Origin of the sequence: Marinobacter sp. EVN1 (genome assembly GCF_000475375.1) — a bacterium.
GTDB classification, from domain to species: Bacteria; Pseudomonadota; Gammaproteobacteria; order Pseudomonadales; family Oleiphilaceae; genus Marinobacter; species Marinobacter nauticus.
This window is the reverse complement of sequence record NZ_AXCB01000017.1, coordinates 57672-115342: the sequence shown is the minus strand read 5'-3', so window position 1 is coordinate 115342 and position 57671 is coordinate 57672. Positions and strand designations below refer to the sequence as shown.

Annotated in this window: 51 protein-coding genes (2 of these 51 cut by a window edge); 17 read left to right on the top strand and 34 right to left on the bottom strand. The window is 59.6% G+C overall.

All coding sequences use genetic code 11. From position 1 onward, the window contains the following. Positions 1 to 696: the 3' portion of an NADH:flavin oxidoreductase gene (locus Q674_RS29560; protein WP_031210077.1), read on the top strand. The gene continues 417 nt to the left of window position 1, outside the view; the window shows 696 of its 1113 coding nt (coding positions 418-1113); its start codon lies off the left edge, out of view; it ends in the stop codon at positions 694 to 696. Positions 697 to 846: 150 nt separating this feature from the next. Next, positions 847 to 1158, top strand: a complete 312-nt coding sequence (gene bamE / locus Q674_RS29555; protein ID WP_022991367.1) for an outer membrane protein assembly factor BamE — start codon at positions 847 to 849, stop codon at positions 1156 to 1158. A gap of 24 nt (positions 1159 to 1182) precedes the next feature. On the opposite strand, the gene Q674_RS29550 is transcribed toward bamE, so the two are convergent. Further along, complete coding sequence (locus tag Q674_RS29550; RefSeq protein WP_023008731.1) at positions 1183 to 1821, bottom strand: TetR family transcriptional regulator; 639 nt, start codon at positions 1819 to 1821, stop codon at positions 1183 to 1185. A 169-nt stretch (positions 1822 to 1990) separates the two neighbouring features. Between Q674_RS29550 and Q674_RS29545 the strand changes: the two genes are divergently transcribed. From Q674_RS29545 to Q674_RS29520, 7 genes are all read left to right on the top strand, one after another. Continuing rightward, a complete protein-coding gene (locus Q674_RS29545) occupies positions 1991 to 3574 on the top strand; it encodes a flavin-containing monooxygenase (protein ID WP_023008730.1) in 1584 nt (527 codons plus the stop codon). A gap of 179 nt (positions 3575 to 3753) precedes the next feature. Next, a complete protein-coding gene (locus Q674_RS29540; protein WP_023008729.1) occupies positions 3754 to 5778 on the top strand; it encodes a T6SS phospholipase effector Tle1-like catalytic domain-containing protein in 2025 nt (674 codons plus the stop codon). Next, complete coding sequence (locus Q674_RS0120715; RefSeq protein ID WP_031210075.1) at positions 5775 to 6386, top strand: DUF2931 family protein; 612 nt, start codon at positions 5775 to 5777, stop codon at positions 6384 to 6386. Before Q674_RS29540 ends, Q674_RS0120715 begins: the two co-directional genes overlap by 4 nt. A gap of 115 nt (positions 6387 to 6501) precedes the next feature. Further along, positions 6502 to 7644 carry a sterol desaturase family protein gene (locus Q674_RS29535; protein WP_023008727.1) on the top strand — a complete coding sequence of 381 codons (1143 nt, stop codon included), beginning with the start codon at positions 6502 to 6504 and terminating at the stop codon, positions 7642 to 7644. Between the two features lie 95 nt (positions 7645 to 7739). Next, positions 7740 to 8738: a 23S rRNA pseudouridine(2604) synthase RluF gene (gene rluF / locus Q674_RS29530; protein ID WP_022991363.1), complete on the top strand. Its 999-nt coding sequence runs from the start codon at positions 7740 to 7742 to the stop codon at positions 8736 to 8738. Between the two features lie 85 nt (positions 8739 to 8823). After that, a complete protein-coding gene (locus tag Q674_RS29525; RefSeq protein WP_022991362.1) occupies positions 8824 to 9456 on the top strand; it encodes a MarC family protein in 633 nt (210 codons plus the stop codon). Between the two features lie 35 nt (positions 9457 to 9491). Then, positions 9492 to 10067 (top strand): gamma-glutamylcyclotransferase, encoded by a 576-nt coding sequence (locus Q674_RS29520; RefSeq protein ID WP_023008726.1) that lies wholly within the window; start codon positions 9492 to 9494, stop codon positions 10065 to 10067. Here Q674_RS29520 and Q674_RS29515 read toward each other — a convergent pair. Further along, positions 9992 to 10951 (bottom strand): DMT family transporter, encoded by a 960-nt coding sequence (locus tag Q674_RS29515; protein WP_023008725.1) that lies wholly within the window; start codon positions 10949 to 10951, stop codon positions 9992 to 9994. The genes Q674_RS29520 and Q674_RS29515 overlap by 76 nt on opposite strands. A gap of 244 nt (positions 10952 to 11195) precedes the next feature. Between Q674_RS29515 and Q674_RS29510 the strand changes: the two genes are divergently transcribed. Continuing rightward, the gene (locus Q674_RS29510; protein ID WP_023008724.1) at positions 11196 to 12143 is read left to right on the top strand and encodes a LysR family transcriptional regulator; all 948 of its coding nucleotides are present in this window, start codon (positions 11196 to 11198) and stop codon (positions 12141 to 12143) included. Between the two features lie 28 nt (positions 12144 to 12171). Here Q674_RS29510 and Q674_RS29505 read toward each other — a convergent pair whose 3' ends face one another. After that, positions 12172 to 14673: an acyl-CoA dehydrogenase gene (locus tag Q674_RS29505; RefSeq protein WP_023008723.1), complete on the bottom strand. Its 2502-nt coding sequence runs from the start codon at positions 14671 to 14673 to the stop codon at positions 12172 to 12174. A gap of 242 nt (positions 14674 to 14915) precedes the next feature. Here Q674_RS29505 and Q674_RS29500 point away from each other — a divergent pair, with 242 nt between their 5' ends. Next, a complete protein-coding gene (locus Q674_RS29500; RefSeq protein ID WP_023008722.1) occupies positions 14916 to 16559 on the top strand; it encodes a methyl-accepting chemotaxis protein in 1644 nt (547 codons plus the stop codon). Here Q674_RS29500 and Q674_RS29495 read toward each other — a convergent pair. After that, entirely contained in the window at positions 16549 to 17439 is an 891-nt protein-coding gene (locus Q674_RS29495; protein ID WP_023008721.1) for a prenyltransferase, read from the bottom strand. The genes Q674_RS29500 and Q674_RS29495 overlap by 11 nt on opposite strands. Before the next feature lie 28 nt (positions 17440 to 17467). Next, positions 17468 to 18355 carry an AEC family transporter gene (locus Q674_RS29490; protein ID WP_011787210.1) on the bottom strand — a complete coding sequence of 296 codons (888 nt, stop codon included), beginning with the start codon at positions 18353 to 18355 and terminating at the stop codon, positions 17468 to 17470. 186 nt (positions 18356 to 18541) lie between these two features. Between Q674_RS29490 and Q674_RS29485 the strand changes: the two genes are divergently transcribed. After that, positions 18542 to 19723: a MalY/PatB family protein gene (locus tag Q674_RS29485; protein WP_023008720.1), complete on the top strand. Its 1182-nt coding sequence runs from the start codon at positions 18542 to 18544 to the stop codon at positions 19721 to 19723. On the opposite strand, the gene Q674_RS29480 is transcribed toward Q674_RS29485, so the two are convergent. Genes Q674_RS29480 through Q674_RS29470 form a run of 3 tightly spaced genes read right to left on the bottom strand, consistent with a single transcriptional unit; the run spans position 19711 to position 22719 of the window. Next, a complete protein-coding gene (locus tag Q674_RS29480; RefSeq protein WP_023008719.1) occupies positions 19711 to 20268 on the bottom strand; it encodes a hypothetical protein in 558 nt (185 codons plus the stop codon). The two genes, Q674_RS29485 and Q674_RS29480, sit on opposite strands and share 13 nt — an antisense overlap. Then, positions 20261 to 21256 carry a DMT family transporter gene (locus Q674_RS29475; RefSeq protein WP_031210073.1) on the bottom strand — a complete coding sequence of 332 codons (996 nt, stop codon included), beginning with the start codon at positions 21254 to 21256 and terminating at the stop codon, positions 20261 to 20263. Before Q674_RS29475 ends, Q674_RS29480 begins: the two co-directional genes overlap by 8 nt. 17 nt (positions 21257 to 21273) lie before the next feature. Next, complete coding sequence (locus Q674_RS29470) at positions 21274 to 22719, bottom strand: succinylglutamate desuccinylase/aspartoacylase family protein (RefSeq protein ID WP_031210072.1); 1446 nt, start codon at positions 22717 to 22719, stop codon at positions 21274 to 21276. Between the two features lie 192 nt (positions 22720 to 22911). Between Q674_RS29470 and Q674_RS40870 the strand changes: the two genes are divergently transcribed. Beyond that, a complete protein-coding gene (locus Q674_RS40870; protein ID WP_014423048.1) occupies positions 22912 to 23070 on the top strand; it encodes a YqaE/Pmp3 family membrane protein in 159 nt (52 codons plus the stop codon). 2 nt (positions 23071 to 23072) lie between these two features. Here Q674_RS40870 and Q674_RS29460 read toward each other — a convergent pair whose 3' ends face one another. Then, entirely contained in the window at positions 23073 to 24710 is a 1638-nt protein-coding gene (locus tag Q674_RS29460) for an MBL fold metallo-hydrolase (RefSeq protein ID WP_023008716.1), read from the bottom strand. A 296-nt stretch (positions 24711 to 25006) separates the two neighbouring features. On the opposite strand from Q674_RS29460, the gene Q674_RS29455 reads away from it, so the two are divergent. Continuing rightward, on the top strand, positions 25007 to 25432 hold the full coding sequence (locus Q674_RS29455; protein WP_014423046.1) for a thioesterase family protein: 426 nt from the start codon (positions 25007 to 25009) through the stop codon (positions 25430 to 25432). A gap of 3 nt (positions 25433 to 25435) precedes the next feature. Here the strand turns inward: Q674_RS29455 and Q674_RS29450 are convergent, their stop codons facing one another. From Q674_RS29450 to Q674_RS29430, 5 genes are all read right to left on the bottom strand, one after another. After that, positions 25436 to 26758: an MATE family efflux transporter gene (locus tag Q674_RS29450; RefSeq protein WP_023008715.1), complete on the bottom strand. Its 1323-nt coding sequence runs from the start codon at positions 26756 to 26758 to the stop codon at positions 25436 to 25438. Positions 26759 to 27002: 244 nt separating this feature from the next. Continuing rightward, complete coding sequence (gene tpx / locus Q674_RS29445) at positions 27003 to 27500, bottom strand: thiol peroxidase (RefSeq protein WP_011787201.1); 498 nt, start codon at positions 27498 to 27500, stop codon at positions 27003 to 27005. A 120-nt stretch (positions 27501 to 27620) separates the two neighbouring features. Further along, on the bottom strand, positions 27621 to 28838 hold the full coding sequence (locus Q674_RS29440) for a Bcr/CflA family multidrug efflux MFS transporter (protein ID WP_023008714.1): 1218 nt from the start codon (positions 28836 to 28838) through the stop codon (positions 27621 to 27623). Between the two features lie 116 nt (positions 28839 to 28954). Then, positions 28955 to 29866 carry a LysR family transcriptional regulator gene (locus tag Q674_RS29435; protein WP_031210070.1) on the bottom strand — a complete coding sequence of 304 codons (912 nt, stop codon included), beginning with the start codon at positions 29864 to 29866 and terminating at the stop codon, positions 28955 to 28957. Between the two features lie 80 nt (positions 29867 to 29946). Then, on the bottom strand, positions 29947 to 31098 hold the full coding sequence (locus tag Q674_RS29430) for an alpha/beta fold hydrolase (RefSeq protein WP_023008713.1): 1152 nt from the start codon (positions 31096 to 31098) through the stop codon (positions 29947 to 29949). A gap of 179 nt (positions 31099 to 31277) precedes the next feature. Here Q674_RS29430 and Q674_RS29425 point away from each other — a divergent pair, with 179 nt between their 5' ends. After that, complete coding sequence (locus tag Q674_RS29425; protein ID WP_036199233.1) at positions 31278 to 32189, top strand: acyltransferase; 912 nt, start codon at positions 31278 to 31280, stop codon at positions 32187 to 32189. Positions 32190 to 32201: 12 nt separating this feature from the next. Here Q674_RS29425 and Q674_RS29420 read toward each other — a convergent pair whose 3' ends face one another. The 12 genes from Q674_RS29420 to folE all read right to left on the bottom strand — a co-directional run bounded on the left by Q674_RS29420 (position 32202) and on the right by folE (position 45802). Continuing rightward, the gene (locus Q674_RS29420; RefSeq protein ID WP_011787196.1) at positions 32202 to 32399 is read right to left on the bottom strand and encodes a hypothetical protein; all 198 of its coding nucleotides are present in this window, start codon (positions 32397 to 32399) and stop codon (positions 32202 to 32204) included. A 61-nt stretch (positions 32400 to 32460) separates the two neighbouring features. Continuing rightward, positions 32461 to 34443 (bottom strand): ribonuclease R family protein, encoded by a 1983-nt coding sequence (locus Q674_RS29415; RefSeq protein ID WP_023008711.1) that lies wholly within the window; start codon positions 34441 to 34443, stop codon positions 32461 to 32463. A 71-nt stretch (positions 34444 to 34514) separates the two neighbouring features. After that, positions 34515 to 36233, bottom strand: coding sequence for a GGDEF domain-containing protein (locus tag Q674_RS29410; RefSeq protein ID WP_023008710.1), 1719 nt, complete (start codon positions 36231 to 36233; stop codon positions 34515 to 34517). A 136-nt stretch (positions 36234 to 36369) separates the two neighbouring features. After that, positions 36370 to 36819, bottom strand: coding sequence for a DUF411 domain-containing protein (locus Q674_RS29405; protein ID WP_023008709.1), 450 nt, complete (start codon positions 36817 to 36819; stop codon positions 36370 to 36372). A gap of 117 nt (positions 36820 to 36936) precedes the next feature. Then, complete coding sequence (locus Q674_RS29400; RefSeq protein ID WP_023008708.1) at positions 36937 to 39519, bottom strand: heavy metal translocating P-type ATPase; 2583 nt, start codon at positions 39517 to 39519, stop codon at positions 36937 to 36939. A 3-nt stretch (positions 39520 to 39522) separates the two neighbouring features. Beyond that, positions 39523 to 39957, bottom strand: a complete 435-nt coding sequence (locus Q674_RS29395) for a MerR family transcriptional regulator (RefSeq protein WP_014423036.1) — start codon at positions 39955 to 39957, stop codon at positions 39523 to 39525. A gap of 248 nt (positions 39958 to 40205) precedes the next feature. Further along, a complete protein-coding gene (locus Q674_RS29390) occupies positions 40206 to 40526 on the bottom strand; it encodes a hypothetical protein (RefSeq protein ID WP_022991342.1) in 321 nt (106 codons plus the stop codon). A gap of 53 nt (positions 40527 to 40579) precedes the next feature. After that, the gene (locus Q674_RS29385; protein WP_023008707.1) at positions 40580 to 42847 is read right to left on the bottom strand and encodes a putative bifunctional diguanylate cyclase/phosphodiesterase; all 2268 of its coding nucleotides are present in this window, start codon (positions 42845 to 42847) and stop codon (positions 40580 to 40582) included. Between the two features lie 58 nt (positions 42848 to 42905). Next, on the bottom strand, positions 42906 to 44216 hold the full coding sequence (locus Q674_RS29380) for an HD-GYP domain-containing protein (RefSeq protein WP_023008706.1): 1311 nt from the start codon (positions 44214 to 44216) through the stop codon (positions 42906 to 42908). 167 nt (positions 44217 to 44383) lie between these two features. Next, positions 44384 to 44818, bottom strand: a complete 435-nt coding sequence (locus Q674_RS29375) for a CoA-binding protein (protein ID WP_014423007.1) — start codon at positions 44816 to 44818, stop codon at positions 44384 to 44386. Positions 44819 to 44831: 13 nt separating this feature from the next. After that, positions 44832 to 45206 carry a dihydroneopterin triphosphate 2'-epimerase gene (gene folX, locus Q674_RS29370; RefSeq protein ID WP_014423006.1) on the bottom strand — a complete coding sequence of 125 codons (375 nt, stop codon included), beginning with the start codon at positions 45204 to 45206 and terminating at the stop codon, positions 44832 to 44834. 26 nt (positions 45207 to 45232) lie between these two features. Then, positions 45233 to 45802 carry a GTP cyclohydrolase I FolE gene (gene folE / locus Q674_RS29365; RefSeq protein WP_011787185.1) on the bottom strand — a complete coding sequence of 190 codons (570 nt, stop codon included), beginning with the start codon at positions 45800 to 45802 and terminating at the stop codon, positions 45233 to 45235. Between the two features lie 182 nt (positions 45803 to 45984). Here folE and Q674_RS29360 point away from each other — a divergent pair, with 182 nt between their 5' ends. After that, positions 45985 to 46899, top strand: a complete 915-nt coding sequence (locus tag Q674_RS29360) for an alpha/beta fold hydrolase (RefSeq protein ID WP_023008705.1) — start codon at positions 45985 to 45987, stop codon at positions 46897 to 46899. Between the two features lie 5 nt (positions 46900 to 46904). On the opposite strand, the gene Q674_RS29355 is transcribed toward Q674_RS29360, so the two are convergent. Then, the gene (locus tag Q674_RS29355; protein ID WP_014423004.1) at positions 46905 to 47990 is read right to left on the bottom strand and encodes a sensor domain-containing diguanylate cyclase; all 1086 of its coding nucleotides are present in this window, start codon (positions 47988 to 47990) and stop codon (positions 46905 to 46907) included. 227 nt (positions 47991 to 48217) lie between these two features. Here Q674_RS29355 and Q674_RS29350 point away from each other — a divergent pair, with 227 nt between their 5' ends. Next, positions 48218 to 49300: a patatin-like phospholipase family protein gene (locus Q674_RS29350; protein WP_023008704.1), complete on the top strand. Its 1083-nt coding sequence runs from the start codon at positions 48218 to 48220 to the stop codon at positions 49298 to 49300. 36 nt (positions 49301 to 49336) lie between these two features. Here the strand turns inward: Q674_RS29350 and Q674_RS29345 are convergent, their stop codons facing one another. The 7 genes from Q674_RS29345 to Q674_RS29315 form a co-directional block, all read right to left on the bottom strand. Beyond that, a complete protein-coding gene (locus tag Q674_RS29345) occupies positions 49337 to 50323 on the bottom strand; it encodes a PAS domain-containing protein (protein WP_023008703.1) in 987 nt (328 codons plus the stop codon). A 111-nt stretch (positions 50324 to 50434) separates the two neighbouring features. Next, complete coding sequence (gene znuB, locus Q674_RS29340; RefSeq protein WP_023008702.1) at positions 50435 to 51247, bottom strand: zinc ABC transporter permease subunit ZnuB; 813 nt, start codon at positions 51245 to 51247, stop codon at positions 50435 to 50437. Further along, positions 51234 to 52007, bottom strand: a complete 774-nt coding sequence (znuC, locus tag Q674_RS29335) for a zinc ABC transporter ATP-binding protein ZnuC (RefSeq protein ID WP_022991335.1) — start codon at positions 52005 to 52007, stop codon at positions 51234 to 51236. Before znuC ends, znuB begins: the two co-directional genes overlap by 14 nt. Next, a complete protein-coding gene (locus Q674_RS29330; protein WP_011787178.1) occupies positions 52000 to 52491 on the bottom strand; it encodes a Fur family transcriptional regulator in 492 nt (163 codons plus the stop codon). The genes znuC and Q674_RS29330 overlap by 8 nt, the downstream gene beginning before the upstream one ends. 68 nt (positions 52492 to 52559) lie before the next feature. After that, positions 52560 to 53021 (bottom strand): chemotaxis protein CheW, encoded by a 462-nt coding sequence (locus tag Q674_RS29325; RefSeq protein ID WP_011787177.1) that lies wholly within the window; start codon positions 53019 to 53021, stop codon positions 52560 to 52562. A gap of 11 nt (positions 53022 to 53032) precedes the next feature. After that, positions 53033 to 54085 (bottom strand): chemotaxis protein CheB, encoded by a 1053-nt coding sequence (locus Q674_RS29320; protein ID WP_023008701.1) that lies wholly within the window; start codon positions 54083 to 54085, stop codon positions 53033 to 53035. After that, on the bottom strand, positions 54085 to 57671 hold the 3' end of the coding sequence (locus Q674_RS29315) for an Hpt domain-containing protein (protein WP_023008700.1). It continues 4033 nt past the right edge of the window; only the last 3587 of its 7620 coding nucleotides appear in the window; its start codon lies beyond the right edge, outside the window; it ends in the stop codon at positions 54085 to 54087. The genes Q674_RS29320 and Q674_RS29315 overlap by 1 nt, the downstream gene beginning before the upstream one ends.

The window sequence follows — 57671 nt, the reverse complement described above, 5'->3', positions numbered from 1 at the left end:
GCCATGACCAAGGAAGATATCCAGGACGTTATCAAGGCCTTCGGCGATGCCGCCCAGGACGCCAAGGCCCTGGGCTTTGACGGTGTGGAAATCCACGGCGCACACGGCTACCTGCTGGATCAATTCCTTTGGGAAGGCACCAACCAGCGCGACGATGAATACGGCGGCAGCCTGGAAAACCGCCTGCGCTTTGTGGTGGAAATCGTCGAGGAAGTGCGCCACCGCGTGGGCCCGGATTACCCGATTATGCTGCGCTTCTCTCAGTGGAAGCAGCAGGACTACGAAGCGAAACTGGTGAACAGCCCCGAAGAACTTGAGCGCTTCCTGAAGCCTCTGGTGGAGGCTGGTGTCGACATCTTTCATGCTTCCACCCGCCGTTTCTGGGAACCGGAATTCGAAGGCTCCAACCTGAACCTGGCCGGCTGGACCCAGAAAATCACCGGCAAGCCGACCATGTCGGTTGGCAGCGTGGGCCTGACGGAAGATTTCATCAGCGGCACCTTCGCCAGCAAGAAAGAGGCGGTGGAGCAGTCTGGCATTGACGAGCTGGTTGAGCGCATGAACAACGGTGAATTCGATCTGATCGCCGTTGGCCGCGCCCTGCTTCAGGACCCTGAATGGCTGGTGAAAGTGAAAGAAGGCCGCCTGAACGAAGTGGAAGCCTTCGCCAGGAAGTCCCTGGCAAAACTCTACTGATCGAACCTACCCCTTCGATCGTGCCTGCCGCGCGCCTTCGGGCCCGCGGCTTTTTTGTGTCTGAAATCTGTCCGGTTCGTAATCGCAGCAATCGGCAGAAACGCTATGCTGTAGGCAGATTGTTGCTATTCATCAGACAAGGAGTTGGATATGGCTTTGATGCGTCATCTTAAACTGGCTGGGCTGGCTGCGGTATTGATCACCCTGGTGGGTTGCGCCAGCGTAGGCCGGGATTTTGCCACTCACAATGTCGACCAGATAACCATCGGTGAGACGACCCGCGCGGAGATTCAGGAGATGTTCGGTGAGCCCTGGCGCACCGGTATTGAAGACGGCAAGCGCACCTGGACTTACGGCAAGTATCGCTGGTCCGCCTTTGGTGACGATGAAACCACGGATCTGGTGGTCCGTTTCAATAATGACGGCACGGTATCCTCTTACGTGTACAACACCACCGAATAAAAGCTCCCGGGCGCCGGCCTGGCCTCAGTCAGCGGCCGGCGCCTGTTTCAGCGCCAGAATCTGCCCGGAATCCAGTTCCTCGATTAATGCCCCCCGGAACTGCCGGTTGATGAATCGCTCCGTTTCCACCTGAATCCGCTCCCGCTGCCCGGGCTTCTCGATATAGTCCATGGCCCGGAACAGGATGTAGCGGATGGTCATGTTGGAAATCTCCTGTACCACCACCTCATCGACACCGGGCACCAGCCCGCGTTCCAGAATATCCTCGGCCATTTCCCGGGCGCTGGCGTCCAGCTGTGCTTCGAGAGCCCGGCGTAACACGGGCGACGGGCCATGAAGTTCCCTGACCGCCACCGTGGTTGCCGCGGGGTTGGCCAGAAAGTAGTGGTACACAAAAGTGACGGTGTCGTGGGAGGCCTGTTCCGAGGAATCCGCCATCTGCCGCAACTGCCGCACGCCGGCTTTCATGTCCTCAGCGATATACCCCAGCACCTGCAAACCGAATTCGTCCAGATTGCGGAAGTGTCGGTAAAAGGTGTTCGGGTTTAACCCCGCCTCCCGGGCCAGTTCCCGCAGGCCCAGAGAGGTCAGGCTACGGCTTTGGGTAATCAGCCTTAGAGCGGCCTGGATCAGTTTCAGTTTTCCGCCGGCAAGTCGTTGCATCGAGTCGTGTTTCCTTTGGGCGTTGGGCCAACAACCTGTCACTCAGGGCCATTCCTGTGCGAGTGGGTATACAGGTGTCTACTTTGACCGGTATACATGTGTCTACTGGTCATGATGACCACACCGACAACAACAGGCAAGGCCCTTCAGGCCACACAGGAGTGCAGCAATGAAACAAACCGCCAAGATCGCCATTATCGGCACCGGATTTTCCGGCCTGGGCATGGCCATCAAGTTGAAAGAGGCCGGCTTTGACGACTTCGTGATTCTGGAGCAGAGCGACAATGTCGGGGGCACCTGGCACGATAACCACTACCCGGGTTGCGCGTGCGATGTTCAATCTGCGCTGTATTCCTTCTCTTTTGAGCAGAATCCGAACTGGACCCGCATGTTTGCTCCCCAGCCGGAGATTCAGGCGTACCTGCGGCATTGCGCCGAGAAATACGGCCTGATGGATCACATTCGTTTCAACACCCACGTGGCGGGTGCCCGTTGGGATGAGGCCACCTCGGGCTGGATTGTGGAAACCTGCAACAGTGCAAAACTCTGGGGCTACATGGAAAAGAAAGGTTTGAAGCCCGGGGATGAGTTGGATCGCAGCGACAAGGCCCTGCCGCCAATCCGCAAGCTGCGAAGCGAGATCCTGGTGTCCGGCATGGGCGGCCTGAGCACCCCCGCGTATCCGGAGATCAAGGGCATAGACACGTTCACAGGGGCCAGTTTCCATTCCCAGAACTGGGACCATGACTACGATTTTCGTGGCAAGCGGGTGGCGGTTATCGGCACTGGTGCTTCGGCCATCCAGTTCGTGCCGGAAATCGCCAAAGAGGCCGCCCATCTGGACCTTTACCAGCGTACGCCGCCCTGGATCATGCCCAAGCCTGACCGGGAAATCCGGCCATTGGAACGGGCCATGTTCCGTCGGTTCCCGCAAACCCTGAATGCGTTCCGCCAGAGCATTTACTGGATGCTGGAAGCCCGGGTGCTTGGCTTCGTGGGTAACCCGCGCATTCTGAAAGTCGGTGAGTTACAGGCCCGTCGACACATCCGCAACCAGATCAAGGACAAGGAACTGCGCAAGAAAGTGACGCCGGATTTCCATTTCGGCTGCAAGCGGGTGCTGATCTCCAACAACTACTACCCGGCCCTGGACCAGGAGCACGTGGACGTACTGACGGAGGGCGTTCGCGAAGTGAAAGGTAACACCATCATCGACAACAATGGCACCGAGCGCCCGGTGGATTGTATTGTCTATGGCACCGGCTTCAAGGCCCAGGAACCCATTCCCCGGGGCATGATCTTCGGCCGTGGGGGCCAGGATCTGCTCGACGCCTGGCGTGAGGGCGCGGAAGCCTACAAAGGCACCACCGTGGCCGGCTTTCCAAACTTCTTCATGCTGATGGGTCCCAACACCGGCCTGGGCCACAGCTCCATGGTGTACATGATCGAGTCCCAGGTGCAGTACGTGCTGGACGCCATCAAGAAGATGGACCACCGAGGCTGGAAGAGCGTGGAAGTGAAAGAGGATGCCTACAGCCAGTACAACGCCTCTATACACGCCAAACTCGGCGACTCCGTGTGGCAGACCGGTTGCAAGAGCTGGTATGTGAACGAGAACGGCAAGAACACCACCTTGTGGCCAGGCTTCACCTTGCAGTTCCGGCAGCAGACCCGGCGGTTTGATGCCGAGCAGTATGTGTGTGAATCGGCGGAGGTGATGGAGCAGGGTGGGGAGCCGGCATTGGCTGGTTAAAACGGTAGATAATGATGCGCCCGAGTCAGGATGCTTCGGGCGCTATAAAGTTGAGTTGAGACAGAATACCTTGTTCAACCAAATCCAATGACTTAATTTTGTACAGCGTCGTGAGCCAGGGATTGCGCTCACTTTTTATCAGATAGCGCTAACCGCTATCGTCTAGGACAAGGACGGTCATGTTTCTTAAGTATCACTATGATCTCCAACCGCAGGATCTGTTGCGATTGGAGAGTCCATTCTTTGCCGCAGAAAAAATCCGGGAGTTGTTCCGCAGGGGCACCCCTATTCCAGCATCCCTCTTTTTTCATTACTCCCCCCCTATTACGCATAGCCGATCTCATCTCCATTATCAGGAACTGGTCTCGAAGATTGAGGTCGGCGAGCTATGCCTTGTCTATTCCGACATCGAAAGTGGGTCGGTTTCGGCTCCAGTGGTCGCCTGGAGGGCAGATAGCGAGGCGGAATCGGGCCTCTGGAACTGCGCCGGGATCTTTGGTCGGGGGATTCCAGGATTAGAGGAACTCGTCGCTGAAATGAATCGACGCCGGATTACTCCGCAGACACTTCAGAAAATGTCTGCCACCGGGGCATCCAGTCTTAATGAGATTGAACAATGGAACCAGTTCGCAGAATCCAACGGCGGAGACCAACCTCGTCAGGGTGAACGTCGCTTGTCTCTTCCGATAGGGGGCTCCGCCAACATTGCGCCTCTGCCTATGAGTGAGCAGCACAATTCCACGTATCAGGAACGAGGCGTGCACCTTGTAATGGGGCTGTTCACCGATGGGACATTGAACAATATCGATAATATCGAACACTTTCGGGAGCAGGTAAGAGAATGCGAAGTTCTCGAACAAACGGATCCAGAGGCGGCCAAAGCTTGCGCTGATCGGCTTGCTTTGGAATTAGGTGATAGCTACGCCAATGCGCCGACCAATGTGGTTAAGTTGTTTGATCTATACCGGGAGGGCGAGACACAAGATGGCGAGATGACACGTCTGATGATGAAGACGTATAGCCATGGAGTCGGTACTGAAAATGGGGGGGAAGACTCCATGCTCGATTCGGCAACAGGGTTGGGTAAAACGGGTGTAATCTCACAGGTTAACCGTTTATTCGACTCCACAGCAGAGATAGCGAATCTACGACTGCGTGGTAGACCCGTGACCAAGCTCTCTATTGATCTCTTTGGCTTCAGCAGAGGTGCGGCGGCGGCTCGCCATGCGGCAAATTCGATCCTTCGAGGTCGTGTGGGAAAGTTTGGTAGGGCACTCTCTAAACAAGGGATCGGCTGGCCTGAGCAGGTTGAGGTTCGCTTTCTAGGACTATTTGACACTGTTGCTGGAATCGTAAATCTCAGAGCTGGCGATTTCTCAGCTTCGGACGGAGAAAACGATCCTGTTGAACTCAAGCTGGATTCGTCCAAGATTGGGAAGGTAGTTCACTTTGTCGCACGCGATGAAATCAGAGCTAATTTTGCCCTGAATAGCGTTGTAGATTCTGATGGCCGACTACCCGAAAACTTTCGTGAGATAAGCTTGCCCGGCGCTCATTCTGATGTGGGGGGAGGGTACCATTCGCTTCAGGATGAGGAGTTGCTTGTTGCACCCGTTATGGAGATCAGAGGCTCCGACACTCAACGACCAGAACAAACCATGAAATGGGATAACCTTGAGGCTCTCATGGTCGAGATCCAGTCCGAGGGCTGGATTGGGGATTACAGTCTGCCAATGAGTGATGGCACCGCTCCCTCCCTCGAAATAACACAGAAACGCAGTGAGCACCCAGCGCCCGATGGCCGGGTTGATCTTGCTTTGAAGATGAGGAGAGGAGTCAGTGGTGAATACTCCAATCTTTGTTTGAACTTGATGTATGAAATGGCCAAGGAAGCCGGACTACTATTTGATGCGATCCCGGATGAGGATTCTTGGAGCTATGCCGAAGAGCTTGCAGCTATCCGTGATAGCCTCAAATCGCAGATAGTGAACGGAGTGGACGCTCCCCAACTGGCCCCAAAACAACTAATGCTGCTAAAGCAGCGCTATACCCACTGCTCAAGCCACTATAACCCTATCAGGTTTATGCTTGGTGAACAGGAGGTTTCGGTGGAGTTTCCTTTCCAGCCTTGGGGGCATCCATTGCGACCAACCCCAACGAGAAAGAGAACGGTCCATTACCAACAGGGAATCGGAAAAGCATGAGCCGGAATAACTTTCTTAAGCTCCTATTTATATTGGCTATTTATTCCGTAGCGGGATGCAGTAGTAAGCCAATCGCGGAGAACGACATCTCTTGGTATTTCTCACTTGCCACACCGAAACACTACGATGTCTGGGTTGAGCATCTCCAGTTTGAACGATCAGGTGAACGTAGTTGGTATCACCCAGCTGGCTCAATGAGTTGCTGCTGGAAAGGACCGTCCGGCCCAGCAGGAATAGCCGGCCGAATGGATCTGTTTCCTGATTATGTAGCCATCCAATGGTTTTCATTTGCAGAGCAAAAGTTCTATCAGCGAATCATTAAGGTTCCCCGAGCCTGGCAGGACAAAATGCTGGAGCCTGCACTATTACAAACCGAGCTGCATGGTGACGTAATGAAGCCAAGAAACTTCATTGTGTTTGGTCTCGCTCCCGGCGGTGAAGTGGTGGTTTGGATGATGAACCAGATCGGCAATGAAGTAGAGTTGGCACGTTTTCAGGCGAACGAGCTGGATCGGGACCCCGACATCTACCGTGTAAACACCGAAGAGTATCTGGAACAACATGGAGATTTCCTCGATCAACACGGAATCCCAACGAGTGGTTGGTAGTTTTCGCGTTCCTGAAATACCATAAGCACCCCGATCCACTGGAACACGGATCATAAACTGGCGCTCTTGGTTATTCGGCGCTTGTTGCTAAGCCTGAAATTTCAGCAGGGAACGCATGAATACGGAACAGGATACCGATTACCAGTACCGCGAGCGGGTGGTAGTGCCCCGCCCGGACAAAGAACTTCGCTTTCGGAACGGACGAATCCCCGGGTATTTTTCGATATTTCTCGGTGGCTTGAGCCTGGCGGCGGTGCTCGCCTACCTGTTCCCTTCCTATCTGACCACCACTGATCTTCGTGCCGCGTATGATGCCGAGGCGCTTCAGGATGTCCTGAAGTACGGTATGTGGTTCTCCCTGTTTTTCGGCATTACCACCTTCATTCTTGATCGGCGCAAACGGCTTGGCGCTGCAGGTATTGCCATGACGCTGATCGCGTTTGGCCTGGGTGGCTACAACGTCCCGGTCGGGCCGGTGGAGCCGAAACCGCTGTCGCTCGGCGTGGACTGGCTGATTCTGGCCTTTCTGGGTTCCACCATTGTCTTTACCAGCCTGGAGAAGCTCTTTCCGAAGTATCGGGAGCAGGTCATTTTACGGGATCAGTGGGGGCTGGATTTCTTTTACTTCTGCCTGAATCACCTGCTGATCTCAGCGGTTCTGTTGTTTGGCAACTTCCTGGTAACGCACTTTGAATGGGTGGCCAGCGACAGTCTTCAGGCGGCTATCCAGAGCATGCCGCTATGGCTGCAGGTGGTTCTGCTGATTCTGGTGGCCGACTTCGTGCTGTATTGGGAGCATCGGGTATTCCATGAAGTCCGGCGGCTGTGGCTGTTTCATGCGGTTCACCATTCGGTGGAAACCATGGACTGGCTGGCGGGCTCCCGCGCGCATGTGGTTCAGATTTTTATTGAGCGGGGGTTGGTCATGCTGGCGTTGTATCTGCTCGGAGCCAGCAAGGAAGCGCTGGATATCTACGTCACGTTTGCCGCGCTGCAGGCCATCATTATCCACAGCAATCTCAATGTGCCCTGGGGGCCGCTCAAATATCTGTTGGTAACGCCTCAATTCCACCACTGGCACCATAGTTCAGAGAAGCCGGCCATCGATACCAATTACTCGGCACACACGGTGCTCTTTGACCGGCTGTTCGGCACCTATCATTTCCCGAAAGCGCACTGGCCAGCGGAGTATGGCACAACCCAGAAACTGCCGGGTTCCTATCTGCGGCAGCTGTTCTACCCGTTCCGCAGGCGGTGACCGGCAGTTGCCGTCACGGTGATGCAATGGGATGATGCGCGGGTTGCGTGCTGCCCGGCTCGCATTCACCCATCATCTGAAACCGGCAGGATGTCATGGTCAACCGAACCTCAACCCGACTGAACAAATACATCAGCGAGAGCGGTATGTGCTCCCGTCGGGATGCCGACCGGTTCATCGAGCAGGGCAACGTGCACATCAACGGCCGCCGGGCCCAGGTGGGCGATCAGGTGTTGCCCGGAGATGTGGTGAAGGTCAACGGCCAGGTAGTGGAGCCGAGAGACGAAGAAGATCTGGTGTTCATTGCCCTGAACAAACCGGTGGGTATTGTCAGCACCACCGACAGCGCGGAGAAAGACAACATCCAGCGTTTTGTCGGCCACAGTGAACGGATTTTCCCCATTGGCCGGCTCGACAAGGATTCCCAGGGGCTGATTTTCCTGACCAGCAATGGCGATCTGGTGAACAAGATCCTGCGCGCCGGCAATAATCACGAGAAGGAATACCTGGTCACGGTCGACAAGCCGGTCACCCGGGAATTCGTAGAGGGAATGAGTAACGGTGTGCCGATTCTGGGGACCATGACCAAGCGCTGCAAGGTCGAAAAGGTGTCCCGGTTTGTGTTCCGCATTACCCTGGTTCAGGGCCTGAATCGCCAGATTCGCCGTATGGCGGAGTACTTTGGCTACGAGGTGGCCAGGCTGGAGCGGGTGCGCATCATGAACGTCAGTCTGCAGGGGTTGCCGGTGGGTGCCTGGCGGGATCTGACGGAGAAGGAACTGGCGGTACTGTTCGATGCCATCCGGGATTCCTCGTCCGAGGCCACGGAGCCTGCTGGCAGCAAGCCCCGGAAGAAGCTGGCGGGTGCGAGGGGCGCTCGCCCGGGGCCCGGAGGCAAACCGGCGCGGGCTGGCGCAAAAGCTGGCGGGAAGTCACCGGCTGCTAAAGGGCGAAAAGGCCCCGGTTCCGGGCCCGGTAAACGGCCCTCTGGTAAACCCGGTGGCGGCCCAAAGCCGGGTGGTCGTGATCCGGGGTCCAAGGGTAAGCCATCGAAACCGGGCAAGCCCCGCAAGCCGTCCATCAAGAAACGTTGAGTACCCATAGGTTCTCTTCCTTACGGCAAAAAAGCCTTTCGGGCGCTATGCTTACCGGCTTTAACCCTGTGCCGGATTTGCCCGAATGTTTGAAACGTTTTTCTCTACCTATCTCAGCAGCACCATCCGATTCCTGTTCCTGCTGGCGCCATTTTTCGTGGTCACCATGTTCCTGGCCCTCACTCGGGGGCTCTCGATGGCGGAGAAAACCTCCATCATTCGTCGGGCCTGTGTCTCGGCCTTTATTCTGGGTGTGATCCTGTTCTTCGCCGGCCCGCTGTTGTTCAACGCCATTGGCATCACCCTGAACTCCTTCCGCATCGGTGCCGGCAGCCTGCTGTTCCTCACCGCCATCAGTCTGGTGAACAGTGGCACCCGTAACCACGCCACCGGGTTGCCCGAAGAGGATCGGGATGACATCGCGGTGGTACCCCTGGCCATTCCTGTCATGATTGGCCCGGCGACCATTGGTGCCATCATGGTTTACGGCGCCGAGCTTAAAGCGGTGCCAGAAGTGGCCGGTGGTCTGCTGGGCCTGGTGTCGGGCTTGCTGATTCTGGCGGGATTGCTTCGCTTGTCCGGTTATCTGGAGAAAGCGTTGGGCAAGACCGGCCTGAACATTATGTCGAAGATCAGCGGCCTGATTCTTTCCGCGATGGCGGCAGAAATCGTGCTGACCGGTATTGCCGGCTTCATTGCCAGTACCTCGGGCGCCTGAGACAATCCGGTCGTTATTTCTGGATGGGATGAGTCATGCCCGCGAACACCATTGAGCATAATCGCAGCCGGTTCAATTTTGATGGCATCGAGGCCATCTGGCTCTTCGGCTATGGCTCGCTGATCTACAAAGTGGATTTCCCCTTCCTGGAGCAGCGCCCGGCAGCCATTCGCGGTTGGGCTCGTCGGTTCTGGCAGGGTTCTCATGATCACCGTGGCACGCCCGAAGCGCCGGGGCGTGTGGTCACGCTGATTGAGCAGCCCGGTGCCATATGCAGGGGCATGGCTTACCGGGTGTCACCCAACGTATTCGAGTACCTGGATGTGCGGGAAAAGAACGGTTATCTGCGCTTCAGTACCACCATGACCTTTGACGACGGCAGTCATGCCGAGGGGCTGGTGTACATCGCCACGGAAGACAATGAGGCCTTTCTGGGCGAGGCACCGGAAGCGGACATTGCGCGGCAGATTGCCCTGGCCACGGGGCCTAGCGGCCCCAATTCGGAGTATTTGATCAGGCTGGCAGATTCGCTGCGTCAGCTGGGCGATGATTGCTCACACACCTTTGCCATCGAGGCCTGTCTCCGGGCTGACGAATCGCCAACCCCTTGAGTCGTTGCCTGCTCGGCCGGGTTGAATCCCCGGGCGGGTGACCGCTTCCGGTGCCGCAGGCCAATCAGTACCAGCGGCACGACGATCATCAGGCTGCCCGCCAGGAACCACAGGTCTGGCACCTCACCAAACCAGATCCAGCCAATGGCGACCGCCCAGATCAGCCCGGTGTATTCGGCGCTGGTGACCTGGTTGGCATCTACCTGCCGGTAGGCCAGCAACACGGTAATGTTGTAGCCGAGGATGAACAGGGCTGAGCCGGCAGCGCTGATCAGGATCTGCGGGTTCCAGGCAGCGCCTTCCCAGAGTGCCAGGGCGGCGGCGGCCGGGACGATCAGCAGGTAGTTCAGAAACAGTTTGTGGACGGTGGTTTGCTCCTTGGGTAGCTGGCGCACCATGACGGCGTTGATGGCCAGGGCGAAGGCAGAGCCGAGGGCGGCGATGACGGCCCAGTTGAAGTCCACCGGTCGCAGGATGACGATGATGCCGGCAAAGCCGCTGAACACAGCAGTCACACTGAGCGGAGTCAGTTTTTCGCTGAAGAATACGGCGGATAGCACCATCACCAGGATGGGCGCGGCGTAGAACAGGGCATTGGCGGTGGCCAGTGGCAGGTTGGTGAGGGCCACCACCATGCAGACGATGCCGACCAGATGGATGTGGGCGCGGATGGCGTGGATTTTCAGGCCGCCGAAGAGGTTGTTGCGGTCGAGTTTGCGGGCGAGCGGGAGCAGAAACGCCAGGGTGAGGACGCAGCGCAGGAAGGCGAACTGGAAGACGGGGGCACCGGGGTCCAGGAGCTTGATGAAGACGTCTGAGAGTATGGCCATGGCGTTGCCGATGACCAGCAGCAGAATGGCGCTGTTGACGGTTTTGCCTGACACTGTGGTGCTCCTTTTCCTGAAATCCGCTAACTTGAGTGCACGGGTGTGTCGGCGGACTTGCTTCCGAAAACCGCTGCTAGTACATCCCTGTACGCTTGTCTCCGCCATCCATGGCTACGAACATTTTCGGAAGCAAGTCCGCCGACACACCCCCTGACCTTGGATGTGGATTCTAGGCGTGCTTAACTATCCGATAAAATGATCAATATTCCCCATTCATTAGAAAATTAGATAACAAGCAGCGATGAGACTCCCACCTCTAAAAGCTCTCCCAGTATTTGAAACCGCCGCCCGGCTGAACAGTTTTTCAGCGGCCTCGGAAGAACTGGCCATCACCCAGAGCGCGGTCAGCCACCAGATCAAACAGCTGGAAACCTATCTGGGCGAGCGGTTGTTCTGGCGCTCCGGTCGTCGCGTGACGTTGACCGATGAAGGGCGGCAGTATTTCGATGCCATTGGTTCGGCTCTGCTTCAGATTGAGCGGGCCAGTGAGCAGTTGCTGGGGCATGAGGAGAGTCGGTTGCGGTTGTCGGTGTTCAGTTCGTTCGCCGTGCGCTGGCTGGTGCCCCGGTTGCCGGATTTGCAGCGGCTGCATCCGCAGATTGATCTGGCGCTGGAGATGAGTAGCGAGAACCCGGTGTTGTCGGATCGGGTGGCGGATTGTTTCATCACCATTCACCGGGATTCCCGGGCCTACAGTTACGATTTGCTGTACGAGGAGCGGCTGTTTCCGGTCTGTAGTCAGGATTACTGGCAACGTATGCGCCGGGAGCTGGGCCGGGATGTGGAGCCGGAGCGGCGGGATGAGCAACCGGTGTCGCCGGGTGAGATGGCGGGGTTTCCGCTGCTATCCACTTACAGCATTTTCGACCGGCCGGCCGGAGACTGGGAGGCCTGGTACAGCGCGGCAGGAGAATTGATGCCCACGGGCACTCGCGTTCAGCACTTCAGCCATATGCTGTTGGCGCTTGAGGCGGCGCGGTTTCATCAGGGCATTGCCCTGACCAATGACTACATGCTGAGTACCCGGAAGGATTCCGAAGATTTCGTGCGGTTGCCGACGCATTCGGTGGTAACCGGCGACAAATTTTACTTTGCCTGGAAGACCAGCCGCCGGCGGGAGCGCGGGATTCAGACGCTGCGCCGGTGGTTGGTGGATGAGGCGATTCGGGGTGGCTTGAGGGGCGAGTGACCGCCCCTCAACGGGAGGGTGGCGAAGCTCAGCCTTTGGATGGCCGCTCCACCACCTTGCGCTTGCCTTTGGCGTTTTTGGCGAGGGATTTCAATCCGTCGGCATCAAAGGCGTCTACGCGGATGACGTCATAGAGTGCCGTCAGGGCTTCTTCCAGTTTCGGGCACTCCTCTGCTTTGACAATGCCCTGGGCACAGGCCCAGTCCACCAGTTCCTTGCGTTGGTGGCCCATCAGCAGGGCGATGCCATCCACTTCGTCTTCGTCCCGGCTGCGGATCGCCTCGTGCAGTTTGTGACGGGATTCCTCGGTTTCGTTCGCCAATCGATAGGCGTTGAGTACACGTCCGAGCGGGTCGCTGGGATCGGCATTGATGAAGGTTCCCCGGCTGATGCGCTGGCGCACAGACGTGTCGTTCACGATGGTAGCCGCCACTTTGGCACCGAGCTTGTCATCCGGGCCGTTCAGGCCGGTGGCGCCGAGCGGGAAGACCATCAGCCGCAGCGGCCAGCGCAGGGCGGGTACCGGGAAGTTTATGATGGCTTCACGCATGGAGTCCTGCAGGTCGTGCAGACAGGTTTGCAGGCACCATTCCACCAGATCCCGTTGGTCGTCCGGATAGCCTTCCTCATGCCATTGCTTGATCACGGCGGTGGCGTAGTAAAGCTGTACGAGACAGTCGGCCATGCGGCCAGACAGCCGCTGGCGGGCTTTCAGGCCGCCACCGACGGTGAGCAGGGTCACGTCGGTCATCAGGGCAAAGGCTGCCGAGAAACGGCCCAGCTGGCGGTAGTATTTCTGGATGTCACCCTGGCGGGGTGCGCTTTCCAGCCAGCCTTTACTCAAGCCCAGAACGAATGCACGCAGGGCATTGCGGGTGGTGTGGGCCAGGTGGCGGTAGAAGATGCCGTCGAACTTCTTCGCGGCTTTATCCTGGTCTTCCATGCCCGCCGCTTCGATTTCCTCAACAATAAAGGGGTGGCAGCGGATGGCGCCCTGGCCGAAGACCATCAGGCTGCGGGTCAGGATGTTGGCGCCTTCCACGGTAATGCCGATAGGCACGGCCTGGTAGGCCCGTGCCAGGAAGTTGCGGGGGCCGGTGATAACGCCCCGGCCGGCGACCACGTCCATGGCGTGGTTGATCACTTCCCGCATCAGGTCTGTGTTGCGGTATTTCAGCACCGCTGAAGGTACCGACGGGCGAACGCCCCGGTCCAGCATACCGGCGGTCAGCAGGCGGGCTGCGTCCATCATGTAGGTGTAGCCGGCAATGGGTTCCAGGGCTTCCTGTACGCCTTCGAACTGGCTGATGGAACGGCCGAACTGCTCCCGGGTGTAGGCGTAGGAACCGGTCGCCAGGCTGGCCAGTTTGCCGGCGCCGGTGCCCAGAGCGGGCAGGGAGATGGAGCGGCCGATGGACAGGCATTCCAGCAACATTTTCCAGCCCTTGCCGAGCATGTCCTGGCCGCCAATTACCTGTTCCATGGGGATGAAAACTTCGGTGCCCCAGGTGGGGCCGTTCATGAAGACCGTGTTCATGGGCAGGTGGCGGGCACCGGCATTCACGCCGTCGGTATCCCGCGGCACCATCACACAGGTGACACCGATTTCGTCCTGCTCACCAAGCAGGTGCTCGGGGTCGTAAACCTTGATGGCGAGGCCGATCAGTGTAGCGACCGGCGCCAGGGTGATGTAGCGCTTGTTCCAGGTCACTTTCAGGCCCAGCACTTCCTTGCCGTTCCATTCGCCCTTGCAGACGATGCCTTTGTCGGGAATCGCGCCGGCATCGGAGCCTGCGACCGGAGAGGTCAGGGCAAAGCAGGGGATTTCTTCACCCCCGGCCAGGCGAGGCAGGTAGTGCTGTTTCTGCTCGTCGGTACCATAGTGCATCAGCAGCTCGCCGGGACCGAGGGAGTTGGGCACCATCACGGTCACCGCCGCAGACACGCTGCGGGTGGAGATCTTCATGACGATTTCGGAATGGGCGGTGTTGGAAAAACCCAGGCCGCCGTCTTCTTTGGGAATCACCAGTCCAAAGAAGCCCTTGCTGCGAATGAACTTCCACACTTTGTCCGGCAGATCGTAGTGTTCGTGGGTGATCTGCCAGTCGTCCAGCATCTTGCACAGTTCTTCCACCGGGCCATCAAGAAACGCCTGTTCTTCACTGGTCAGGTGAGCCGGCGCGGCATCCAGCAGCTTGTTCCACTCAGGTTGGCCGGAAAACAGTTCGCCGTCCCAGTCAACGGAGCCGGAGTTGAGGGCTTCCTGTTCGGTGGGAGACAGTTTTGGTAAGCGACTGCGAACCCAGCCCAGCAGTGGCCGGCTGAGTTTATCCAGGCGCAGGTCGCCAGGGAGGGTTACGATCAGTGCCAAAGCCAGCAGGATGCCGCCGATCAGAAAACTCAGAATGTGCCAGTCGTCCTGGGCGACGCCCACCAGGGTCGCCACGGACATTACAATCGCGGCAGTTTTGCCACCGATACTGAAGTAAATCAGTACCAGGGCACTGAGAACGAGGAGCAGAACGCTCATGGGCAGACCTCCATATCATGAATGAAATCAGACAGATTTGATTCTTACCATCGGTCAAAGTTCGGTCAGTTGCAAGCGGTTAGCGTGGTTAAGGCCAGAGCGAGCGCGGTTTGTGGATCTGGTCGGGTTGCGGAAACCAGGGAACGGAGATTATTAATTTACAAAATCTTTCAATTCCTTTTGAGCCATTCCTAATACCTATCGTAAATCACTCCACGTTTTCTCTCACTCTGGAGTGTTTTATGACTGGCCAACTTACCGTTGCCAAACGCCTGGCCCTGGGATTCGGGCTGATCGTGTCTCTGATGATTGCGATCACGGTGATCGGCAACCAGCGGGTCGGGTTCATGGACAAGACCCTCACCTCGGTTAACGAAGGCGCGGCGTTGAAGCAGCGTTATGCCATCAATTTTCGGGGCAGCGTACATGATCGGGCGATTGCCATCCGCGATGCGGTGCTGGTAAACCGGGATTCCGAGTTGCAGCGGCATCTGCAGGACATCGACCGGCTGGCTGCCATGTATCGGGAGAACGCCAGTGATATGGCCCGGATGTTCCGGGAGCAGGGCGCCCAGGCACAGGAGCGGGAGCTGCTGGATGCGATCGAAAACATCGAGACAACCACCCTTGCCCTGACGGCCAGAGTGATTGAGCTTCGCAGCAATGGTCAGAATGAAGCGGCCCGGCAACTGCTGCTGCAGGAAGCCTCGCCGGCGTACAGCGAGTGGCTCGACCGGGTAAACGCCTTTATTGATTACCAGGAAGATGAAATTGCCGGCGATGTGAATGCGGTTCGTCAGGCGGCCAGTGGTTTCAATCTGCTGATCATTTCGGTGACAGCGGTCGCGGTGTTGCTGAGTATTGTGATTGCCACGGTGATCATCCGTGGTCTTAAGCGGATTCTGGGTGCTGAGCCGGAAATCGTGGCAGAGGCCATTCGCCAACTGGCCGACGGTAATCTGGATCAGCAACTGGACACGCGTTATCCCAACAGTGTGATGGGCGCGCTGGTGGATACCATCGCCCGGTTGACCGGCATCATCCAGGAAGTGCGCTCAGCGGCGGATGAGCTGTCCAACTCCTCTAAGGAACTTGAAGGGACATCCGACAACAACAGCCGCCAGATCCGGATGCAGGCGACGGAGGCTGAACAGATGGCCACCGCCGTGAACCAGATGGCGGCCACGGTCAATGAAGTGGCCGGCTTTGCGGCCAGTGCCGCCAGCGCTACCCAGAAAGCCGACACCGAAGTGGAAACCGGCAATCAGGTGGTACAGGAAACCGCTGCCGCCATTACCGGTCTGGCCGACAAGCTGGAGCAGGCGGCGGCTTCGGTGAACCGGGTGTCCGAAGACAGCGGTAACATCGAACAGATTATTGAAGTGATCAACGCCATCGCCGAACAGACAAATCTGCTGGCCCTGAACGCCGCGATCGAGGCGGCCCGTGCCGGTGAGCATGGTCGTGGCTTTGCTGTGGTGGCGGATGAAGTCCGTTCCCTGGCGTCCCGCACCCAGGAATCTACCCGTGAGATTCAGGACATGATTGGCCGGCTACAGACCGGAGCCGGCCAGGCAGCGGGCGAAATGGAAGAGAGTCGGAAGCTGGCGGGCGTTACCGTCGAAAAAACGACGGAAGCCGAGCGTTCTCTGGCGCGAATCCGGGAAGAAATGGCTTCAATCAATGATATGAATGCCCAGATCGCCAGCGCGGCGGAAGAACAGAGCTCGGTGGCCGAGGAAGTGAACCGGAACATCGCCCGGATTCACGATGCCACCATCGAAACCTCCGCAGGTTCAGATCAGGTGGCGGGTGCCAGCCGCGACCTGGCCGTGCTGGCGGGGCAGCTGCAGTCCCGGGTCAGCCGGTTCAGGCTCAAAGGCTGAGCCCGGTTACCAGCAGCGCCAGTGTGGACAGCAGTACCGCCACGTTGGCGCCCAGCACGTGGTTGAGCTGGTCTGGCATCGCCAGTACACGAGGCAGTCGAAGACTGATCCAGATTGCTGCCGGTAGCGGTGCCAGGGCGATAAGGCTGGTCATTGCCAGATAGCCACTGACCACACCGGCAACGATGACACCATAGCTGGCAAGCAACAGGCCAGCCACCAGATGGGCGGCTTTTTCGGGGCCAAGGGTAATCACCAGATGGCGCCGGCCAATCGCTCGATCGGCCTCTGCATCCGGTATCTGGTTGATCAGCAACAGCTCACTGACCATCAAGAGCGCCACCAGAGACACCAGCAGGGCGGTGGTATCGATGCTTGCCCCAAGCGCGATAACGGTGCCCAGCACCATGATGGGACCAAACCCCATGCCCGGTGCCAGCAGGCACAGCAGTGGGGAGCGGGTAATCCAGCGGGTATAGGTGAGCACCAGCACCACACCGGCCGCTCCGAGCACCAGCAGAGGCAGACCCCGCAGCCAGAGAAAATACAGACCGATGGTAACCACCACCGCGAGTGTGCCCAGACCTGCCCAGAGCACGCGCCGGGCTGCAGACGGCACCTCGGGCAGGGCGCCGCTGCCACCGGAGAACGGGGTGCGCTCGGTGATCATGTCGAGGCCGGAGCGAAAATCGTCGTATTCGTTCAGCAGATTCACCGCCGCATGGGCAAGTACGGCGCCAAGGAAAACCAGAAAGGTGTGTAAAAGTTCGGGCGCCTGGCCCTGTTGCCAGGCGACGGCCAGGCCCAGGCCGGCACACAATGGGGCGAGCAGTAAAAAGTTCGGGCGGGACGCGCGGACCACCGCAAGGGTTTCTGACATTGATCAAATCTCCGGATTGCGGAGAAGCTTACACGTAGCCCGCCGCAAATACCAAGCCCAGCACAATGGGCATCACCACCAGACTGCCCAGGTTGCTCAGCAGCACCAGGGAGGCCACAGCGTGGGGTTCCTGCTGATACTGTTCGGCCACCATGTAATTCAGTACGGCCGGTGGCAGGGCGGCAAAGACCCAAAGGCTGGCGACCTGCAGCCCCGGCAGATCCAGCAGTGCAATCATTGGCCAGGCCAGAATGAGTCCGGAGAGCGGGCAGGCGATGGCGCCGATCAGCCCCAGTTTCCAGTCACTGAAATCGACATCCAGCATGCGGACGCCCAGGGCAAACAGCATCAGTGGAATGCACACGCCGCCAAGCATGTTCAGGGTTTCCAGCAGCCAACCCGGCAGCGGGATACCACTGAGATTCACCGCCAGGCCGGCGATGCTGGCGAATACGATGGGCAACCGTAGCCGGCGGATAATGGAGGTGTGGGGGTCCAGCATGTACAGGCCTACCGAGAAGTGCAGCAGCATTTCCACGATGAACAGCACAATGGCCGCAGGCAGCGCCGCATCCCCGAATGCCAGCACCAGAATCGGAATCCCCATGTTGCCGGAGTTGTTGAACATCATCGGTGGCAGGAAGGTTTTCAGGTTCAGCTTCAGCAGCCTGGCCACCGGATACAGAATCACACCGGACCCCAGAACCACCACCGTGGCGGCCAGCGCCAGCCAACCGTATTCCTGCAAGGGCGCCTGCTGGTCTGCCAGTACCGCAAACACCAGCATGGGCACGAACAGTTCCATGTTGAGCACATTCAGGCCCTGAATATCCGGTGTCCGGTAACGCCCGTACAAGGCGCCGCAGCCGGCAATCAGGAATACCGGCAGCATGGTGGAAAGAATCTGGCCAATCATGGAAGGGCTCCGATTATTGTTTTTGGTCAACGCAGGTGACTAATCCGTTAGGTTCGCAAGCATCGGGTGGATTGGGCAAGCGAAATTCATGGCTCTTCGACCAAAGCCGGAGCCAAAGCGTCGGTTGCGACGGCGGCACCGGGCCACCACAATAGCGTTTTCACGGAGACAGCAAGCGGAGCCCCCATGAATGGCAGCGTTTTCGATCAGCCCATCGCCAGAGAGCACACCTGTTCGGTAAAGTTTGATGCCCGCAAGGCGGTATTCGGCCGTGACGATGTGATACCGGCGTGGGTCGCCGATATGGACTTCCCGGCCCCGGAAGCGGTCACCCATGCGCTGACCGAGCGGGCGCAGCATCCGGTATATGGCTATACCCTGTTCCCGGACAGCCTTTATGAGGCCATGATCCAGTGGTTTGAAAGCCGTCATGGCTGGAGCATCCAGCGAGACTGGATTGTCATGGCGCCCGGGGTGGTGCCGTCCCTCAACGCGGCCTGCCTGGCCTTTGCCCAACCCGGAGAGGGCGTGATTATCCAGCCGCCGGTGTACCCGCCGTTTTTCAGCTCGGTCAGGGATACCGGCCGGACCGTGATCGAAAACCCTTTGATGGCAGACGAAACCGGTGACTACCGCATGGATCTGGAGCATTTGGAGCAATGCGCCGCCCGGCCGGATGCCAAGGTATTGCTGCTGTGTTCACCCCATAATCCGGTGGGACGGGTCTGGCGCGAGGCGGAACTGGTTCAGGTGCTGGACATCGCGCGCCGTCATGGCCTGGTGGTGCTGTCGGACGAGATTCACTGCGATCTTACCTATCCAGACAAGCCTGCTCATCGGGTGTTGGCGACCCTGGCCGAAGGGGATGATGCGCTGATAACGGCGGTTGCGCCGAGCAAGACCTTCAATATGCCGGGGCTGGGCCTGTCGGCCCTGGTGATTCCGGATCCGGAGCGCCGCAAGGCCATGAAAACGGTGTTCGAACGGCTGCACCTGCCGCAGTGTAACCCGTTCAGCATCGCCGGGTTCGAGGCAGGCTATCGCCATGGTGGTCCCTGGCGGGATGATCTGATGGCCTATCTGAAGGGCAATCGTGATTTCGTGGTGCAGGAGGTTGACCGCCGACTCACGGGCATCCGAACCGCGGCGCCGGAAGGCACCTACCTGATCTGGCTCGATTGCCTGGGCCTGCAGCTGGACGACACCGCCCTGAAACGCTTCTTCGTGCAACGGGCGGGGGTTGGCCTCAATCCGGGGCTAAGTTTCGGCAGCCAGGGCAGCGGTTTCATGCGGCTGAACATCGGCTGCCCGAGAGCGGTACTGGCGCAGATTCTCGACCGTATTGAGGCGGCCCTTCAGGGCAGCTGATTTTCCAGGGAGCAGTGATCTTCAACCAGCTGCCAGTGCGGCGGCGTATTCATCCCGGGCATATCGCCGCTGGTCGGGCGGATCGCCTTCCAGATCTTGCCGCCATGGCTGGCTTCGCTGCCTACGGTGTAGCTCTCCGAGAACAGCCACTGGTCGGGCTGCTCGCACAGTTCGTTGTCACTGGATGATTCCGAGGCTGGTGAATCCGGGCTGCCAGTGACCGTGCCTGTCTGCGCAGTTCGCCCGGTTTCTACATCGGACTTGTCGATCGGGGCCGGGGGCGCTGCCTCGCCGGAGCATTCGGGTGCAGAATCGAGCTGTTTCCAGTCGAAGGTAATACCCGGCTCCAGGCCCTGGTGTAGCTCCCGGGACTGGTACCACTCGCCGTCATGGTGCACTACCGCTCCGGCCGGGTAGTAGCGGGCTGGCGCCCATTTGGACTCATCCGGGTCGCAGGGGGCTGCCGCGACGTTCAGGGAAAGAGCGGCCAGCATCAGGGTAATGATGGCCGGCCAGGAATATGCAGAGGCGGTTTGCCTAGTCATTCAGCTCTCCTTTATCCAGTGCAGTGACAGGCGGGCGGGACAGACGCCGGCCGGTTCGGGTCGCCAGTATCAGGCCTCCGAGTATCAGCAGTCCACCCGCCAGATGAAACAGGCTGAGGCTTTCCCCGAGGAAAACCACCGCAAGCACAGAGGCATAAACCGGCGTAAGGTACATGAAAATGGCAGCCCGGGCAGGGCCAATGCTGTGTACGCCATGATTCCAGAAGGCGTAGGCGAGAATGCCCGGAAAAATCGCAAAATAGATCAGAGGAAGGGCGGTACTTTGTGACAGGGCAAAGCCGCCGCTGAAGAACAGAAAGTCCAGCAGGTAGACCGGCGCGAGAATCAGGGTGCCCAGCAGGATCTGCGTGGTGAGGAAGGTCAGTGCCGGCAGTGGCACCGCCTGCCGGCGCAACAGCACCGAGAACAGGCCCCAGCTGAACACCGCAGCCACCATCACCAGATCGCCGGGCTGGGCCTGCAGGCCGGTCAGCACCGACACATCGCCGCGGGCAATCACGCACAGAATGCCGGCCAGGGCCATGGCAATGCCCAGTATCTGAATCGGACGGGTCCGGTCACCCAACAACAGCCAGGCCAGCAGTGCGACAAAAATCGGGATAGTGGCGTTGATCAGCGCGATGTTGGTGGCTGTCGTGGTCATGGCCGCGACATAGAGCAGGGAATTGAAAGCGGCAACGCTGAAGGTGGCCAGTGCAATCATGGACCCGAGGCGCTGACGAATCACCTGCCGGTGGCGCCAGATACCGGGTAAGCCGAACGGCAGGATAATGGCCAGGGCCAGTACCCAGCGCCAGAACGACATGGACAATGGCGGAATGTGCTCGACCGTGCCGCGGGCCACCACGGCGTTGCCGGCCCAGAACAGCGGTGTCAGCACCAGACCGATGTAGGCCAGGGTTTGCCCGGAGTTTTGCGTTGTGGCGTTCAGGTCAGACACTCCGTCTCCTGCTGGTTCCGTGCCCATGGAAAACGCCTAGCATACTATTCTCCGGGTACTTGTGCCTCCGTACCTATGTGGTAGGCGGCAAACCCTGCCATCACCACCTGATCCACCGCCATGCCGATGACCCGGCCGTCCGAGGAGGCGCGAATCGGATGCTGTTCGTTGGTGATTGGATCGGCGACATAACCCAGTACCTCGCCCTCGGATACCGTCGCTCCAAGCTTGATTTCGCTGAACAGGATGCCGCCATGCTGGGCCCGGATCCAGGTAGAGTCGTAATACACCGGCTCCGGATCGCCCCAGACAAACATGCGGGAAATCATGCCGTGTTTTTCCATCAGACTGTTGAGGCTGTTCACGCCTGCCTCAATCTGGTGTTCCTGGATGCGCAGGGATTCCCCGGCCTCCAGTGTCACGGTGCGGATTCCTGCTTCGGTAGCCGCGGTACGCAACATGCCGGGTGAACCGGAACTGTGAACCACGGCCATCCGGTCAAAGCCCCGGGTGAATTCGGCGACATCCGGATTGTTCATGTCGGCCCGCAGTTGCGGCAGGTTGGTGCGCTTGAGTGACCCGGTGTGAATATCCACCAGCATGTCGCAGTGCCGGATAACGTTGTTAAACAGGGAATGGGCAACGCGGTCGGCCAGTGTGCCGTCCGGGGTGCCGGGGAAATGCCGGTTCAGGTCGCGACGATCCGGCAGATAGCGGCTGCCCTGCTGAAAGCCGGTGAGGTTCACGATGGGCACGCCGATAACCCGGCCACTGAGTTTTTCCGGGTTCAGGTCGTACATGCTGCGACGGACAATCTCGATGCCGTTGAGCTCGTCACCATGAACCGCGCCGGTCAGGCACAGGGTCGGGCCCTGGTTAACGCCATTGACCACCAGTACCGGGGTAATCTGGGACAACCCGGCAATCTGAATGCCTGGCGACCAGGCCAGTCGTGTCGCAGTGCCGGGTAGAATTTCCTTGCCCAGCAGTGTGAAACTCTCTGCGGGCACGGGTGCTGCTGGTTCCGGCTCTTTTTCGGCAATATCGTCCGGGGACGCCGGGGTGTTGCTCCCGGCCGCGTCGGCTGTCCCGGATTGTATTTCGGCCTGAGGTTCCGGCTGCACGGCAGAATCCCCGGAATCGCTTGCCTCGGGCTCCGGCTCCGGCAGCGGGGCCACTTCTTTCAGGTCGATATTGGGTGCGATTTCACGGGGCTTGTTGGCTGCCTCCGGTGCCTCCACCGGGGGTGCCTGCGGGCTGCTCTGTTCGCTGGTTGTCTCAGCCTGGGCGCGTGCCTGCGCAGAGCCCCGGCGGGGTTCCGAGTGCTCAACATCCTCAACGTTTTCATCTTCCGCCAGATCGGCCACCAACAGGGCGGTGGCGTCTGCCTTGGAACTGACTGCCTCGGCCAGCACGGCGGGCGTCGCCAAAACCAGGAGTGATGATGTGAGTGCGCTAGTGATGGAATATCTGAGCCTTGCTCTCAGCATAAGTCCTCAATTACCTGACGATGTGGCCCCAAGGATAGGGATGAGCCTCAATCATGAATACGGCTGTGACAGAGGTTTAATGCCACTTTCATGAAACCGGGCCGAATTTACCCGGTTCAATATGGTGAAATGTCATACCACTGCTATCTTGCAGTGATATGACTGTTTTACGCCCGTCAAGGAGAGAACTGAATGGATCTTTTGCGAATTCTGGTAGCAATTCTGTTACCGCCGTTAGGCGTCTTTTTACAGGTTGGTATCGGCAAGCATTTCTGGATCAACATCCTGCTGACCATCCTGGGTTACATTCCGGGCATCGTGCACGCGGTATGGGTGATCGCCAAGAAGTAGGCTCAGTCTGGCGCGACCACGTGCCAGAGCCCGTCGTCGGCGAACGCCCTGTGTTCGGCTTCCAGCTTCAGCAGGTGCGCCAGCGCTGAGCGGGCGGCCAGGCCGTGAATGGCGGCCGGGACATCGTCATAGGCCCTGGCGGTCAGGTCTTTCAGACTGACCGGTGCCAGCGCCTCCAGCGCCCGCCACACTTTGTGTTCCCGGGACAGCCGGTGGGTGATCAGGTAATCCATCACCGCCGCAGGCTGGCCCATCAGAAAACCATGGGCCGGTGCAATGAAGCGCACAGGCTCGGCCAGCAGATCGTACATGGAATCAATGTAGGCCTTCATATCACCGTCCGGTGGGTTAATCACCACCGTTGATCCCTGCATGATGTGATCCCCGGAAAACAGTAATTCCTGATCCAGCAACAGATAACACAGGTGGTTCGAAGCATGGCCCGGGGTATGCAAAACCTTCAGGATGCCCGCTTCGGTCACAATCAGGTCTTCATGCCCGGGTTGATCATCCGGTGTGAAGCCTTGATCCTGCCCCGCGCCCTCGGGTGCTGGCCAGCCAAATACCCGGCAACCGGTACGTGCCTTGAGTTGGGCCACGGCCGGGGAGTGGTCCATATGGGTGTGGGTAACCACCACCTGATCCACCACACCACCGGTAAGCTCCAGAATTCGCTCGATATGCGCCTCGTTCGCCGGGCCGGGGTCCAGCACCGTAAAACGTTCATGGCCAAGGATATAGGTGTTGGTGCCCGGGCCGGTCATCATCCCGGGGTTCGGCGCGGTCAGCCGGATAACCCCGGCGGCCACCTCCACCGGTTCCCCGGGAACAATCTCCGCACGGGTTGACCCTTCACCTTCCGGATCCAGCTTGACTGCCTCGTCATAGGCCGGAGCGTTGGGTTCCAGCATCACCGGCTTGCCCTTGCGCACTGCCGGCCAGGGCTGATCCGGAAACGCCTCCGGGGGGTTGGCGTGGGCATAACGCATCAGCTCGCCGGTCGTGCCGAACTCACTCAGTACCCGCAAGGTCCGGATCGTCGGTAACCCCAGCAACCGGGCACCGGCCCGATGTTCTTCAAGCGCCTGAGCCGGCGTAATCCAGACGTGATCAATGGTTTCGGTACCATCATGGCTCGCCACCTGGCCTTCCGGCGCCACCGCTACAAAAAAACGGGTATCAAAACGGCGCGGCGGCCCCGGTGGCGTCACCCAGTGGCTCAGATACGCCAACCGGTCCAGCGGCACCGTCAAACCATGCTTCGCACACAACTGCGCCAGCGAAATCTCCTCCTGAAACAACGCCATTCGCTCACTGTGAACCCCGTGATCGGCGCCAATCAACTGACCGGACGCATCCTGAGCCAGCAGAATCCCCGCCTCTTCAAAACACTCCCGAACCGCCGCCAGCATGTAATCCGCCCCGCCTTCATCCAGACTCATGGTCTGACTGATGTCGGCATCCTCCACACCCACCACATGAGCCCGCCCCTCAGGCTCCTGCGCATTCACCGCACCCCCCGGGAACACGTAATAACCCGGCAGAAACACCGCATCCCAGGTGCGTTGCAGAAGCAGGACTTCAATACCGTTATCGGTATCACGGGTCAGAATCAGGGTGGCGGCGGGACGGATGTTCATAGGCTTCTCAGCGTCTTGTTAGTGTTTTTGGTGCGCGCAGAACGTCAGCGTGGGGATTGGGGATGAGCTTTCCAAAAATTTGCGGAGCCAGGGATGGCGGAGCAGAAGCGCCACATGGATGTGCCGAAGGAGCGGTTTTTGGAAAGCTCATCCCCAAGCGCCACAAACGCCAGCTTAAATGCGCATAGTTGTTAGCAAGATACCCGAACAACCCACAGGATGAGAAGCGACAAAGGTCGGAGTATGATGCACCCCCATTACTCAATCGCACCAAGCGCACCCCAGGGGACCCCCAAGTGGCCAGAATCAAACTCGACTTTCCCGACACCGCCTTCACCTTCGAAACCCGCCTGCCGGTGCGCATCACCGACATCAACGGCGCCAACCACCTGGGCAACGACGCGCTGATCTCCATGCTGTCTGAAGCGCGCGCCCAATTCCTGGTGGAGCACGGCATTGAAGAGGCGGGCCACGATGGTGTGGGCATCATCGTCACGGATCTCGCTACCATGTACCAGGGTGAGTCCTTCTACCCGGACCTGCTGCGCTTTGAAGTGGGGCTGATGGATTTCAACAAATACGGCGGTGATTTCGTGTTCCGGGTCACCAAGGCCGACAGCGGGCAACCAGTGGCGCTGGCCAAGTACGGTTTCGTGTTCTTTAACTACCAGAGCCGGGAAGTAACCCCCATGCCCGAGAGCTTCCGCGCCCGGTTTGCCTGAGTATTACCCCTGCTGGCGCAACCGGCTCATACCCTGGCGATACAGGCTATAGGCCATGGTGCCGGCCAGCAGGTTGCCCACCAGAGCGCCGGACATCAGCCCGGTCAGCCCGGCCAGTTGCCCGCCAATCCAGAGCAGGGGCAGATAGCAGGCGAATAGCCGCAGGGTGGAAATCAACAGTGCGCGCATGGGCATGCCCAGCGCGTTGTTGACTGACACCATCAGAATACACACGCCAAGCCCGCTGTAGCTCAGTGGCACTCGCAGCAGATAGCTCACCAGAATGTCCTGTACTCCGGCATCGCGGCTGAACAGGCCAGAGACGAAGCCGGAGGCGGCCAGCCAGATCAGCCCGATGGCCAGCTGCCAGATCACGATAAAGCGCACCGCAATGCGAACCAGCTTGCGGATCTTCTCGATTTCCCCGGCCCCCAGCATGCGGCCGATCATCGGCGGCATGGACATGGTCAGGGCCAGCACTACCACAATGGAGAAGAACTCCAGGCGGGTGCCCAGGCCCCAGGCGGCCACCGCAGCAGAGCCGAACCCTGCCACCAGTGCCGTGGCCAGCATGGCTGAGATAGGTGGCATCAGCTGGCTGACCATGGCCGGCGCCATGATGCCGCCGAGCTGGCGTACAGCCTGAGCCAGTTGCAGCTGGAGCAGGTCGAATCTTAGCCACTGGCGTTTGAGCAGGGTCGGGTAGACGATCAGCGCGCCAATGCCGAAGGCCGTGATGGTGGCCCAGGCGGCGCCGGGCAGACCCCAGCCGAACACGAAGATGTACAGCGGGTCCAGGGCGATGTTGAGCAGGCTGGTGATGATCATCATGTAGCCCGGCAGGCGGGTGTCGCCATTGGCGCGGCACACAGCGTAACTGAAGTAGACCATGGCGCCGGTCCAGGCGGAGAGCAGCCAGGGTGCCCAGTATTCCCTGATGACTGGCCGCAGGGCCTGTTCGGCGCCGAGCAGGTCCAGAATCAGGTTTTGCAGGAGCCAGACCGACAGGCACAGGAGGAAAGCCAGGCCGGCCCCAATGGCGACCACCAGGCCGCCCAGGCGTTGGGCGCGCATGTCGTCGCCCTGGCCCAGTGTGCGGGAGATGATGGCGGTGGTGGCGATGCCCAGTCCTACGTACATGCCACTGACCAGTTGTTGCATGGGCACGGTAAAGCCCAGCGCTGCCAGCGGGTCGCGGCCGAGTTGGCCGACGAAGGCGCTGTCGGTGAGCTGGAAGGTCATCAGCGAGAGCACGCCGAAGAGCATGGGCCAGGTCATGTGGTAGAGCTGGCGGCCCAGGGAGGCGTTTTGCAGGTGGTTTTGCACGTTAGCTTGAGGGCCTTGGTATTGAGTGTGGCGGGGATTCTAGCAGTTCGTATATTGAGTGCATGCATCCGGGTGGGGATGTCCTTCCAAAAACCGCTCCTGCGGCACATCCGTGTGGCGCTTCTGCTCCGCCATCCCTGGCTCCGCAAATTTTTGGAAGGACATCCCCACCCGGCTGCCTCAACCCCGGAGGTTTACCAGTGCCGAAGGAGTAAGTTTGGCACTGGCTTGAGAGGGGGTTGGCTCAGAGCACACTCAAAGCCGCATCGTAATCCGGCTCGTTCTTGATCTCGTTGACCAGTTCGCTGTGGATTACCTTGTTGTTCTCGTCCAGTACCACCACCGCGCGGGCGCAGAGGCCGGCGAGGGGGCCGTTCTGGATGGCGACGCCATAGTCCTGCTGGAAGCTGTAGTTGCGGAAGGTGGACAGGGTTTCCACGTTTTTCAGGCCTTCGGCGCCACAGAAACGGGAAGCGGCGAAGGGCAGGTCCGCGGAGATAACCAGTACTACGGTGTTGTCGAGGCTGCCGGCCTTTTCGTTGAACTTGCGGGTGCTGGCGGCGCATACACCGGTGTCGATGCTGGGGATGATGTTGAGGATTTTGCGTTTACCGGCCCAGTTGTCGAGCTTGACTTCTTCCAGTCCGCTGCTGGTCAGGGTGAAGGGCGGTACGTTGTCGCCCGGCTGGGGAAATTTCCCGCTCAGTTCAATGGGGTTGCCGTCGAGGGTGACATTACTCATATGCTGCTCCTGAGTTTGTTGAGAGTTCCTTGGTTTTACGTTCTGCAACTTACTCTGTGTAGCTTACTTTGGATGACTTTTCATCCCCGACTTTAGCTGGATCATGCTCGTGCGAGCCTTTCAGGCGCTGGCTTTTCCGGTTTCAAAGGCTTTCGCCGGGTAGCGTTGTACCAGCAGCAGGTAGCCGATCATGGCCAGGCCGGCGCAGGTGGCGATGACGGTGGCCATCACCAGAGGGGTGCCATTGTGCAGGGCTCCGACGATGGCGCCGGCGATGGCGGCGGCGCTCATCTGGATAAAGCCAAAAAGCGCGGAGGCGGAGCCGGCCATGGTGGGGAAGTTGGCCAGGGCGCCGGCCATGCACTGGGGCAGTACCAGGCCGGTACCGGCCATGAAGATGGCCTGGGGAATCATCACCGCCCACGGGCTGTAAACCTGTTGGTAGGCCAGGAGCGCCATGATGGCGCCGCCGGCCAGAGCGGTGATCAGACCGTAGAACAGGATCTGATCCGGCCCCAGGTAACGCGCCAGTCGGATGGAGCCCAGATTACCAGCGATGTAGCCCACGACGATGGCGGCGAAGTAGAAGCCGAAGTGCTCGGGCTGAACCCCCAGTACGTCAATCAGCACGAAGGAGGCGCCAGACAGGAAGGCAAACAGCCCGCCGTAGATGGCGGCGTTGGTCAGGGTGTAGCCAATGAAGCTGGCGTCGGTGCTGATGCGCCGGTAGTTGGCGAACAGGTGGCACAGGCGCAGGGGCTGGCGATACTCCGGTTTCAGTGGCTCAGGGATGCCAAAAGCGGTGACCGCCGCCATGACGAGGGCGTAGCCGCCCATGGCGATGAAGATCCAGTGCCAACTGAGACCGCCGACCATCAGGCCGCCCAGGGTAGGGGCCACCGCCGGTGCCAGGGCCATGATACTGGCCAGCAGGGCGAGGATTTTGGCGGCTTCCCGGGGGGTATAGATGTCGCGGATGATGGCGCGACCCAACACAGGGCCAGCGGAGCCGCCCAGGGCTTGCAGGAACCGGAACAGCTGCAGGGTTTCGATGTTGTTGGCCAGGGCGCAGCCGATGCTCGCAACAGTAAAGAGCAGGAAGCCACCGATCATGATGGGTTTGCGGCCAAAGCGGTCGGCCAGCGGCCCGCAGATGAGTTGTGCGATGGCGAAGCCGGCCAGGTAGACGCTCAGAGTCAGCTGGACCTGATTGGTGCCGGCATCGAAGTCGGCGCCGATCTGGGGCAATGCTGGCAGGTACATGTCCACGGCCAGTGGCCCGAGGGCGACGGCGGCGGCCAGCAGTATGGTTGTCCAGATGCTTGTGAGTGCTAACACTATTTGTCCTGACTTTAGAGTTGCGCTAGGTCGACGATTGACGTGAAGTCTAGGGTTTATGGTGCGTTTGGATAACGGCTTGTAGCCTCATGCAATACATGAACAAAATTGATTGATTAATCGTTCAGCCCGTTCATGGTCGCTGCAACCGAATTCACCTGGTTGCGCACCCAGCGGTGGGCCGGGTCATTCTGGTGCCTTCGGTGCCATAGCATCAGCAGGGTAAAGGGCTTGTAGTCGAAGGGAAGTGGAACCCAGGCGAAGTCCCGCATGAGTTGTGCGCTCATGCGTTCCGGGGCGGTGGCCAGCATGTCGGTGCCGCGGAGGAATTCGGGCAGGCCGGAGAAGTTGGAGACGGTGACCACGTTGCGGCGGTCCAGGCCCTTGGCGTGCAGGGTGTTTTCAAAGCCGGGCCGTTCGCCGGTGGCGAACATCAGGGCGATGTGATCGGCTTTCAGGTATTCGGCCAGATCTGTGGGCGCGTTGCGTTGGTTTGGGTCGTAGAACACCACCATGCGGTCCGCCATCAGGCCCCGTTGCATGATGTCGGTGGTTTCTGGTGCGTGCGGGCTGATGATCAGGTCGCAGGCTTCTTTGCGCAGCATGTCGGCGTTGGGGATGCCGGAGGGAATCACCTGTAGCCGGATGCCCGGGGCCTGCTGCCGCAGGATTCGGAGCAGCCCGGGCAGAAGCAGATCCCGCTGGTAGTCGTTGGCGGCAATGGTGAAGGTGAATTCCGCCGACGCCGGTTCGAAGGGCGGCCCGGAGGGCAGGGTGCGCAGATCGTCCAGCAGCTGGCGGATGTGGGGGCCGGTGCGCAGGGCGTAGTCGGTGGGTACAATGCCGCGCCCTGATTTCACAAACAGGGGGTCGCCGAAGGCCTGTCTCAGGCGCTCGAGGGTGTGGCTCACGGCCGATTGGGTAACGCCCAGACGAACCGCCGCCCGGGACACGCTGCCCTCATCCAGAACCGCCACAAACGTTGCCAGGGATCGCAGATCCAGGCTCAACATATCAACAGGTTTCATGGGTGGCAGTTTAAAGCAGGGAAGACGGAAAGTCAGCGGTGGAAAGCGCTCCCTGCCACCTGCCGCTTGTGAAAGTAGTATCAGTCAGACCTTGCAGCCAACCAGTCGGCCAGCTCAAGCCAGGACGCCCGGGGCGCTTTGCTTCCGGCCAGTATCCCCATGTGCCCGCCGGGGGCCACCCGGAAGGTCTTATCCGTGGAGCTGACGTGGTCCATCACTCGCTTGGCGGAACCGGGTGTAGCCAGGGTGTCCTCCTGGCCGGCGATGGCCAGTAAGTTGGCGTTTACATTCTCCAGTCGCGCGAAGTCGTCGCCAATCTGGATCTGGCCTTTGGCCAACTGGTTATCAATCCAGACCCGGACCACGGTGTCCTGAATGACGCCACCGGGGTAGGCCACCATCCGGTCCAGAAAGGCCGAGGTGGTGGCATGGTTGGTGACGAATTCGCGGTCGCCCAGGCGCACGATCAACTCCCAGTAGCCCATCACACTGCCAACCGGGTTGGTCAACTTGAAGCCGATGGTGTTGGCCCAGCCCGGGGTGTGGAACCAGTGCGGTTTCATGTCGTGGAGCCGGAAGCCGGTGCGCTTGCGCACCAGTTCGGCGACATCGGCAATCCGTTGATACATCCAGCCAATCAGACCGGAAGCATGACTGTCGATGGGCAGGCCCAGGACGATGGCGTTGCGGATGTGCTGGTCCTTGCTGAGGGCAGAGTAGAACAGCGTGAACATGCCGCCCATGCTCCAGCCATGCAGTGACAGTTCCTGTTCCCCACTGTGTTCCCGGACCCGATTCAGATACTCCGGCAGGAATTCGGCAACATAGGTATGCATGTTGTAGTGAGTATGTTCCCGGCCCGGCATACCCCAGTCGATCAGATAGACCTCAAATCCTCTGGCTCGAAGGAAACGCACCAGACTTCGCTGGGGAAACAGATCATAGATCAGCATATTCACGGCCAGAGGAGGAATGATGACGATCGGCGTGCGGTGGGTCTTGCGTTCTACCGGGATCACCATGCCATCCAGTTCGATGAAATCCTCCTCCAGAGGCGGATAGTATCGCAGGCTCACCAGCCCATTGCTGTGCAGGGTTTCGAACGGGGTCTGGCCTGCCTGTACCAGGCTGGCCGCCCGGAAAATCCGGTCGAAGGCATTGCCAGCGTAGAGTGCGCTCTGGCGGGCGAGGCCGGAGGAGGTCTTGATAGCGGATTTCAGGGGGTTGCGCATAGGGTGTCCGGTGTAGCTGCGGTGCGTGTGGAGTCAGATAATAGAGTGGATTCATTCCCCCAGCCATGGCAAGACTGTCACATCCGGTCGGCGTTTTGGTCACTTCGGGCCACTGCCCAAGCGGCTGCCAGGTTGCTATGATTGCGGGCTTCGGAAACAACAACCACAACAGGATGCCCATGCTCAGTTTCCTGCCTGCCCCCGTTATTGGCGTGCTTAATTCGCTGCTACTAGGCCTGAACACCGTGTTCTGGTGCCTGCTGCTCTATATCCCCGCGGTGTTCAAGCTGGTGATTCCGCATAAGGGTTTCCGGGTGTTGTGCACCCGCGTGATCATCTGGATTTCGGAGTCGTGGGTGGCCTGTAATACAGGCTGGATGACGCTCACCCACAATACCCGCTGGCACGTGGAAGGCGCCGACAAGCTCAAGCGCGAAAGCTGGTATCTGGTGCTCAGCAATCATCAGAGCTGGGTGGATATCCTCGCCATGCAGCGGGTGTTCAATCGCCAGGCGCCGTTTCTGAAGTTCTTCCTGAAACAACAGCTGATCTGGGTGCCGGTGATCGGCCTGGCCTGGTGGGGTCTGGATTTCCCGTTTATGAAACGCTACACCCGGGAGTATCTGATCAAGCACCCGGAAAAACGGGGCGATGACCTGAAGGCGACCCGCAAGGCCTGTGAGAAATTCCGCTACACGCCGGTGAGCGTGATGAACTTTGTGGAAGGCACCCGTTTTACCCCGGCCAAGCACGACCGGCAGAAGTCACCGTACCAGCATTTGCTGGTGCCGAAGGCCGGTGGAGTGGCCTTTGTGCTGGATGCCATGGGGGATTCCATTGATACCCTGGTGGATGTCACGATTGCCTATCCCGATGGCGCTCCAACGTTCTGGGAGTTCATTTGCGGGCGGGTGCCGGAGATCCGGATGACCATTGATACCCAGGCCATTCCGGAACACCTCAAGGGCAGGGATTACTCTGAGGACGCCGAGCACCGCCGCAACGTCAAGGACTGGTTGGGCGATCTGTGGCGTGCCAAAGACGAGCGGCTGGGGCGAATGCTGGCCCGGCAGGACCAGAACCTCAGCTGATGCTGTACCGGGTCAGTCGTCGTCTTCGACCTGATCCGGGTGTTCCTTCTTGAACCTTTCCCATTCTTCCCAGTCATGGGGAGTACCGGCATGGGGCCGTTTCAAATGCCTGGCATGCTCCATGGCATTGTGGCGCAGGCTGTGGTCGGGCTCTTCCTCTTCTTTGTCGAAGCCGTACTTTCGCAGAAATTCCTGAGGACTGATGGGCATAACACACCTCCTGAAAACAGAAGACCTCTGAACAGATACGGTGTGTCTGCCCGGCTGGTTTTCAACCCTTGTCGTTGGTTCCGGGATTAATGTCCTCGGCCTCGAGCAGTTTGAAGTTGATCTGCCGACGCTCTTCGTCCACACCGGAAAAGCTCACGGTTACCCGCTGGTCCAGCTGGAAGATCCGGCCGTTCTTGTTGTGCACCAGGCGCAGCGTAACCGGATCAAAGCTGAACTTGCCCTCCAGGTCCTTGCAACTGACAAAGCCTTCCAGGCCATTGCAATCCAGGCGCACGAAAAAACCCGATGGCATGGTGCGGGTAATGGTGCCTTCCATCGGATCTGCTGGCAGGCCTTTGGCGTAATCGCTCTTGAGCCAGGCCTCCAGGGTGTTGGCAGCCATGCGGGCGCGGAACTGGGTGGTTTGAAGACTCTCCAGCTGCTGCGGGTTCAGTGCCTTGATGGGTTGATCCCAGAGTGCGGCCTTGATCAGACGGTGCACGTAGAAGTCCGAGAACTTGCGCAGCGGTGAGGTAAAGGTGGTGTAGGCCGCCAGTCCCATACCCTGATGCGGAGCAGGCTCGAACCCCAGTTCGGCCCGGGCCAGTTGGCGCGAGAGAATGGACTTGACCGGCACATCGGCCTGCAGGCCATCGGTGTGCTTCATCAACGCCTTGAAGCCTTCGGCACTGGTGGCATCCAGTTCGGCCAGATGCGGGGCGTAGCCCTCCAGCAGTTTACGGATATTGTCGGCGCGGTCGTCCCGCAGCCCCGGATGCTGAATGAACAGGCCTTGCCCCTGCTTTTCCAGGAAATCGGCCGCACAACGATTGGCCGCGACCATGCATTCTTCCACCAGACGGTGGGCTTCGTTCTGCACCGCCGGTTCTATCACCCGGATTCGTTTATTCTCGTCCAGACGCAACCGGAATTCCGGGCGATCATTGCTCAGTAACGCGTGCTCCGAGCGCCATTTGCGCAGGGCAGTGGCGGCCTGATGCAGCTGGTCCAGGCTGTTGGCGACTGCTTCGGGCAAGGCCTTGATGTCATCGTCTTCCCGACCTTCAATCAGGTGTGACACCAGCTCATAGCTCAGCTTGCCCTGGGAGCGGATGACGGCCTGGCGAAAGCTGTAGTCGCCCAGGCTGCCATCGTTGTTCACCTGCAGGTCGCACACCAGGGCCAACCGGGGTACCTCTGGCATCAGCGAGCACAGGCGGGTGCTGATGGCGTCCGGTAACATCGGCAGTGGCTCACCCGGGAAATAGATGGCGGTGGCGCGGTTAAAGGCTTCTTCTTCGGCCGGGCTGCCCGGCTCGATCATCGCGGTCGGGTCGGCGATGGCGATGGACAGGGTCCAGCCAGTGGCATTCGGGGTGGCCATCAGGGCATCGTCCATATCCTGGGTGCCGGGACTGTCGATGGTCACGTAGGGCTGTTCGGTACGGTCTTCCCGGCCCTCGCGGTGTGAGGTAACGGATTCCTCAGTAAGGGTGTCGGCCTGCTTTTGCACTTCTTCCGGCCAGGCATCGGCCAAATCAAAGTTGGCCAGGGTGAAGGCCCGTTCAATGCCCGGCTCACCGGCCTTGCCGATCACCCGCAGCACCTTCGCCTGGCCCTTGCCGTCCTTGATCGGATGGCGGTGAATCTGGCAGTAGATGAAATCATCGGGCTGGGCGCCCTTGCGTTCTTTCGGCGGAATAAAAATCCAGCGGTTGATGCCCGGGGTTTCCGGTGCCACAAAGTGGCCTTTGCCCTTGATCAGATAGCGGCCCACGAAGGTGGTCAGGTGCGATTCCAGCAGCTCGTCGACAACGCCCTGGGTTTTGCCTTTTTCCACTTCGTGTTCGGTGACATTGACCCGATCACCGGGCAGGACTTTCTGCATTTCCTCGGGAGGCAGAAACACATCCCGCCCTTCATCCAGGGCCACAAAGCCGAAACGACCGTTGGTGGACTTGACGGTACCGGGGAAGACCACCTTGTTCTGTTTGATGTCGGTTTTCAGCTGGCGCAACTGATTGAGAGCGTCGGCGTTGAGCATGAAGAGATAACCTGAATAAAAAAGTGTGTTGCAGCGGAGTATAACGGTTCTGCCAGTGCGAGTCAGATCTGTCAGGCCGGATGAATGGCCTCGCCGGCACCCGTGCGGATACAGACCCGATTCCGGCCGTTGCGCTTGGCCTCGTACAGAGCCTGGTCGGCGTTGCGCAGCAGGACATCGAGATCTTCACCGGGCTGGCAAAAATAGCCGCCAACACTGATGGTTACTGGTGTTCCGGTGCGCTGGCTTTCCTGCTCGACGCTGGCGCGAATACGACAGGCAATCTGCTCCAGCGTGGCGGCATCGCAGGGTGAGAGCAGGACTACAAACTCGTCGCCGCCCCAGCGACCGGGGTGGTCGTAGGGCCGAACCGCCGCTTTCAGCCAGAGCGCAACCCGGCACAGAATCTCGTCTCCGGCCTGATGGCCCTGGCTGTCGTTGATGGCTTTGAAGTGGTCTATGTCCAGCCACAGAAGCCCGAAGCCCTTCTGCTCCCTTTCCGCGCGCTGAATTTCCTCATTCATCACCTCGTCCAGGCCCCGCCGGTTCTTCAGGCCGGTCAGGGCATCGACCCGGGCCAGACGCTGCAGTTCTTCGGTGCGGTGGGCCACCTTCTGTTCCAGCTCGCGGGTGGTATCTTGCAGGGAGTGGGACATTTTTTCGAAATGATCCACCAGGCGGCCGATCTCGTTGTCCGGTTTTGGCAGGTAGGGAAGATCAAAGCGACCGTCCCGTAACCGGTGCACGGCTTCCTCGAGGCTGATGACCGGGCGCAGAATGCGGGACTGTATGATCTGGTGGAACAGCACCAGGGTGACCAGCAGGCTGACCAGAAACACCGCTACCAGAGGCCAGAGATAGCTCCGGGGGATCAGTGTGTTCAGGTCCAGCAGGGTAATCTCAAACCAGCCAATGGCGGGCAGAAAGGCCACGCCGGCCAGATGCTTGCGGCCATCCACCGACACAAACCCGCTTTCCACCGCGCCATCTTCGCCATTACGCTGTTTGAGCATCTGCAGCATGCCCAGAATCTGCTGTTTGTCCTGGGGATCGTCGAACAGTAGATCCACGGTGTTTTTCTGGCCTTCGGGTTTGATGATGGTGGCAAAATCGATGTAGTTGCGATCGCGATACAGCTGGATGGCGCCGTTATAGTCCACGAACAGGGTGGTAATGCCGTCCTGGCCGATGTCGACAATGTCCTGCAGAAAGTCGTCCAGATTCAGGCCGGTACCCACCATGCCGACGATGTTGTTGTCGGCATCGCGCATGAGCACGTCTATCCACAGCTTGGTAACGCCCAGTTCGGTATCGGGATTGACGTTCAGGTGAAAGTCGCGGCCTTCGTCAATGAGCTGGAAGAACCAGGCATCGTCGGGTTTGTCCGGGCTCAGCACATAGCGGAACTGGTCGCCGGCGTAATCGTTGGAGGCGTTGTTGTAGTAGTAATGACCATTGGAGCGGAGGGCCACAAAATAGCTGTTATCCCGGAAGTTGCTGCGGAAACTCTCCATCTGGCGGATGGCCTGGTTTTCCAGCGCGGGGTCTTCCGGTGACTGGGCCCACTGAATCAGTGTGGAGGAGCGGGCCATTTGCCGGGCCAGCCCGATTTCCCGCTCCAGGGACTGCAACAGTCGGGCGCTGTCATAGCGTACCTGGATCTCGGCGACCTGCTGGCCCCAGCGTTCAATAATATCTTCCGATAATGCCCGATAGGCCAGCCAGGAAGCGGTTCCTGCCGCTATGATCAACAGCGCGGCCAGCCCGAGAATGCGGGTTTTGAGGCTCAAAATGTGTCCTTGCCAATCGTGTTCTGAATCTATACTCCATCATAGAACAGAGCGGGGCTATCGTGTAGAAAAAATAGGCAGACTTTGGGCGCAGACTTGCAATCTGCGCCCCAGCCCAGCCTCGCAGGCACAACCATCAGTTGTGTTGGTTGAACACCCGCGTCTGGCCCTGGTCGTTGAACAGAATAACCTTGTAGTGATCTTTCCGGTCGCCCATCTCCATACCCGGAGAGCCCGCCGGCATACCCGGTACGCTCAGGCCGGTGGCCTTGGGGGCTTCCGCCAGCAGGCGCTTGATGTCGTCTGCCGGCACATGGCCTTCAATCACATAACCGTCGACAAAGGCGGTATGGCAACTGCCCAGACCCGGAATCAGCCCGGCTTCGGCTTTGATCCTGCCCATGTCGTCGCTGTTGGTGGCGGTGACATCAAAACCATTTTCTTCCAGATGGTCGATCCAGTCGCCGCAGCAGCCGCACGTGGGGGATTTGTACACATGAATGCTTTGGGCCGCACCGCCGGCAAGGGCGGTGGTGCTGAATCCCAGGGCAGCCATCAGGCCGAGGGCAAGGGTGTGTCTTCTCATGGTGATTACCTCAGTGATGTTGATCGGAGTTGTCCGAGTTAGAGCCGGAGAGCCAGAACCACCAGACAATGGCAGCCATCAGGGCGAGACCACCGGCATTGACCAGAAATGTTGTCATCAGTTCCGCTCCTCTGCTGATACCTGGGGTTGGCTGGTCTTGAACAGCCGCAGCCGGTTGGCGTTGGAAACCACCGTCACTGAAGACAGCGACATGGCGGCGCCGGCCAGGATCGGACTCATCAGGATGCCCCACACAGGGTAGAGCAGGCCGGCGGCCACCGGAATACCCAGGGAGTTATAGATAAAGGCCCCGAACAGGTTCTGGTGAATGTTCTTCACCGTTGCCCGGGAGATCTCGATGGCGTCTGGCACCCCGTGCAGGGAACCGCGCATCAGGGTGATGGACGCACTTTCAATGGCCACGTCGGTGCCGGTTCCGATGGCAAAGCCGACGTCCGCAGCTGCCAGCGCCGGGGCATCGTTGATGCCATCCCCCACCATGGCCACCGTGTAGCCTTTACCCCGCATTTCGCTGACCACTTCGGCTTTGTCCTCCGGCAACACCTCGGCCCGGTAGTCATCGATGCCGGCCTTGGCCGCAATGGCCTTGGCGGTGGCATCGACATCGCCGGTGACCATCATCACCTTGATGCCAGCGTCGTGAAGGCGCCGGATGGCAGCCTCGGAATCCGGTTTGATCGCATCTGCCACGCCGATGACACCCAGTACTTGCTGGCCCACCGCCAGGAACAGCGGCGTGCCGGCTTCCTGGGTAATGGTTTTGGCTGCATCATCCAGAGCCTCGACAGACAGCCCTTCGGTTTCCAGCCAGCGCCGATTGCCCAGGCGTACCGGTTCGCTATCAAGCTTGCCTTGCACACCTTTGCCATTGAGCGCTTCAAAGCCGGAGACCGGTTCTGGCTCAATATCGTTCTCACGAGCCCTGTCCAGAATGGCTTCTGCCAGCGGATGCTCGGAATGCTGCTCCAGCCCGGCGGCTAATGCCAGCAGGCGCGTCTCATCGCCGTTTGTCGCGTGCACCCGGGTTACCGCCGGATGGCCCTCGGTAATAGTGCCGGTTTTATCCAGAATCACCAGATCGATTTTTCCGGCAGTCTGCAAGGCATCGCCCTGGCGAATCAGCGCACCGTACTCTGCTGCCTTGCCGACACCCACCATCACCGACATGGGCGTGGCCAGCCCCAACGCGCAGGGGCAGGCAATGATCAGTACCGTGGTGGCGGCCACCATCATGTGCACCACCGCCGGCTCCGGCCCGACGTTGTACCACACCAGCGCCGACACCACGGCAATCAGCATCACCGTGGGCACGAACACCGAAGAAATCTTGTCTGCCAGCCGGCCAATGGCGGGTTTCGAGCCCTGGGCCTTCTTCACCAGCTTGATGATCTGGGCCAGCGCGGTCTCGCTGCCCACCCGGGTAGCTTCATAGATAATCGAGCCGTGGGTGTTCAGAGTACCGGCCGAGACCTCATCGCCTTCTCCCTTGCCCACCGGCATGGGCTCACCGGTCAGCATGCTTTCATCAATGCGGGTGGAGCCTTCGGTAATCACCCCGTCCACCGGCAGCTTCTCGCCCGGGCGCACCCGGATGCGGTCGCCTTTCTGAACCTCTTCAACGGGAATATCCTGTTCCTGGCCATCGCGGATCACCCGGGCCGTTTTCGCCCGCAAATCCAGCAGCCGGCGCACCGCTTCCGAGGTCTTGCCCTTGGCCCGCAACTCCAGGGCCTGGCCCAGATTGATCAGGCCAATGATCATCGCCGAAGCCTCGAAATACACATGGCGCGCCATCTCCGGCAGCGCCTCCGGCGCACTGGCCACCACGATCGAATATAGCCAGGCGGTGCCGGTACCCAGAGCAATCAGCGTGTCCATATTGGCGTTATGATGTTTGAACGCCTTCCAGGCCCCGGTGTAGAAATGCCCGCCGGTGGCAATCATCACCCCCAGAGTGAGAATGCCCAGATTGATCCAGGTAAGCTGATTGGCCTCGGTCACCATCATCGACCCGAAGCCCATGCCCCAGATCATCAACCCAAGGCCCAGCCCCAGACTGATGGCCATCTTCACCAGCAGCACCTTGTACTGCTTCTTGTCCTCTTCCTGCTTGCGGTCGTCGGCGGCATCCGCGTCTTCAATCACCCGGGCACCATAACCCGCACTCTCCACCGCCTGCACCAGCGCCTGCGGATCGGCATCACCGCTGGCGGTCGCGGTGCTGTCCGCCAGATTCATATGAGCGTGAGTGACACCGGGGACCGACATCAGCGCCTTCTCAATGGTATTCACACAGGATGCACAGGTGGCCCCGCTGACCGCCAGCGCGATCTGCCCGTCGCCGGCATCCGATGGCTCGACGTCGGCCGAGGGAGCTGGTGTATCCAAGTCCGGCGCCTTATCAGCGGCAGAATTATCCTTTTTGGATGCGCAACAACTGCCGATGGGTTCGTTATGAACCAACGGCTCCGCCGGGTAGCCAGCCTCCGTTACTATCCGTGCCGCCTCGGCGCTATCCACATTCTCAGGGAGGGCCACGGTCTGGTCTTCGAGATTCACCTCCACCCGCTCGGTGCTCCCGGTCAGCGGTTCCAGAGCATGACGAATCTTCTTCGCACAACCCTGACAAGAGGCGCCGGAAATACTCAGCGCTGTTTTCAGAACCGATGCTTCACTCATTACTCAAGACTCCTCACAGCAGGATGATGACGAAGGATCATCCCAATGTTCGATTAACCGACAAATCGTATGTCCATCCGGCGTACCATCGGGCATGTCCTGCCAGGTGGACAATGCCGACACCATCCGCGCCCGCAACTTCTGCAACTCCGAAATCTCCCGCTCAACCTCCGCCAGCCGCTGCTGGAACACATCCCGAACCATCGGGCAGGGCGAATGATGATCGTCCGCCTGCTCCAGAATCTGCCGTATCTCCGGCAGAGAAAACCCCAGCTGCCGTGCCTTGCGGGCAAACCGTAACCGGCGCAGATCCTCGGCATCGTATTGCTGATAGTTGTTGTCCGGGTTCCGTGTCGGGCGCAACAAGCCCTCCCGGGTGTAGAACCGGACGGTATCCGGGTTAACCCCGGCGGCGGTGGCGATTTCTTTGACTTTCATAAGCAATGTCCAGCAAAAAACGAAGACCAGATACCGGGAAACCACGGATCAAGTCAGCGGAGTGCTGGTGCGGGGGTAGCCCTTCCGAAAATGTTCGGAGCCATGGATGGCGGAGACAAGCGTACAAGGATGTACTCGCAGCGGTTTTCGGAAGGGCTACCCCCGTGCCGGCACGGCAAACTCACTACGTTGAAGATTAGACTAAAACCTGTGACCAACTCACAGGTCAAAGGTTTTCGGAGAGAAATTCAGGAAGAGGCGTTTTTCGAACGCAGAAACACACCACAGGACTTGCACTGATCCGGCGCCATCAGCTTCGCCTGCCAGCCAATTTTCACGCCACAGGCAGGGCACCTCAGCCGCAACTGCAGAACCACAATCGGCGCCACCAGCAACGCCAGCAACACCCCCAGCGACCCCCAGTCATCGCCGGACGACAGCCCCAACTGACTGCTGAACACCAGCACCACAATCAGCGCCACAAACGCAAACACAAAATAATTCCGGTTCCACCGCTCCCAGCGGCGAAGCTGTGCATCCTGCTCCAAAGTCAGATATCTGGCCGACATAATGCTCTCGTGACAAACCGTTGAAAGTGAAGTGTGGAGTTCTGGCCCGGTAATTACAAACCGGAATCCACGGGCAGGCCCGGGATCAGAATACCCTCGGCCAGTGCGCGCTCAAGATCGGCCGCCGGAATCGGCCGGCTGATCAGGTAGCCCTGGGCCAGATTGCATCGGTGCGCTTTCAGGAAGTTCAGTTGCTCCTCCGTCTCGACGCCTTCAGCCACTACCTGAATGCCCAGGTTGTGGGCCAGATTGATCACCGCCCGGGTAATCACTGCATCATCGTGGCGCTCAGTGACATCGGTAATGAACGACCGGTCAATCTTCAGCAGGTCGACCGGGAAATCCCTCAGATAACCCAGCGACGAGTAACCAACCCCGAAGTCATCAATCGCCAGATGCACACCCAACTGGTGCAGCTGGGATAACTGATTGAGGTTGTGCTCGATGTTCTGGATAAAGATTTCCTCAGTCAGTTCCACCTCCAGCCGGGACGGATCCACCGCCTCCGATGCCAGGGTTGAACGGATATGGTCAATCAGGGAATCATCATCCAGTTCGCGGCCGGACAGATTCACCGCGACTCTCAGGTGCTCACAGGGCGTGCCTTTCCAGCGCGCCAGTTGACGGCAGGCGGCCAGTACCACCCAGCGGCCAATCTCGGTAATCCGGCCGCTTTCCTCAGCCAGCGGAATAAACTCCACCGGAGGCAGGAGCCCGCGAACCGGGTGTTGCCAGCGAATCAGCGCCTCGACACTGTTGATCTCGCCGGTGTCGAGATTGAGCTGGGGCTGGAAGTAGAGCACGAATTCATCATTGGCAAGCGCCTGGCTCAGGTCACGGTCCAGCTCAAGACGCAGCACTTCGCGGTCCTGCATGCCCTCGGTATAGAACTGGTACGTATTACGGCCCTGCTCCTTGGCCCGGTACAGGGCAATATCGGCATTGCGCAACAGCGTATCCGCGTCCAGACCACTCTGGGGATAAACCGCCACACCCATGGTCGCGGTAATACTGTGAGCCTCGCCCTGCACCTCGAATGGCGCGGCGAAACACTGCTTGATCTGGCCCAGCAGGTGAATCACATCGTCAATGTCATCGACCTGTTGCTGACACACCATGAACTCGTCACCACCGGAGTAGGCGACCAGTACCCGCTCATTGCTCAGCCCGTTCAGGCGTTCAGACACCTTGATCAGAAGCTCATCCCCGAACTGATGCCCGAGGGAATCGTTAAGCATCTGAAAGCGGTCAAGATCCAGCATCACCAGGGCGATCTGGCGCAGCTGTCGATCGGCAATGTTGATGGTATGCGCGAGGTCTTCCATGAAGAAGCGGCGATTGGCCAGACCCGTGAGGGTGTCGGTCGACTCCAGCCGTTCCAGGTCCACCTGCATCGCAACTCGCTGATCGATTTCCTGTTCCAGTTCTTTCCGGGTTTTGAGCAGAGCCTGGTTGCGCTTCAGGATGAGTTGCACCAGCAGGGTAGTAAGGCTGGTGAGCAGGCCCATCAGAAGCAGGCTGGTAAAGGTCATGGTAGGCCAGCTGCTGCGCTGGCCTTCGACCCATTGTCTCGAAGGCGTGAGTGTCAGTGACCAGTCCAGGGAAGGCAGGTTGATCGGAACGGTGTGGTTCAGGGAGTTATCAAGGTCCGACGAGGTGTTCAGCAGATAACTGGTCTGGTCACTCTGGGTGATGGTGACCTGGAACTGTTCAAGAACCCGCCGGGTCAACATTTGTTCTGCCAGCGTATTCATTCTGAAAACGCCAGCCATGAAACCGTTATTGGCATCACCCCGCCCGACAGGATGATAGATCACCAGACCCTCTCCGCCCTGTCGGAGGTCAATGATGCCGGAAATATCGTACTGTCCGGAGGCTGCAGCCCGCGATAGCGCCGCTCGCCGCTGTTCGTTGAACGCGACATTGAATCCGATGACATCGCTGTTGCCGCTCAGGGGTTCCAGCCAGCGGATGATGTAATTCCGGTCAATCCATTCGATGGCCTGGTAAACCCCGAAGTCTCTCAGATAATTGCGTGCATCCTCACGCCAGAGCGCCTCGGTCTGGGATGGATTGGCCTGCATGCGCATGGCCATACGACTGATGGCATCGAGGTGCACCATGAATTCTCGCTCAAGGTTGTTGGCGAGTGCTCTGGCTTCATTGCTGAGATTGGTCTGGATCTGGTGGGTATTCTGCTGGATCAGGCCAACCCGGAGCCCGGAGGCAATACCCAGAAACACCAGGAAGATCAGAACCGGGAAAACCGGGCTCATCAGCGCACGAACGACCAGTCTGATGGATGTCTCGGGTTTCTCCACATCATGCTCCGGAGTGAGTGGGTTCTGGATACCTGGGTTAACGGCAGGCTCGCGCTGATTATGAATGATTTGCAACGCTCTTTGCCATTAGCTGTTCGATCCGACCCCTAAGGGATATCCCGAAAGCGCCGTCAGGTAAAGCCCTGGTGATTTCCCGAGTGGTGTGCTCAAGCCCCATCTGCTCACCGAGGTCCACGACTCGCGGCGTGACCGGCTTTTTCGAGGGATCCAGCAGTAACTCAACCCTCGGTTTGAGTTTGCGCCCGGGGTGCGTACTTACTACCAACGCGACTTCTCCTGTGCTCAGTTCGACCAGGCTGCCCGGGGGATAGATACCCATCATTTTGATAAAGGCCTCGACCATATCGGCGTCGAATTGCTGCCCCCGGTTCTTGAACAGAATCCTTACGGCGTCGGCCGGTGACATGCCATCGCGGTAACACCGGTCGCTGGTCATGGCATCGTAGGCGTCGACGATTGCAATCAGGCGGGCAAACCGGCTGATCTGCCACTCCGGCAATTGTTGTGGATAGCCCCGGCCGTCGATGCGTTCATGGTGATGCAGGGTCACATCGCTGATGATCGGGTCCAGGCTTGGATCCTGCTTCAGGAGCTCATGGCCCAGGGTGGTGTGTTTCCGCATTAACTCATATTCCCGGGGGGACAACGGCCCGGGTTTGTTGAGGATCTCGTCCGGTACCCTTAACTTGCCGATATCGTGCAGCAGCCCGCACATGCCGGCCACTTCCAGATCGTCCTCCGGCAGCCCGAGGAAACGGGCGAAGGCTACGGTAAAAATGGCGACGCGCAGGCAATGTTCGGCGGTGTAGGCATCGCGGTTCTTGATTCGTGCCATCCAGAACATGGCACTGGCGTTGGCTCTGATACTGTCCACGCAGGAGCGGATCAGCGGTCGGGCAGACGCCAGTTCCAGATCGTTATGCTGTTCGATGTCGCGAATCACCTTTTCCACGAACTGCTGGGTTCGGCCCCAGGCATCGGCAGCCCTGGGCAGTTCCTGTTCGAGGGTACGGGTTTCCTCTAGGGGCTCGGTGGTGCGTTGCTTCAGGTGGGGGATCTGATCCAGAACCGGAGCCAGTCTCTCGGCCTCGTCCTCGACCACGACCCAGGCGCAATACTGGCGCAGTATTCGGGCTTCGACGTCGGATTGCAGAGTGAACCCCTGGAACAGAACCGGGACCTCGGTCCAGGGCCGGTCAAGCTTGACCACTTTCATGCCGGGCTGAAGCAGGTCCACGGGCAGACGCACCCGTTCCAGTACAACGTCTGTAGACGCTTTGGGAGTGCTCTGAACATCGCGGCCTTTAGCGGCGGCTCTGGACTTGCCTGGTTTACTTCGGAACCACATGGTCCTGCCAGTCTTCGAATTATTGTTCAGAGAGTATGTCAGACTGTCGCAATTGGTAACAGTTACGATCTGAAACTGTGATCTGGCTCTTGATCCAGCTCAGCTTCGGCAGCCGGTTTTCATGCCGGCTACCGATATCAGTCATGCACCAGGGACAGTAAGACAGGTCAGCGTTTGGCCGGGGTGCGTAGGCCGTGCCGCGGTATTTCCTGCTTGGGGCAGCGATCCATCACCACCGTCAGGCCGGCGGCTTCGGCACGCTGGGCGCCGGTTTCATTGATCACACCAATCTGCAGCCAGAGCACCGGAACCTTCTGCTCAATGGCCTGATCGATCACGGCATCGGTACGCTCAGGAGCCAGGAAAAGTTCCACCATATCCACTGGCTCTGGAAGTGTGGCGAGGTCTGCATAGACGGTTTCGCCCAGAACCTGCTGACCGGCCAGGCGCGGGTTAACCGGAATCACCCGATAGCCCTGGTGCTGCAGGTATTCCATCACTTCATGGGAGGGCCGGTTGGTCTTCTCGCTGGCACCCACCAGGGCGATGGTATTAACCGATTCCAGAATCTCCCGGATCTGTTCGGGGCTGTTGCTGGGCATAATGCAGATTCTCCTAGTCGCGACTGGCTTCCAGAGTCACGGAAACCGATTCTGCATAACGTAGCGCATGGGGCTTGTCGATTTCTACCTCGGCCCAACGCACGGCGCCATGTTCCATGACGATGGTCAATACTTCGTGGGTCAGGCGCTCCAGCAAGGCGAACCGCTGGCCGTCCACATGGGCGATAATCTGCTTGGTAATGGTCCGGTAGTTGAGCGCAGCAGAGATTTCATTGCGCTCGATAGCCTCGGAGGCATCGTAGGTCAGGCAAACGTTAATCACCACATCCTGCTGGTTGTTGATCTCTTCTTCCTTGATGCCGATATAGGCACGCAGCAGAAGATTCTTGATCTGGACACGGGCCAGTGGTTTCTGGGCGTTCGCCATAACAACTCCCTGGAGTCAGTCGGATATCAGCGGTTACTGGAAATCAGGTTCAGGAACTCGGTCCGGGTTGCCTGGGATTTGCGGAACTGCCCGAGCATCATGGAGGTTTTCATACGCGAGTTCTGCTTCTCTACGCCGCGCATCATCATGCACATGTGCTGGGCTTCAATGACCACCGCGACGCCCTTGGCCTGGGTAACGCTCTCGATGGCTTCGGCGATCTGACGGGTGAGGTTTTCCTGGATCTGTAACCGGCGGGCATACATGTCGACGATGCGGGCAAACTTGGACAAGCCCAGCACCTTGCCCTGGGGCAAATAGGCGATGTGGCACTTGCCGATGAAGGGCAGCATATGATGCTCACACATGCTGTACAGTTCGATGTCCTGAATCACCACCATTTCGTCCATGGCGGATTCGAACACGGCGTTATTAACCAGCTCTTCGAGGTCCTGCTGGTAGCCTCGTGTGAGGAACTGCATTGCCTTGGCGGCACGCATGGGCGTGTTCTGGAGGCCTTCTCGATCCGGGTCTTCGCCCAGGCCCTGGATAATAGTGCGGTAGTGATCGGCCAGATCATCAAGGGGTAGAGACATAATCGATTCCGGTTTGGGGTGTCTGAAAAAGGCCAAAGCTTAAGGCAATTCGCCGGGTATCTCCATGGTTTACGTCTGTGGCGTAGAAAAGGACCACCGCACAGGCCGCCGATGGCGATATGGCCCCGGCCGCAGCTATGCACTAAAGTATGAGGAGTTGCGGGTACGGTCATGGATTGCACATGGAACAGGTGATACCGGGTTCAGAAGTGGCGACATCTGGTCGCCAGGAGACATTTACGCTGGAAGCCTGGCAACAGGCTGGCAAATGGTTCTGTTACGAGGGGCATGCCATCTTCAGCCGCATGGGAGGGCAGGGTGAGCCGCTCGTTCTGCTGCATGGCTTCCCGACCGCGAGCTGGGACTGGAGCCGGATCTGGCCCATGCTGGTGCGCGAGCATAACCTGCTGACTTTGGACATGCTCGGTTTCGGTTTTTCCGATAAACCTTTGCATTATTCCTACAGCATCGAAGATCAGGCGGATTTGATTCAGGGCTGGATTGAGGGGCTGGGTCTGGAGCGGGTCCACCTGTTCGGCCATGACTACGGCACCACCGTCGTCCAGGAACTGCTGGCCCGCGAGCAGGAGGGCGAGCTGTCGTTTGCCATCAGCAGTGTCTGCCTGCTAAACGGTGGTCTGTTTCCGGAAGTTCACCATCCCCTGTTTATCCAGAAGATTCTGCGCAGCCCCCTGGGTGGCCTCATTGGCCGGGGGCTCAGCCGATCGCTCTTCGAACGCAACTTTCGACGTCTGTTCGGGTCACGTAATCCGCCGGGCAGGCAGGACATGGACGACTTCTGGCATTTGCTGAACTACAACAACGGCCGGGGCGTGTTGCACCGCCTGATCCAGTTCATGGAGGAGCGTCGTTGTCACCGCAACCGCTGGGTCGGAGCGTTGCAAAAGGCGGAGCAGCCCATGCGACTGATTTCCGGCGGTGCCGACCCGGTGTCCGGCGCCGCCATGGCCCGGCGCTATCGGGAGCTGATCCCTCAGGCCGATGTGGTGATGTTGCGCAATGTCGGGCATTACCCCCACTTTGAGCAACCCTGGGATGTCTACAGCGCCTACAGGGAGTTTCGCAAGGCGCGCTAGCCAGCTCAGGCCGGTGTGGTGCCGCCGGTGGCCGGGTCTGCCATTGGCGCCCGATCCAGGATGTCCTCCTGGCTCGCGAGCCTGGGAGCGTTCACCACCTGATTCCGGCCACGGGATTTCGCTTCGTACAGAGCCTGGTCTGCCCGGTTGAGCCATACTGACCAGGTCTCGCCCTGGGTGACTTCCGCCACGCTGGCACTCGCGGTAACCCGGATGTCATCCAGAAACGGCCGGGCGCTGATGCTGGTCAGCAACTGATGCGCCAGGGTGTCGGCGTCTTTCTGCCGGGTTTCCGGGAGCACGACCATGAATTCTTCGCCGCCGATACGGAACAGCTGATCGCTCTCCCGCAACCGCTTGCGTACCCGCAGCGCCATTTCCTTGAGCACCTTGTCTCCGGCCAGGTGGCCCCAGCGGTCATTGATGGTCTTGAAATAATCCAGATCAATCAGTACCAGGCTGGACACCCGTTCATAGCGTTCCCGCATCTGAATCTGGCTGTTCAGGATGTCGGCCAGCTGCGAGCGATTCAGGCAGCCGGTCAGTGGATCGGTTGTCGCCAAGCGGGTAAGCTCGGCCTGCAGGCGCCCCACCAGCCAGGCAAAGATCATGGCAAACAGGCAACTGAGACCGAGTGAAAAGGTAATGCGCCAGAAGTCTGCCTCTGGAAACTTGAGGAAAGACACCACCGCCATGACCGAGACAAACACGACATTGCAGAAAATGGCTTCACGCAGGGGAAGCAGAAAAAACAGGGCAATGGCCGCAGGATACGCCCAGTAGAGCCCGGCGTGGCCATTGATGAGAGTGGAATAGGCGGCGCACACCACGGCCAGAATGGGGAACAGGCGGCCTTTGAAGAAATAGGTGCTTCGAAAACGCAGGAATGCGATCACGAGGGCCGCGTTGGCGCAGAACAGAATCAACAGGGATGACAGCAGCACGTTGCCATGCTGCCACTGCACCATGACCAGGGGGGCGACCGCAATAAAGGCCCAGATGTGCAGATGGTAGACCAGCTGCCGCTTGAACCCGAGAACAGCCAGGGTCGGGTTGGTTGCCAGGGTATTTGGCGAGGCAAAAAGATTCACAGCCTACTCCCGCTGTTCATAACCGGCATGTTTCCGTTTGTAATCGATGGCTCCAGTCTAGCACGGAGTGTGATGGGCGAAAGCAAAAACCACGGATCGACGTAATTCGTAAAAACTATGCCGGAGGCACCTGTTATTCAGAATATACATAGCCGTCATGAATTCTGTTCAGTTGGCCGTCTCCAGCCGGTCGGATACACTCGCCGGACACTTCAGGGGAGAAAGGAATGACTGCCATTCACAGCCGGATGCCGGCACTGACCATCCGAGCGGGACGCCGGGCTTTGCAGCGCCTGCAGCAAAATCCGCTGGGGCCCGAAGATGTTCACGTGATTCCGGGGGCAGCCGGTGGCCCGAAGGCGCTGGGAATCAGTGGCCTGGACAAGGCCATTTTTGGTGACTGGTTGCCGCAGGCTCCCCAGGAAAGGGCCCTGATCGGATCTTCCATCGGCAGCTGGCGGTTTGCCGCCATTGCCTCTTCAGATGATCCCAAGGCCCAGTTGGCCCGCCTGGCCGAGCTGTACACCAGTCAGCGATTTGCCAAAGGCGTCAGCGCTGCGGAAATCTCCCGCAAAAGCATACTGTTTCTGGAGGAGCTGCTGGGGGGCCGGGAAGACTTTCTGCTCAGCCATCCCTGGTACCGGTTGAGCATTGTAGTAGTGCGCAGTCTTGGCCTGTTGCAACACGATACCCGTGGCAGGCTGAGCCTCGGGTTGATGCGGGCTATCAGCGCCAACATGGTCAGCCGCCGGCACCTGGGTCGTTTTATGGAACGTGGCATTGTGCACGATGCCCGGGGCCGCGCGCCGGTCTCAAGCCTGGTGGATTTCCCCAGTCATGAAGTGCCCCTGAGCCGGGATAACCTGTTGCCGGCCCTGCTGGCGTCCGCTTCCATTCCTCTGGTGATGTCCGGAGTCCGCAATATTCCGGGCGCGCCAGAGGGTGTATACCGGGATGGCGGACTGCTCGATTATCACCTCGACCTGCCTTACCAGCAGCCTGGCATTATCCTCTATCCGCATTTTACGGATCGTGTGGTTCCCGGCTGGTTCGATAAAACCTTGCCCTGGCGTCGGGGCGATGCCAGTCGACTGCAGGATGTCGTGCTGGTATCGCCGTCACCGGATTACCTGGCAACCCTGCCGGATCGCAAACTGCCGGATCGAAAGGACTTCGAGAAGTACGTCGGCGATGATGCCGGTCGCGAACGAGCCTGGCGTCGAGCGATCTTGGAGAGTGACAGGTTGGGTGATGAGTTTCTTGAGCTGGTTGAGAGTGGGCGGCTGCTGGACCGGATTCAGCCCTTGTGAGTCGCTGGTAGATCGCGCTGGCCGTCTATGCGGGCCCTAGTTCGGCGTAGCACTGAGCCGAAAGCCGGTAATGCCGTGGACGGGATCCTTGATGGTTTTCAGGCGCAGACAGACCCGCACTGGCCGGGCGTCCTCGGCCCCGATCAATGCCAGGTCGGTTCGGGTCAGGTCTTCCTCGCTGCGGGCGCTGTCCAGGCTCTCCCGGAACCGGCTGCGGTCTTGTTCGGATACCAGTTGTTCAAATGGCTGATCGGTCAGGTCGGAGGGCGCGCGACCGAGCACGTCGGCAATCTGGGCGGACACAAACCCGATGCGCCCCTGGTGATCCAGTTCGGCGATTACCGCTCCCCCCAGCCGAACCAGATCCCGGCTTCTTGCTTCGCTGTCGTTCAGCGCATGCCGGAGCACAGACTTCTCCACCTGCAGATTGGTAATCTGTTGTTGATCGCGATCGAGTTGTGCCTGTTGCTGCCGGATTCTGGCATTGCGGATGGCCAGTCGACGGCAGGCGACCAGCATCAGTAAGGCTGCGAGTACCGAGATACCGGCGCCTGCAGTAAGAATCTGCCAATGCGCCTGGTTCGAGGCCCGGTCTATCCATCCGGCATTTGGGGTGGTGGTGACCATCCAGTGCCTGCCGGGCAGTGTCAGCTCGGTACGCAGGGCCTCGGAATCCCGGGGCTCATCTACGATGCCGAGCTCCAGCACAGCCTGTTTGGTGTGTCTGGCGAGAGTATCGATTCGAAGCTGCAGGCCCTCGGGCAGATCTGTCGCCAAAGCTGAGGTCAGCGATGCGGGCAGATGGTGCCCCGGCGTTTGTTGTAGTCGGGCTGCGATCGTCGCAACCAGAGCCTGATGCCTGGCATGGTAGGCCTCAAGACCAAGGTCAGCGATAGTTCGCGCCAGGGTGTTGGCCAGTGCCACTGACACCAGTATGCCGATACCCAGGATAACCCCAGGCATCCAGAGACCCAGCCAGAGCCGGAATCGGGTGCCGGGTGTGTTACGAAGGTCGCTGTCCATGCTGGTGTGCTCCCGCGAGGCCTTTGCTGCTCGGATACCGCCTAACTTTAGACCAGCAATACCGGCCCGGCAATTCAGGCGCCGCCCTGTGCTGACTGGTGGCGCGGACGGTCAGTGCCGGCTCTGGCGGGCACCTGCATACACCATCAGGAACACCAGAAATGCAGTGACCACCACCGATGGTCCGGCCGGCGTGTCCAGGTACCAGGACAGGGTCAGTCCGCCGGACACCGCCACCACCCCGAAGACCACTGCCAGGGCGGTCATGTGTTCGGGATTGTGGGCCAGTCGGCGTGCGGTTGCGGCCGGAATAATCAGCAGGGCGGTAATCAGCAGGACGCCGACAATCTTCATAGCCACCGCAATCACCAGCGAAAACATCAGCATCAACGCCAGCCGCAGGCGTTCCACCGAAATCCCTTCTACCCGTGCCAGTTCCTCATGAATGGTGCTCATCAGCAGGCCGCGCCAGAGCAGCGCCAGCAAAGACAGGACAAAGGCGGCGCCACCGTAGATCCAGACCAGATCCTGTCGGGTCATGGCCAGCAGATCGCCAAACAGCAGGCCGGTCAGGTCCACCCTGACATCCGGCATGAAGCTCAGGGTTACCAGGCCAATGGCCAGCGCGCTGTGCGCCAGGATGCCGAGCAGGGTATCGGTAGCCAGGGTGCGGGTCCGGGACAGCAGCACCAGGGCCAGCGCAATGAGCACACAGGTAATCACCACACCCAGATTCAAAGGCACGCTGATCAGAAAACTAAGCGCGATGCCCAGCAGGGCCGAATGGGCCAGCGTATCTCCAAAATAGGCCATGCGACGCCAGACTACGAAGCAGCCAAGGGGACCGGCCACCAAAGCCACGCCCAGGCCGCCGAGCAGCGCCCGCCAGAAGAAGTCGCCCAGCACCGCATCAATGATGGTCATGGCTGCAACCTTCGTGGGCGTCCGCGGTAGAGACCACATCGCCATGGAGATTATGGCGATGGTTGTGATGGTGGTGGTAGACCGCCAGAGACTCGGCAACCTGATGACCGAAGGTTTCCACAAAAGCCGGGTCCTGGGAAATATCCTCCGGATATCCGCTGCAACATACGTGCTGATTAAGGCAGATAACCCGGTCTGTGGCCGCCATCACCAGATGCAGATCATGGGAGATCATGATGATACCGCAGTGCAGCTCATCCCGAAGCTGGCGAATCAGATCGTAGAGTGTGGCCTGGCCATTGATATCGACCCCCTGGGCGGGTTCGTCCAGCACCAGCAGATCGGGTTTCCGGGCCAGTGCCCGGGCGAGCAGCAGTCGTTGTTTTTCGCCGCCGGACAGGTGGTGGACGGACGCATCCAGTAGATGCGCGACCCCGGTCCTTTCCAGCGCTGCCTTGCAGTCTGACAGTGCACGTCCGCTGAGCAGCATGAAGCGCCGGACACTCAGTGGCAGAGTGGGCTCCAGAGTCAGGTGTTGGGGTACGTAACCGATCACCAGGCCGGGCGCCACCGATAATTGACCGCTGGTCGCCCGCTGAATCCCCAGAACGGTTTTGATCAGCGTGGTTTTGCCGGCACCGTTCGGGCCGATGATGGTGACGATATCGCCCCGGCTCACGGTCAGGTTGACCCGATCAACCACCGGCCGGTCGTCAAATGCCACCGTAACCTGTTCTAGCCGGACCAGGGGGTCAGTCATTCGTTTGCTCCCCCTGACAGCGAGGGCAGAGACCAGCCACTTCGAGGGTAACGTCGTCAGGAAGGAAGGCTTCCGCGCGCGCCGCGGATTCGATGGCCTGATTGAGTTCCGGCATGGCCAGTTCCAGCACCGTGCCGCACTGTCGGCAGATCAGAAAAGTACCGCGATGATGTTCACCGGCATGGGCACAGCCGACGAAGGCGTTGAGCGAGGCAATCCGGTGAACCAGTCCATGTTGAAGCAGAAAGTCCAGGGCCCGGTAGACCGTGGGGGGGGCTGCGTTATGTCCATCCGAGGACAGTTTGGCCAGAATATCGTAGGCGCCCAGCGGCTTGTGGGATTGCCAGATCAACTCCAGTACCCGTTCACGGATCGGAGTCAGGCGGGCGTTTTCATCGCGGCAGATGGCATGGGCATCGGACAACGCCTGGGCGACACAGGCCTGATGGTTATGGGGACGGTAGGGAAGTGCGCGTTCCGGCATGGCGTGGATCCTGCAAAATTTGCAACATTATAACATTTTCAGGCGGCCACGCCATGCCGACCGGAGGCTCAGTGATGTGCGTCGACGGCCAGGGATTCCAGGTATTCCAGATTCGGGATCCAGGCTGGCTCGCCGTCTACTTCCACCTGCATCAGGTCCGCAGGGCCGGGGTCGCCGTCCAGTTGTCGGATCTGGTCTTCCATCAGGCGCGCCTGGCTGGGAATGCCCTGGGTGACCAGGGCCATGAACGGGGTGCTCTGGTGATTCGGGCCGATGGTATTGAGGATAATGATGCGGCCACGGTTGTCACCAGGGATGGTGAGCTTGTTGCCGTTGGCGGCATCGTAGGAAATGACCGGCAGTGTGAGCCCGCGCCAGTCCAGGAATCCGGCCAGCCAGTCCGGTGTATTGGCGCCGGCATCGTTGCTGGTGAAATCCACCACCTCGGCAATGGAGACGTTGGGCAGCAGGAGCTGGCGGTCCGAGACCGGTATCATGACGCAGGACAGGGATTGGCTGTTTTCACTCATTGCTTGTTACCTCAGGCGGAATCCCGTTTTTGCCGGCCCTTGAGCAGGCAGTTGTTCTCAATGACTTTTACCAGTTCCCTGGCCAGTTGCTCCGGAGTGCCACAGAAACTGGCGCAGCCGGTGGCGGCCACCGAATCGGGCATGGAGCTGTTACCACAACTGGTGCTTTCCTGAACCCAGATGCGGCTGCCATAGGCCTTCAGCATGGGTGCAGCGATAGCGCCGTCGTTGCCCATGCCGGAAAACAGGATGGCATGACAGTGTTTGCCATAGTGATCCGCCACGTTCAGCAACACCTGATCTATCGATGGGCCATAAGGGCCCGGCCAGGGATGATTCAGTTCCGTCAGCTGGCCCTGGCGATCAAAGGACCACTCTCTTTCAACCGGCATCAGCACCACATCGCCGTTGCGTACCCGATAGCCCTCCTCGGCCCGTTTCAGCGAATAATGGGCGTGCCGGCCCAGAACCCGGGTGAGGACTTCGGTAAAATTGCCATCAATATGTTGGGCATAGATAAACCCGACCGGTAGCCTTGGCGGCAGGTGATCGAGAAAGGTCTTCACCGCTGCAGGACCGCCCAGCGAGGCTCCGAGAATCCAGACTTCCTCAGCCACCGAACCCGGCGCCGCCGGCGTTATCCAGTGTGGCAGCGTAGGCGCGTCCACCGCATCTGGCGTGGACTCGGCCAGCTCTTCAATGTCGTTGGCGGTATCCAGCTGCTCCAGATGCCCGAGCTGTTTTTCCAGCTTGTCGAGCAGCCGGCGTTCCCAGCGGAAGTATTCCGTGGTGCCGGGCTTGGGAGCCTGGTCCAGGCCGAATAAGACCGGTGCTTCTGTATTTTCCAGCAGATGCTCGAACAGTGCCGGGTGATCCGCTTCGTCTTCCAGGGTCACCAGCCAGAGCGCCGCGTCCGGAAACGCCGGGTAGTCCATCAGCCGCTCGGGATCTCCCGAGAAGCTGACGTCCAGGCCAAATTTTCCGGTCGCCGCCTGCAGCCGATGCCGTTGCAGCACCACATCGGACACAATCCCGACGCCAGGCCGGCCGTTAGGGCCGGCCATCACCGGTTCCCGGTCAGCCGCTTGATGGTGTCAAGCAGCTCGGTTTCCTGGAACGGCTTGCCAAGGTACTCGTTGACCCCGATGGCCAGAGCACGTTCCCGGTGCTTCTCGCCCGTCCGCGAGGTGATCATGCAGATCGGCGTATCTTTCAGGTTGTCGTCGTGGCGCACAAAGCTGGCCACTTCGAAACCATCCATACGGGGCATTTCGATATCGAGCAGGATGATGTCCGGCCGGTGGTCCTGAAGCTGGGCAACGGCGTCGAGACCATCTTTGGCGGTCACCACTTCCATGCCATTGCGTTCCAGCAGACGGGAGGTCACCTTGCGCACCGTAACGGAGTCGTCCACCACCATAACCGTCGTGGCCTTTTCCTCGTAGCGGGCGCTGTCCCGTGCCTTTTCCAGATTCGCCAGGCGCTGGCGTTCGGACAGGATGTCGGAGCGGATCATCGCCGGCAAGTCGAGGATCACAACCACGTTGCCGTCACCGAGAATGGTGGCACCGGAAACGCCCCGGACGGAACTGAACTGCGGTCCGAGGGATTTAACCACGATTTCCCGGCTACCCATCAGCTGGTCCACCTGCAGAGCCATGGGCTGCTCCGCGCCGCGCACCAGAATGACCGGCAGTGGCAGAGCCTGGCCCTGAAGCTTGGGCTGGTGGTCACTGTTGAGCAGGCTGCCCAGGTACTGCAGGCGATACTGCTGGCCGGCATACTCGTACATGGGGGCGTCTGGCTTGTAGTACTCTTCCAGCTCGTAGGTGCTGACCCGGACAATACCTTCGATGGTGTTGAGCGGGATGGCGTAGAAATCTTCCCCGGTGGACACCATCAATGCCCGGTTGACCGACACGGTGAACGGCAGGCGTACGGTGAAGGTGGTGCCACGGCCCAGGGCGGAATCGATGTCGAGGCTGCCGCCGAGCTGTTTGATTTCGCTGGCAACCACGTCCATGCCCACGCCACGACCGGAAATCTGGGTAACCTGCTGGGCGGTGGAGAAGCCCGGCTGCAGAATGAACTGCAGGATTTCCCTTTCCGAGAGGTCTTCGTCGGCGCGCATCAGGCCCTGGCGAACGGCCTTGTCGCGGATAACGTCGGACGGAATGCCTTTACCGTCGTCCATCATCCTCAACACCACATCACCGCCTTCCCGGGTCAGGGACAGAACCACTTCACCTGTGGCCGGTTTGCCTGCCTTGGTGCGGTCTTCCGGCGTTTCGATGCCGTGGTCCAGCGCGTTGCGGAGCATGTGCTCAAGCGGCGCGACCATCCGCTCCAGAATGTTCCGGTCCATTTCCCCTTCAGCATTGCGTACGTCGAAATCGACTTTCTTGCCGAGTTCGCCACTGATCTGGCGCACGATGCGGCGCAGACGGGGCACCATGGAGGAGAACGGAATCATCCGGGTCTTCATCAGACCTTCCTGGAGTTCCGTATTGATTCGTGATTGCTGAACCAGCAGGGTTTCGGTGTCCCGAACCCGCTCGGACAGGGTTTCACGCAAATCAGCAAGGTCCGAAGTGGATTCGCTCAGGGCCCGTGACAGCTGCTGGATGGAGGAGTAGCGGTCCATTTCCAGCGGATCGAAATCGTCGCCGTAGTCCGGCCCGTGCTCCTGCTCGGCCCGGAACAGGATCTGCGCTTCGGTTTCGATATCCATGCGCCGCAGCTGTTCCCGCAGACGTTCGATGGTGGCGGCCATTTCGTCCAGGGTGTAACTGAAATCACTGCTCTGTTGCTCCAGGCGACCCCGGGTAATACTGGTTTCACCGGCCAGGTTAACCAGCTCATCCAGCAGCGGTGCCGATACCCGAATGGTTTCCTGGGCGGCTCTCTGGGCATCGGCGGCTTTCTTGCGCGCCTGGGCCGCGGATTTCTCCGGTTTCGCAGGTGCCGGAACCGGTTTGGTCGGGGCTGGCTCCGCAGTGGAGGCCTTTGGCACCGGCGCGGGTTCTTCGCGAACCGGTTCGGGTGCTTTCTCCGGCTGCGGGGCAGGTGCCGGTGCGCCGGATTCAAAGCGTTTGCGGATATCCGCCACCAGCGCGATGATGGCATCGTGATCGCCGGTGATGGCCTGCCATTGCTCCTCGGTTGGCGCGTTACCGCCCAGATCGATCAGGCGGGTCTCGAAAGCATGAGCCTTGTCGCCAAGCTCGGAGAGCTGGGACAGACGGGCACCGCCTTTGAGGGTATGCAATGCCCGTTGTGCTTCCCGGTTGAAGTGCTCATTGGCCGGCTCACGACGCCAGTCATCGAGTAGCTGCTCCAGCTGGTCCATGATTTCGCCAGCTTCTTCCAGGAAGATTTCGAGCACTTCCGGATCCACGGAGTCCGCTTCAGCCGTTTCTGGCTGTGGCGATTCTGTTCCGGATGTGTCCTCCGCTGGTGCGGTAGTGCGCAACGCGTCGATCAGGGCCGTGTCGGCATCGGGCTTGCGACTGTCTTCCAGCGCATCAAGCATGGATTTCAGGCTGGCCGCGGCGCGGTCACTCAGGCCAAGCATGGCCGACTGGCCCCGGTCGCCGGCAATCAGCTGGTCCAGGGCGTCGGCCCAGACTTCGGCCAGATCCGCAATCGGGTCGACATCCGACAGTCGCGCGCCGCCCTTCAGGGTGTGCAGTTCCTGCTGCAGGCGGGTAATGCCAGCCAGTTCCTCCGGCTCCTCACGCCACTGGTCGAGGCACTCGGTAATGGCCTCGTGGATTTCCAGGCCTTCGTCCAGGAAGATGCCAACCAGATCGTCGTCGGTGGCGTCTTCCAGGCTCTCGCTGAGGCTGGACGCGGATTCTTCGGATTCTGCCGCCGGCTGTTCACTGATTTCCAGTTCTTCCAGTTCGCTAACGTCGCGCTCACCCGGCTCTGACTGCGGCGGTGCCTCGGAAGGCAGGGATTCGCCGCGCAGAATGGCCTGAACCTGATGCACCAGTTCTTCGGCTGGCGGGCACGGCTTCTGGGTCGCCACCTGCTCTACCATCTGAGCCAGGCGGTCGTGGCAGGCAAACAGCAAGTCGGTCATCTGACCGCTGGCTTCAAGCTGGCCTTCGGCCACTTTTTCGAACAGATCCTCAAGCACGTGAGTGAGATCGCCGATGGCCTCGACTCCGGCCATGCGGGCGCCACCCTTGAGGGTATGCACATCACGCTGCAGTTCGGCGGCAACCTCCCGGTTCGAGGGGTCTTCGCTCCAGGTATGCAGGGCACTGCCGGTGGAGTTGATCAGGTCGTAGGCTTCTTCCAGGAAAATGCCCACCAGTTCCGGGTCCAGATGGGACAGATCGGTGGCCTGGAGCTCTTCCTCCTCTGCACCTTCAGTTTCTTCGGTGCTTTCCTCGAGCTCGGGCTCCGGCAGGGTCAGCTCTTCGTCTTCCGGCTCCGCAGAGTCATCGGTGTGTACATCGGTTACCGGGCGAGTGCCGCGGGCGCCATCGATGTAGGCATGAATCTCGGTGATCAGATCCGGCGCGGGCCTCGGCGCCTCACTGGCTTCAAGTGCCTCGACCATGCCGGCAAGCCGGTCATGGCAGCGGAACAACAGATCAGACAGAGTGTCATTGATCGAGAATTTCTGCTCGGTCAGTC

What these genes read in the sequence shown, in the direction of transcription:
- bamE (WP_022991367.1), top strand. Translation starts at nt 847, where the DNA reads ATGGCTTTGATGCGTCATCTTAAACTGGCTGGGCTGGCTGCGGTATTG.
- Q674_RS29550 (WP_023008731.1), bottom strand. Translation starts at nt 1,821, where the DNA reads ATGCAACGACTTGCCGGCGGAAAACTGAAACTGATCCAGGCCGCTCTA.
- Q674_RS29545 (WP_023008730.1), top strand. Translation starts at nt 1,991, where the DNA reads ATGAAACAAACCGCCAAGATCGCCATTATCGGCACCGGATTTTCCGGC.
- Q674_RS29540 (WP_023008729.1), top strand. Translation starts at nt 3,754, where the DNA reads ATGTTTCTTAAGTATCACTATGATCTCCAACCGCAGGATCTGTTGCGA.
- Q674_RS0120715 (WP_031210075.1), top strand. Translation starts at nt 5,775, where the DNA reads ATGAGCCGGAATAACTTTCTTAAGCTCCTATTTATATTGGCTATTTAT.
- Q674_RS29535 (WP_023008727.1), top strand. Translation starts at nt 6,502, where the DNA reads ATGAATACGGAACAGGATACCGATTACCAGTACCGCGAGCGGGTGGTA.
- rluF (WP_022991363.1), top strand. Translation starts at nt 7,740, where the DNA reads ATGGTCAACCGAACCTCAACCCGACTGAACAAATACATCAGCGAGAGC.
- Q674_RS29525 (WP_022991362.1), top strand. Translation starts at nt 8,824, where the DNA reads ATGTTTGAAACGTTTTTCTCTACCTATCTCAGCAGCACCATCCGATTC.
- Q674_RS29520 (WP_023008726.1), top strand. Translation starts at nt 9,492, where the DNA reads ATGCCCGCGAACACCATTGAGCATAATCGCAGCCGGTTCAATTTTGAT.
- Q674_RS29510 (WP_023008724.1), top strand. Translation starts at nt 11,196, where the DNA reads ATGAGACTCCCACCTCTAAAAGCTCTCCCAGTATTTGAAACCGCCGCC.
- Q674_RS29505 (WP_023008723.1), bottom strand. Translation starts at nt 14,673, where the DNA reads ATGAGCGTTCTGCTCCTCGTTCTCAGTGCCCTGGTACTGATTTACTTC.
- Q674_RS29500 (WP_023008722.1), top strand. Translation starts at nt 14,916, where the DNA reads ATGACTGGCCAACTTACCGTTGCCAAACGCCTGGCCCTGGGATTCGGG.
- Q674_RS29495 (WP_023008721.1), bottom strand. Translation starts at nt 17,439, where the DNA reads ATGTCAGAAACCCTTGCGGTGGTCCGCGCGTCCCGCCCGAACTTTTTA.
- Q674_RS29490 (WP_011787210.1), bottom strand. Translation starts at nt 18,355, where the DNA reads ATGATTGGCCAGATTCTTTCCACCATGCTGCCGGTATTCCTGATTGCC.
- Q674_RS29485 (WP_023008720.1), top strand. Translation starts at nt 18,542, where the DNA reads ATGAATGGCAGCGTTTTCGATCAGCCCATCGCCAGAGAGCACACCTGT.
- Q674_RS29480 (WP_023008719.1), bottom strand. Translation starts at nt 20,268, where the DNA reads ATGACTAGGCAAACCGCCTCTGCATATTCCTGGCCGGCCATCATTACC.
- Q674_RS29475 (WP_031210073.1), bottom strand. Translation starts at nt 21,256, where the DNA reads ATGGGCACGGAACCAGCAGGAGACGGAGTGTCTGACCTGAACGCCACA.
- Q674_RS29470 (WP_031210072.1), bottom strand. Translation starts at nt 22,719, where the DNA reads ATGCTGAGAGCAAGGCTCAGATATTCCATCACTAGCGCACTCACATCA.
- Q674_RS40870 (WP_014423048.1), top strand. Translation starts at nt 22,912, where the DNA reads ATGGATCTTTTGCGAATTCTGGTAGCAATTCTGTTACCGCCGTTAGGC.
- Q674_RS29460 (WP_023008716.1), bottom strand. Translation starts at nt 24,710, where the DNA reads ATGAACATCCGTCCCGCCGCCACCCTGATTCTGACCCGTGATACCGAT.
- tpx (WP_011787201.1), bottom strand. Translation starts at nt 27,500, where the DNA reads ATGAGTAATGTCACCCTCGACGGCAACCCCATTGAACTGAGCGGGAAA.
- Q674_RS29435 (WP_031210070.1), bottom strand. Translation starts at nt 29,866, where the DNA reads ATGAAACCTGTTGATATGTTGAGCCTGGATCTGCGATCCCTGGCAACG.
- Q674_RS29430 (WP_023008713.1), bottom strand. Translation starts at nt 31,098, where the DNA reads ATGCGCAACCCCCTGAAATCCGCTATCAAGACCTCCTCCGGCCTCGCC.
- Q674_RS29425 (WP_036199233.1), top strand. Translation starts at nt 31,278, where the DNA reads ATGCTCAGTTTCCTGCCTGCCCCCGTTATTGGCGTGCTTAATTCGCTG.
- Q674_RS29420 (WP_011787196.1), bottom strand. Translation starts at nt 32,399, where the DNA reads ATGCCCATCAGTCCTCAGGAATTTCTGCGAAAGTACGGCTTCGACAAA.
- Q674_RS29415 (WP_023008711.1), bottom strand. Translation starts at nt 34,443, where the DNA reads ATGCTCAACGCCGACGCTCTCAATCAGTTGCGCCAGCTGAAAACCGAC.
- Q674_RS29405 (WP_023008709.1), bottom strand. Translation starts at nt 36,819, where the DNA reads ATGAGAAGACACACCCTTGCCCTCGGCCTGATGGCTGCCCTGGGATTC.
- Q674_RS29400 (WP_023008708.1), bottom strand. Translation starts at nt 39,519, where the DNA reads ATGAGTGAAGCATCGGTTCTGAAAACAGCGCTGAGTATTTCCGGCGCC.
- Q674_RS29395 (WP_014423036.1), bottom strand. Translation starts at nt 39,957, where the DNA reads ATGAAAGTCAAAGAAATCGCCACCGCCGCCGGGGTTAACCCGGATACC.
- Q674_RS29390 (WP_022991342.1), bottom strand. Translation starts at nt 40,526, where the DNA reads ATGTCGGCCAGATATCTGACTTTGGAGCAGGATGCACAGCTTCGCCGC.
- Q674_RS29380 (WP_023008706.1), bottom strand. Translation starts at nt 44,216, where the DNA reads ATGTGGTTCCGAAGTAAACCAGGCAAGTCCAGAGCCGCCGCTAAAGGC.
- Q674_RS29375 (WP_014423007.1), bottom strand. Translation starts at nt 44,818, where the DNA reads ATGCCCAGCAACAGCCCCGAACAGATCCGGGAGATTCTGGAATCGGTT.
- folX (WP_014423006.1), bottom strand. Translation starts at nt 45,206, where the DNA reads ATGGCGAACGCCCAGAAACCACTGGCCCGTGTCCAGATCAAGAATCTT.
- folE (WP_011787185.1), bottom strand. Translation starts at nt 45,802, where the DNA reads ATGTCTCTACCCCTTGATGATCTGGCCGATCACTACCGCACTATTATC.
- Q674_RS29360 (WP_023008705.1), top strand. Translation starts at nt 45,985, where the DNA reads ATGGAACAGGTGATACCGGGTTCAGAAGTGGCGACATCTGGTCGCCAG.
- Q674_RS29350 (WP_023008704.1), top strand. Translation starts at nt 48,218, where the DNA reads ATGACTGCCATTCACAGCCGGATGCCGGCACTGACCATCCGAGCGGGA.
- Q674_RS29345 (WP_023008703.1), bottom strand. Translation starts at nt 50,323, where the DNA reads ATGGACAGCGACCTTCGTAACACACCCGGCACCCGATTCCGGCTCTGG.
- znuB (WP_023008702.1), bottom strand. Translation starts at nt 51,247, where the DNA reads ATGACCATCATTGATGCGGTGCTGGGCGACTTCTTCTGGCGGGCGCTG.
- znuC (WP_022991335.1), bottom strand. Translation starts at nt 52,007, where the DNA reads ATGACTGACCCCCTGGTCCGGCTAGAACAGGTTACGGTGGCATTTGAC.
- Q674_RS29330 (WP_011787178.1), bottom strand. Translation starts at nt 52,491, where the DNA reads ATGCCGGAACGCGCACTTCCCTACCGTCCCCATAACCATCAGGCCTGT.
- Q674_RS29325 (WP_011787177.1), bottom strand. Translation starts at nt 53,021, where the DNA reads ATGAGTGAAAACAGCCAATCCCTGTCCTGCGTCATGATACCGGTCTCG.
- Q674_RS29320 (WP_023008701.1), bottom strand. Translation starts at nt 54,085, where the DNA reads ATGGCCGGCCCTAACGGCCGGCCTGGCGTCGGGATTGTGTCCGATGTG.